The 55444-nt window shown below is 67.3% G+C and carries 53 protein-coding genes and 4 tRNA genes; 24 read left to right on the top strand and 33 right to left on the bottom strand.

Translation table 11 applies throughout. From position 1 onward, the window contains the following. The first annotated feature begins 48 nt into the window (after positions 1-48). Together crcB and KVT39_RS06160 are read left to right on the top strand one after the other, a co-directional pair. Positions 49-435 carry a fluoride efflux transporter CrcB gene (gene crcB / locus KVT39_RS06165; RefSeq protein WP_034182940.1) on the top strand — a complete coding sequence of 129 codons (387 nt, stop codon included), beginning with the start codon at positions 49-51 and terminating at the stop codon, positions 433-435. Between the two features lie 23 nt (positions 436-458). Then, positions 459-809, top strand: a complete 351-nt coding sequence (locus KVT39_RS06160) for a DUF190 domain-containing protein (protein ID WP_034183430.1) — start codon at positions 459-461, stop codon at positions 807-809. A gap of 13 nt (positions 810-822) precedes the next feature. On the opposite strand, the gene KVT39_RS06155 is transcribed toward KVT39_RS06160, so the two are convergent. Continuing rightward, positions 823-1386, bottom strand: a complete 564-nt coding sequence (locus tag KVT39_RS06155) for a YggT family protein (RefSeq protein WP_034182941.1) — start codon at positions 1384-1386, stop codon at positions 823-825. Positions 1387-1462: 76 nt separating this feature from the next. Continuing rightward, complete coding sequence (locus KVT39_RS06150; RefSeq protein ID WP_175748785.1) at positions 1463-2392, bottom strand: Rossmann-like and DUF2520 domain-containing protein; 930 nt, start codon at positions 2390-2392, stop codon at positions 1463-1465. A gap of 516 nt (positions 2393-2908) precedes the next feature. Between KVT39_RS06150 and KVT39_RS06145 the strand changes: the two genes are divergently transcribed. Continuing rightward, positions 2909-3214 (top strand): hypothetical protein, encoded by a 306-nt coding sequence (locus KVT39_RS06145; protein WP_027783774.1) that lies wholly within the window; start codon positions 2909-2911, stop codon positions 3212-3214. 118 nt (positions 3215-3332) lie between these two features. Here the strand turns inward: KVT39_RS06145 and KVT39_RS06140 are convergent, their stop codons facing one another. Beyond that, entirely contained in the window at positions 3333-4001 is a 669-nt protein-coding gene (locus KVT39_RS06140; RefSeq protein ID WP_131947160.1) for a LysE family translocator, read from the bottom strand. Positions 4002-4058: 57 nt separating this feature from the next. Beyond that, positions 4059-5615 carry a UbiD family decarboxylase gene (locus KVT39_RS06135; protein ID WP_217588144.1) on the bottom strand — a complete coding sequence of 519 codons (1557 nt, stop codon included), beginning with the start codon at positions 5613-5615 and terminating at the stop codon, positions 4059-4061. 595 nt (positions 5616-6210) lie between these two features. On the opposite strand from KVT39_RS06135, the gene KVT39_RS06130 reads away from it, so the two are divergent. Then, positions 6211-7323, top strand: a complete 1113-nt coding sequence (locus KVT39_RS06130; protein WP_131947158.1) for a lytic transglycosylase domain-containing protein — start codon at positions 6211-6213, stop codon at positions 7321-7323. A 107-nt stretch (positions 7324-7430) separates the two neighbouring features. Here KVT39_RS06130 and KVT39_RS06125 read toward each other — a convergent pair whose 3' ends face one another. The 9 genes from KVT39_RS06125 to KVT39_RS06085 all read right to left on the bottom strand — a co-directional run bounded on the left by KVT39_RS06125 (position 7431) and on the right by KVT39_RS06085 (position 15646). Further along, positions 7431-8627: a pyridoxal phosphate-dependent aminotransferase gene (locus tag KVT39_RS06125; protein ID WP_034182946.1), complete on the bottom strand. Its 1197-nt coding sequence runs from the start codon at positions 8625-8627 to the stop codon at positions 7431-7433. A 67-nt stretch (positions 8628-8694) separates the two neighbouring features. Continuing rightward, a complete protein-coding gene (gene nusB, locus KVT39_RS06120) occupies positions 8695-9132 on the bottom strand; it encodes a transcription antitermination factor NusB (RefSeq protein ID WP_034182947.1) in 438 nt (145 codons plus the stop codon). Continuing rightward, positions 9129-9647 carry a 6,7-dimethyl-8-ribityllumazine synthase gene (ribH, locus tag KVT39_RS06115; RefSeq protein WP_011351235.1) on the bottom strand — a complete coding sequence of 173 codons (519 nt, stop codon included), beginning with the start codon at positions 9645-9647 and terminating at the stop codon, positions 9129-9131. Before ribH ends, nusB begins: the two co-directional genes overlap by 4 nt. Before the next feature lie 53 nt (positions 9648-9700). Then, the gene (gene ribBA / locus KVT39_RS06110) at positions 9701-10843 is read right to left on the bottom strand and encodes a bifunctional 3,4-dihydroxy-2-butanone-4-phosphate synthase/GTP cyclohydrolase II (protein ID WP_034182948.1); all 1143 of its coding nucleotides are present in this window, start codon (positions 10841-10843) and stop codon (positions 9701-9703) included. A 147-nt stretch (positions 10844-10990) separates the two neighbouring features. Continuing rightward, positions 10991-11509: a DUF1993 family protein gene (locus tag KVT39_RS06105; RefSeq protein WP_105393453.1), complete on the bottom strand. Its 519-nt coding sequence runs from the start codon at positions 11507-11509 to the stop codon at positions 10991-10993. A 446-nt stretch (positions 11510-11955) separates the two neighbouring features. Further along, the gene (locus KVT39_RS06100) at positions 11956-12585 is read right to left on the bottom strand and encodes a riboflavin synthase (RefSeq protein WP_105393452.1); all 630 of its coding nucleotides are present in this window, start codon (positions 12583-12585) and stop codon (positions 11956-11958) included. A gap of 14 nt (positions 12586-12599) precedes the next feature. Continuing rightward, on the bottom strand, positions 12600-13721 hold the full coding sequence (gene ribD, locus KVT39_RS06095) for a bifunctional diaminohydroxyphosphoribosylaminopyrimidine deaminase/5-amino-6-(5-phosphoribosylamino)uracil reductase RibD (RefSeq protein ID WP_034182951.1): 1122 nt from the start codon (positions 13719-13721) through the stop codon (positions 12600-12602). Positions 13722-13736: 15 nt separating this feature from the next. Then, a complete protein-coding gene (hemL, locus tag KVT39_RS06090; RefSeq protein WP_217588143.1) occupies positions 13737-15020 on the bottom strand; it encodes a glutamate-1-semialdehyde 2,1-aminomutase in 1284 nt (427 codons plus the stop codon). Positions 15021-15193: 173 nt separating this feature from the next. Further along, positions 15194-15646 (bottom strand): hypothetical protein, encoded by a 453-nt coding sequence (locus tag KVT39_RS06085; RefSeq protein ID WP_034182952.1) that lies wholly within the window; start codon positions 15644-15646, stop codon positions 15194-15196. 254 nt (positions 15647-15900) lie between these two features. On the opposite strand from KVT39_RS06085, the gene KVT39_RS06080 reads away from it, so the two are divergent. Further along, on the top strand, positions 15901-17118 hold the full coding sequence (locus KVT39_RS06080; RefSeq protein ID WP_034182953.1) for a Bcr/CflA family multidrug efflux MFS transporter: 1218 nt from the start codon (positions 15901-15903) through the stop codon (positions 17116-17118). 101 nt (positions 17119-17219) lie between these two features. On the opposite strand, the gene KVT39_RS06075 is transcribed toward KVT39_RS06080, so the two are convergent. The 3 genes from KVT39_RS06075 to zwf form a co-directional block, all read right to left on the bottom strand. Then, positions 17220-19148 carry a bifunctional transcriptional regulator/glucokinase gene (locus tag KVT39_RS06075; protein ID WP_034182954.1) on the bottom strand — a complete coding sequence of 643 codons (1929 nt, stop codon included), beginning with the start codon at positions 19146-19148 and terminating at the stop codon, positions 17220-17222. After that, a complete protein-coding gene (gene pgl, locus KVT39_RS06070; RefSeq protein WP_175748790.1) occupies positions 19126-19806 on the bottom strand; it encodes a 6-phosphogluconolactonase in 681 nt (226 codons plus the stop codon). The genes KVT39_RS06075 and pgl overlap by 23 nt, the downstream gene beginning before the upstream one ends. Before the next feature lie 88 nt (positions 19807-19894). Beyond that, positions 19895-21364, bottom strand: coding sequence for a glucose-6-phosphate dehydrogenase (zwf, locus tag KVT39_RS06065; RefSeq protein ID WP_034182956.1), 1470 nt, complete (start codon positions 21362-21364; stop codon positions 19895-19897). Positions 21365-21796: 432 nt separating this feature from the next. Here zwf and KVT39_RS06060 point away from each other — a divergent pair, with 432 nt between their 5' ends. From KVT39_RS06060 to KVT39_RS06045, 4 genes are all read left to right on the top strand, one after another. After that, positions 21797-23044, top strand: coding sequence for an ABC transporter substrate-binding protein (locus tag KVT39_RS06060; protein ID WP_034182957.1), 1248 nt, complete (start codon positions 21797-21799; stop codon positions 23042-23044). A 138-nt stretch (positions 23045-23182) separates the two neighbouring features. After that, positions 23183-24121, top strand: a complete 939-nt coding sequence (locus KVT39_RS06055; protein WP_034182958.1) for a carbohydrate ABC transporter permease — start codon at positions 23183-23185, stop codon at positions 24119-24121. Continuing rightward, the gene (locus KVT39_RS06050) at positions 24111-24968 is read left to right on the top strand and encodes a carbohydrate ABC transporter permease (RefSeq protein WP_072436117.1); all 858 of its coding nucleotides are present in this window, start codon (positions 24111-24113) and stop codon (positions 24966-24968) included. The genes KVT39_RS06055 and KVT39_RS06050 overlap by 11 nt, the downstream gene beginning before the upstream one ends. A gap of 110 nt (positions 24969-25078) precedes the next feature. After that, on the top strand, positions 25079-26197 hold the full coding sequence (locus KVT39_RS06045) for an ABC transporter ATP-binding protein (RefSeq protein WP_105393440.1): 1119 nt from the start codon (positions 25079-25081) through the stop codon (positions 26195-26197). Between the two features lie 90 nt (positions 26198-26287). On the opposite strand, the gene KVT39_RS06040 is transcribed toward KVT39_RS06045, so the two are convergent. The 3 genes from KVT39_RS06040 to trxB form a co-directional block, all read right to left on the bottom strand. Next, positions 26288-26911 carry a trimeric intracellular cation channel family protein gene (locus KVT39_RS06040; RefSeq protein WP_034182961.1) on the bottom strand — a complete coding sequence of 208 codons (624 nt, stop codon included), beginning with the start codon at positions 26909-26911 and terminating at the stop codon, positions 26288-26290. Further along, positions 26898-27677, bottom strand: a complete 780-nt coding sequence (locus KVT39_RS06035) for a Smr/MutS family protein (protein WP_034182962.1) — start codon at positions 27675-27677, stop codon at positions 26898-26900. Before KVT39_RS06035 ends, KVT39_RS06040 begins: the two co-directional genes overlap by 14 nt. 135 nt (positions 27678-27812) lie before the next feature. After that, entirely contained in the window at positions 27813-28775 is a 963-nt protein-coding gene (gene trxB / locus KVT39_RS06030) for a thioredoxin-disulfide reductase (RefSeq protein WP_152855479.1), read from the bottom strand. Between the two features lie 401 nt (positions 28776-29176). Here trxB and KVT39_RS06025 point away from each other — a divergent pair, with 401 nt between their 5' ends. The 3 genes from KVT39_RS06025 to KVT39_RS06015 all read left to right on the top strand — a co-directional run bounded on the left by KVT39_RS06025 (position 29177) and on the right by KVT39_RS06015 (position 33716). After that, complete coding sequence (locus KVT39_RS06025; protein WP_217588142.1) at positions 29177-31486, top strand: DNA translocase FtsK; 2310 nt, start codon at positions 29177-29179, stop codon at positions 31484-31486. Positions 31487-31532: 46 nt separating this feature from the next. Beyond that, on the top strand, positions 31533-32222 hold the full coding sequence (lolA, locus tag KVT39_RS06020) for an outer membrane lipoprotein chaperone LolA (RefSeq protein ID WP_034182965.1): 690 nt from the start codon (positions 31533-31535) through the stop codon (positions 32220-32222). A gap of 183 nt (positions 32223-32405) precedes the next feature. Further along, positions 32406-33716 (top strand): replication-associated recombination protein A, encoded by a 1311-nt coding sequence (locus KVT39_RS06015; RefSeq protein ID WP_034182966.1) that lies wholly within the window; start codon positions 32406-32408, stop codon positions 33714-33716. Between the two features lie 39 nt (positions 33717-33755). On the opposite strand, the gene KVT39_RS06010 is transcribed toward KVT39_RS06015, so the two are convergent. Beyond that, a complete protein-coding gene (locus KVT39_RS06010; protein WP_034182967.1) occupies positions 33756-34025 on the bottom strand; it encodes a DUF2164 domain-containing protein in 270 nt (89 codons plus the stop codon). A gap of 247 nt (positions 34026-34272) precedes the next feature. Between KVT39_RS06010 and serS the strand changes: the two genes are divergently transcribed. Both serS and KVT39_RS06000 read left to right on the top strand, forming a co-directional pair. After that, positions 34273-35574, top strand: coding sequence for a serine--tRNA ligase (gene serS, locus KVT39_RS06005; protein ID WP_217588141.1), 1302 nt, complete (start codon positions 34273-34275; stop codon positions 35572-35574). A 116-nt stretch (positions 35575-35690) separates the two neighbouring features. Further along, positions 35691-35781: transfer RNA gene (locus KVT39_RS06000), tRNA-Ser, on the top strand. 413 nt (positions 35782-36194) lie between these two features. Here KVT39_RS06000 and KVT39_RS05995 read toward each other — a convergent pair. After that, positions 36195-37355: an alkane 1-monooxygenase gene (locus tag KVT39_RS05995; protein WP_217588139.1), complete on the bottom strand. Its 1161-nt coding sequence runs from the start codon at positions 37353-37355 to the stop codon at positions 36195-36197. A 516-nt stretch (positions 37356-37871) separates the two neighbouring features. Between KVT39_RS05995 and KVT39_RS05990 the strand changes: the two genes are divergently transcribed. The 5 genes from KVT39_RS05990 to KVT39_RS05970 all read left to right on the top strand — a co-directional run bounded on the left by KVT39_RS05990 (position 37872) and on the right by KVT39_RS05970 (position 41168). Beyond that, positions 37872-38534: a GNAT family N-acetyltransferase gene (locus KVT39_RS05990; RefSeq protein ID WP_254640356.1), complete on the top strand. Its 663-nt coding sequence runs from the start codon at positions 37872-37874 to the stop codon at positions 38532-38534. Positions 38535-38692: 158 nt separating this feature from the next. Beyond that, positions 38693-39466, top strand: a complete 774-nt coding sequence (gene minC, locus KVT39_RS05985) for a septum site-determining protein MinC (RefSeq protein WP_105391859.1) — start codon at positions 38693-38695, stop codon at positions 39464-39466. A gap of 59 nt (positions 39467-39525) precedes the next feature. Beyond that, the gene (gene minD / locus KVT39_RS05980) at positions 39526-40341 is read left to right on the top strand and encodes a septum site-determining protein MinD (protein WP_034182973.1); all 816 of its coding nucleotides are present in this window, start codon (positions 39526-39528) and stop codon (positions 40339-40341) included. Positions 40342-40353: 12 nt separating this feature from the next. Continuing rightward, positions 40354-40608, top strand: a complete 255-nt coding sequence (gene minE, locus KVT39_RS05975; protein WP_006476634.1) for a cell division topological specificity factor MinE — start codon at positions 40354-40356, stop codon at positions 40606-40608. Positions 40609-40766: 158 nt separating this feature from the next. Further along, entirely contained in the window at positions 40767-41168 is a 402-nt protein-coding gene (locus tag KVT39_RS05970; protein WP_034182974.1) for a YXWGXW repeat-containing protein, read from the top strand. Positions 41169-41284: 116 nt separating this feature from the next. Here the strand turns inward: KVT39_RS05970 and KVT39_RS05965 are convergent, their stop codons facing one another. Further along, complete coding sequence (locus tag KVT39_RS05965) at positions 41285-42835, bottom strand: chloride channel protein (protein ID WP_034182975.1); 1551 nt, start codon at positions 42833-42835, stop codon at positions 41285-41287. A 171-nt stretch (positions 42836-43006) separates the two neighbouring features. Here KVT39_RS05965 and waaC point away from each other — a divergent pair, with 171 nt between their 5' ends. After that, positions 43007-44005: a lipopolysaccharide heptosyltransferase I gene (gene waaC, locus KVT39_RS05960; protein ID WP_034182976.1), complete on the top strand. Its 999-nt coding sequence runs from the start codon at positions 43007-43009 to the stop codon at positions 44003-44005. A gap of 19 nt (positions 44006-44024) precedes the next feature. On the opposite strand, the gene KVT39_RS05955 is transcribed toward waaC, so the two are convergent. From KVT39_RS05955 to rph, 9 genes are all read right to left on the bottom strand, one after another. Next, positions 44025-44204: a hypothetical protein gene (locus tag KVT39_RS05955; protein ID WP_034182977.1), complete on the bottom strand. Its 180-nt coding sequence runs from the start codon at positions 44202-44204 to the stop codon at positions 44025-44027. A gap of 104 nt (positions 44205-44308) precedes the next feature. Next, positions 44309-45619: an MFS transporter gene (locus KVT39_RS05950; RefSeq protein WP_034182978.1), complete on the bottom strand. Its 1311-nt coding sequence runs from the start codon at positions 45617-45619 to the stop codon at positions 44309-44311. Between the two features lie 293 nt (positions 45620-45912). Further along, entirely contained in the window at positions 45913-46404 is a 492-nt protein-coding gene (locus KVT39_RS05945) for a TonB family protein (RefSeq protein WP_217588137.1), read from the bottom strand. A 350-nt stretch (positions 46405-46754) separates the two neighbouring features. After that, positions 46755-47048, bottom strand: a complete 294-nt coding sequence (locus tag KVT39_RS05940) for a hypothetical protein (RefSeq protein WP_034182979.1) — start codon at positions 47046-47048, stop codon at positions 46755-46757. A gap of 212 nt (positions 47049-47260) precedes the next feature. Next, entirely contained in the window at positions 47261-47656 is a 396-nt protein-coding gene (locus tag KVT39_RS05935) for a hypothetical protein (RefSeq protein WP_034182980.1), read from the bottom strand. Positions 47657-47797: 141 nt separating this feature from the next. After that, a tRNA-Ser gene (locus tag KVT39_RS05930) sits at positions 47798-47885 on the bottom strand. Positions 47886-47942: 57 nt separating this feature from the next. Further along, entirely contained in the window at positions 47943-49157 is a 1215-nt protein-coding gene (gene hemW / locus KVT39_RS05925) for a radical SAM family heme chaperone HemW (RefSeq protein ID WP_034182981.1), read from the bottom strand. 34 nt (positions 49158-49191) lie between these two features. Next, on the bottom strand, positions 49192-49818 hold the full coding sequence (gene rdgB / locus KVT39_RS05920; RefSeq protein ID WP_175748797.1) for an RdgB/HAM1 family non-canonical purine NTP pyrophosphatase: 627 nt from the start codon (positions 49816-49818) through the stop codon (positions 49192-49194). Then, positions 49811-50551 (bottom strand): ribonuclease PH, encoded by a 741-nt coding sequence (gene rph / locus KVT39_RS05915; RefSeq protein ID WP_217588135.1) that lies wholly within the window; start codon positions 50549-50551, stop codon positions 49811-49813. Before rph ends, rdgB begins: the two co-directional genes overlap by 8 nt. 174 nt (positions 50552-50725) lie before the next feature. Between rph and KVT39_RS05910 the strand changes: the two genes are divergently transcribed. The 4 genes from KVT39_RS05910 to KVT39_RS05895 all read left to right on the top strand — a co-directional run bounded on the left by KVT39_RS05910 (position 50726) and on the right by KVT39_RS05895 (position 55031). Further along, positions 50726-51649, top strand: a complete 924-nt coding sequence (locus tag KVT39_RS05910; RefSeq protein WP_034182984.1) for a YicC/YloC family endoribonuclease — start codon at positions 50726-50728, stop codon at positions 51647-51649. A gap of 6 nt (positions 51650-51655) precedes the next feature. Continuing rightward, positions 51656-52339: a guanylate kinase gene (gene gmk / locus KVT39_RS05905; RefSeq protein ID WP_034182985.1), complete on the top strand. Its 684-nt coding sequence runs from the start codon at positions 51656-51658 to the stop codon at positions 52337-52339. Between the two features lie 58 nt (positions 52340-52397). Beyond that, complete coding sequence (gene rpoZ, locus KVT39_RS05900; RefSeq protein ID WP_006025620.1) at positions 52398-52601, top strand: DNA-directed RNA polymerase subunit omega; 204 nt, start codon at positions 52398-52400, stop codon at positions 52599-52601. Between the two features lie 63 nt (positions 52602-52664). Beyond that, positions 52665-55031 carry a bifunctional (p)ppGpp synthetase/guanosine-3',5'-bis(diphosphate) 3'-pyrophosphohydrolase gene (locus KVT39_RS05895; protein ID WP_034182986.1) on the top strand — a complete coding sequence of 789 codons (2367 nt, stop codon included), beginning with the start codon at positions 52665-52667 and terminating at the stop codon, positions 55029-55031. A gap of 189 nt (positions 55032-55220) precedes the next feature. Here KVT39_RS05895 and KVT39_RS05890 read toward each other — a convergent pair. After that, a tRNA-Arg gene (locus tag KVT39_RS05890) sits at positions 55221-55297 on the bottom strand. Between the two features lie 61 nt (positions 55298-55358). Next, positions 55359-55435, bottom strand: a tRNA-Arg gene (locus tag KVT39_RS05885). Positions 55436-55444: the final 9 nt, after the last annotated feature.

The raw sequence follows: 55444 nt of genomic DNA, 5'->3' as shown, positions 1-55444 counted from the left end.
TCAGCGTAGGCCGCATCCGCCACGCGGCGTCGTCAGCGAGGAGTGCCCTTGTTCTATTCGATCGTCGCGATCTTCGTCGGCGCCGGGCTCGGCGCGTTGCTGCGCTGGTTCCTGAGCCTCGCGCTCAACGAATTCTTTCCCGAGGTGCCGCTCGGCACGCTCGCCGCGAACCTGATCGGCGGCTACGTGATCGGCATCGCCGCCGTCGTGTTCACGACCCGCGTCGGGCTGCCGCCCGAGTGGCGGCTGTTCGTGATCACGGGCTTCCTCGGCGGCCTCACGACGTTCTCGACCTATTCGGTCGAAGTGATGACGCATGCGTTGCAGGGCGAATTCGGATGGGCGTTTGCGGTGGCTGCCCTACACTTGACTGGATCGTTCGCGCTGACGGCGCTCGGCATGTGGACCGCGCGCGCGTGGCTCGCGGCGGCCTGAGCGTGCCGCCATCGGAGGGTGCGATGGACAGGGTCTTCTTGCGTTTCTATGTGCACGAGCAGCACCGGCTGCACTGGAAACCGCTGTGGGAATGGCTGCTGGAGGAGGCGAACCGGATGGGCGTCGCGGGCGGTTCCGCGTTTCGCGCGATGGCCGGCTTCGGCCAGCATCGCGTGCTGCACGAGGACCGCTTCTTCGAGCTGCAGGGTTCGCTCGCGATCGAGGTCGAATTCATCGTCACCGAGGACGAGGCGCAGCGTTTGCTCGAACGGTTGTCGCGCGAGAAAGTGCGCGTGTGCTACGCGATGATTCCGGCGCGCTTCGGCGTGATCGACACGCTCGGCGCGCCGCCGGCGCAGGGGCCGGCGGCGTAGGGGGCAGCGTCGGTCAGATGCCGAAGATCGTCAGCGACACGGCGGCGCGCGTGACGATCATCAGCAGCACCTGCACGATCACGAACAGCAGGATCGGCGACAGGTCGATGCCGCCGAGGTTCGGGATGATGCGGCGCAGCGGGTTCAGGAACGGCGCGGTGAGCTGGAACAGGATCGGCATCGCCGGCGAGCGCGGGTTGAGCCACGACAGCAGCGCCATCAGGATCGTCATCCAGATCACGAGGTTGAGTGCCCACTTCACGACGGTGAGCAGCGCGACCACGACGAGCGTCGGGATCACCGCGGCCGGATCGAAGCCGGCCATCACGACCATCAGCACGACGTAGACGAGCGCGGTCAGCAGCGCGGCGACGACGCTGGCCCAGTCGATGCCGCGTACGCCCGCGATCACGCGGCGCAGCGGCAGCACGAGCCAGTTGGTCGCCTGCAGCACGGCCTGCGTGACGGGGTTGTACGGCGGCACGCGGACGGCCTGCATCCAGACGCGCAGGATCAGCGCGGCGCCGAACAGCGTGAAGACGGTATTGAGCAGAAAACGGGCGATCTCGCCGAACATCGTTGGCATCCTTTTTATACAGTCGAGTAGCGTGCGGCCGCCAACGCCGGATGGCGGCGCATCGGCCGACACCTTATCACGCCTCGTCTCGCGACGGGGAGGGGTGCGCGGCCGTGCGCGCGAGCGACGTTTCGACGGCTTCGGCGAGCGCCGGCAGCGACGCCGGCGGCGCGGCGCGCTTCGCCGCGAGCGCGATCGCGCGGCGCGTCATCAGCGCGTACAGCGTCGCGTGATCGCCACCGCGTGCTTCGAGCAGAGCCAACTGGCGTTCGACGATGCCCGTATCGCCGCGCGACACCGGGCCGGCGAGCGCGTTCGCGAGCCCCTTGTCGCGCGCGGTTTCGATCGTGCCGGCGAGCATCGGCAGCAGTGCGCGCAGCGCGGCTTCCTCGTCGAAACCGAGGCCGCGCCACAGCTCGACCGCTTCCGACAGCCCGCACAGCGCGAAGCTCGCCGCGTAGTGCGCGGCCGCGTGATAGAGCATCCGGCCGCCGGCCGGAATCGACAGCGGATGGCAGCCGAGTGCGGCAGCAAGTCGCATCAGCGTCGCGTGCAGCGCGCCGTCGGCTTCGATCGTGACCGAGCAGCCGTCGATGCGCGCGAGGTCGGCGTCGGTGCCGCCGAACAGGTAGAGCGGATGGAAGCCGCCGGTGGCCGCGCCTTGCCGTTTCGCCGGATCGAGCAGCGCGACCGCCGACGCGCCGCTGCAGTGGACGACTGCCTGACTGGCGGCGCGCGACGCGTCGAAGCGGAGCGCCGCGGCGGTCGACGCGAGATGGTCGTCGGGAACCGTCAGGAAGATCAGGTCGGCGGCGTCGGCGACCTGCTGCGGCGTGTCGACGGCCCGGCAGCCGGCGATGCGCGCGGCGAGCGCCGCGGCCGATTCGGGTGTGCGGCTCGCGATCGCGACGACGGGAAAGCCGGCCTGCGCGAAGCGCTGCGCAACGCAGCGCGCGAGGCGGCCGGCGCCGATGAAGCCGAGACGGGGTGTGTCGGGAAGAGACATGGCGGCGGGGACGTAAGCGAAAACGAAGCAGCCGCCAGTATCGCAGGAATGAAGGCGCGGTCGCGTAAGGTCGATTTCCGCGCGGACGCATGTAGTCATTACCGGTATGCGGTGCGATCACACGCGTATTTGCGTCCTGCATCACGGTCGAATTCCGTTCAGTGAACCCGACCCTGAAACAGGCTGCGCGCACGTTCCTGTTGAATCGTCGGCGTCCTGTTTCAAATTTGTAATCGTTCATTACGTGCGCGTGTCCGCCGCGCGTGCCGCATCCGGTAAGACTGACCGATCGTCGCGTCGCGCCCCGACTCGTCGGACGGAATCGCGCGACCTGCAAGGCTCGCCGCAGGCTCTGGAAGCCACGCCGCACGGCGGCTCCGGCCGCCTGCAATTGCAATTTGCAACAAATGCGAAACACGCGAGAGGCGGGTTTTCGCTACATTGCTTCCATGCAACGTGCATGCCCGCCGTTGCCGACAGGGGCGCAGAAAATACCGCTCCAGCAGGAGAATCGAAGTGAAAAAGCTCATTCCGTTCATCGCCGCCGCCGCGCTGGGTCTGGGTGCCGCAAGCGCCGCGCAGGCTCACGTGTCGATCGGGGTCGGCATCGGTATCCCGGTCGCGCCCGCGTATCCCGTTTATGCACCGCCGCCGCCCGTGTACTACGCGCCGCCGCCTCCGCCCGTGTACTACGCACCGGCACCGGCCTACTATGCGCCGCCGCCCGCGGTGGTCGTCGGCGGCTACGGCGGTTACTACGGTCGTCCGTACTGGCGTCATGGCTACGGCGGCTGGGGCCATCACGGCTACTGGCGTCGCTGATTCGTCCCGCGCGGCCTGACCGCGCGTGGCAAAACGGCGCAACGTCCCGCGAGGGGCGCTGCGCCGTTTTTTTATTGGTGCCGCGGCTCGACGCGCGGCCCGTGCAGGCCGGCTTCGCTTACGCCGCGTGCGCGATCAGGTCGCGGTAGCCGCCGACGATCACGCTGTACGAGAAATAGGCGAACAGCAGCGCCGACGCGACGTGGCACGCGCGCATCAGCCCGGCGCCCGCGCGCTTGCGGCCCTGGCTCGCGAGCGTGCACATGAAGAGCGTCCACGCGAGGCCGCCGAGGAAGAAGCCCGACAGGAACACCGACGCGGTGGCCGGCGTGGTCGCGCCGGCTTTCGCGATCAGTGCGCCGCCGACCGCGGCGAACCACAGGATCGCGCTCGGCGACGACATCGCGAGCAGCATCCCGCGCAGGAAACTGCGCCGCGCGCTCGCGCGCGGCGGCGGTGCCTCGTCCGCGTCGTCGTCGGCCGCCCTGGCCGGCGCCAATGCTTCGCGCGCCATCTTCCACGTGAGGAACAGCAGCACGGCGCCACCGCCGATCCAGACGATCCAGCGCACGGCCTCGAACTGCAGCAGCACGGCCATCCCCGCGAGCGCGAGCGCCGCGTAGAGGAGATCGCCGACGCACGAGCCGACGCCGAGCCAGAAGCCCGGCCGGAAGCCGTGCGACAGTGTCAGCGACAGCATCGCGACGTTCACGAGGCCGATGTCGAGACACAGCGACAGCGACAGGAAGAAACCGTCGGACAGCATCGAGGCGGGAGGAAAGCTCATCTTCGTCGTTCTGGTGGTGGGTGCGATGCCACGGGCCGGCGGGCGCCGGCTACGGCCTCAGAGTCCGATCTCCTGCCAGAGCCGGTCGACGCGCGCCTTCACGGCCGCGTCCATCTCGATCGGACGGCCCCATTCGCGGTTCGTCTCGCCGGGCCACTTGTTGGTCGCGTCGAGCCCCATCTTCGAGCCGAGGCCGGCAACCGGCGACGCGAAATCGAGATAGTCGATCGGCGTGCTGTCGACCATCACCGTGTCGCGCACGGGGTCGACGCGCGTCGTGATCGCCCAGATCACTTCCTTCCAGTCGCGGATGTTCACGTCCTCGTCGACGACCACGATGAACTTCGTATACATGAACTGCCGCAGGAAGCTCCACACGCCGAACATCACGCGCTTCGCGTGGCCCGCGTAGCTCTTCCTCATCTGGACGATGGCCATCCGGTAGCTGCAGCCTTCGGGCGGCAGGTAGAAGTCGGTGATCTCCGTGAACTGCTTCTGCAGCAGCGGCACGAATACCTCGTTGAGCGCGACGCCGAGCACCGCGGGCTCGTCGGGCGGTTTGCCCGTGTAGGTCGAGTGGTAGATCGCGTCGCGGCGCATCGTGATGCGCTCGACGGTGAACACCGGAAACCATTCCTGCTCGTTGTAATAGCCGGTGTGGTCGCCGTACGGCCCTTCGAGCGCATGTTCGTACGCGGCGGACGCGTTGCCGGCCGGCCGCGGCGGTGCGCCGGCCGGAGCGGGGGCAGGGGTGCCGTCCTGCGGATGGATGAAGCCTTCGAGCACGATCTCCGCGCGCGCGGGCACCTGCAGCGTGTCGACGTCGGGCGTCAGGCACTTGGCGAGCTCGGTGCGGCTGCCGCGCAGCAGACCGGCGAACTGATATTCGGACAGCGAATCGGGCACGGGCGTCACCGCGCCGAGCGTCGTGGCCGGATCGGCGCCGAGCACGATCGCGACCGGATACGGCTTGCCGGGGTTCTGCAGCGCGAATTCGCGGAAGTCGAGCGCGCCGCCGCGATGCGCGAGCCAGCGCATGATCAGCTTGTTGCGGCCGATCAGCTGCTGGCGGTAGATGCCGAGGTTCTGGCGCGACTTGTTCGGCCCGCGCGTGACCGTCAGGCCCCACGTGACGAGCGGCCCCGCGTCGCCGGGCCAGCAGGTCTGGATCGGCAGCTTGTGCAGGTCGACGTCGGCGCCTTCCCAGACGATCTCCTGGCACGGCGGCGACGACACCGACTTCGGCGCCATGTCCCACACGGCCTTCGCGAGCGACAGCAGCTTGCCGGCGTCCTTCAGGCTCTTCGGCGGGTCGGGCTCCTTCAGCGCGGACAGCAGGCGCCCGAGATCGCGCAGCGAGCCGAGCGCGGCGTCGTCGCCCGCATCGACGCCCATCCCGAGCGCGACGCGGCGCGGCGTGCCGAACAGGTTGCCGAGCACGGGAAACGCATAACCGGGCGGCGCGTTGAACAGCAGCGCAGGGCCGCCGGCGCGCAGCACGCGGTCGCACAGCTCGGTCATTTCGAGCACGGGCGACACGGGTTGCGTGACGCGCCGCAGTTCGCCGAGCGCCTCGAGGCGCTGGATGAAATCGCGTAAGTCTTTGTATTTCATGAAGAAGGTCCGGGCCGCCCGCATGGCGGGCGACGGTGGGCGGGCGCAGCGGCCGGCTGCGGCCCCGAATCGACCGACGATTTTACCCGGCCTGCCGCATGGACGCCCGGCCGCGAAAAAAGTCGATCGCGCGCAAACCCCCTACGGCACGGGGCTCCCGATCTGAAGGGCGGCTTTAAATTACTTTTTGTTATGATTTTGAGATTTTATAGTGTTGACGATCTATAAAACCCTGCTAGAATCCGCTCACATTGGTTGCAGGGTAAAAGGCTTCGAGCCGCCAATCACCGATCTTTGACGCAGCGCGTCACCGTCCGCCGAACCCTGCACGGCGTATTCGACGGCCTTAGTCGTAGTCCCAGCCAGCGCTACCAGACGCTGGTTTTTTGCGTGGGTGCCACCGCGTATGCCCGTCTCGCCCAGTGTGCGAAGGCGTCGGCCTTCTTACACCGTGGCCTCGAACGGTACTTATACCGTTTCCCCGATGCTTGCACGTCCCAACCAAGGCGTGCAGCGTCGTGATTCCGCGGCGCGTTTCTGTCTCGCCATCGAGCTGAGCGAGCCGCACGAGTCATGTTCATGGGAGATGATCTGAATGAACGCTTGGTTATCGTGGCGTCCCACTGAGCAGCATGCGCAAATCGTGCGCAACATGCTGCGTCGCGGGACGCGTGTCAGTCACCATCTATTCAGCGTTGTCGGCTGTCTCGCTGTCGCGGTTGCGCTTGCACTGTGGCTGCTGCCGACCGTACGCGGCACGCTTGCCGCGAAGCTGATGCCGGTCGTATCCGCGGCCGTGCAGGCCGGGCCTGCCCGTTTGCTGTCCGGCCATCCGCTGCCGAACTTCGCGCCTGCCGGCGCGCAGCCGCAGCAGGAAGAGAGCCCGGAAACGGACGCGCTTGCGGTCGGCCTCGATGTCGCACCGGAAGCCGCCGCGCAGGGCGATGCGTCCGATCCGGCCCGCAACGGCCCGTCGCCCGTCGCGCTCGCGAAACTGATCCCGACCCAGCGGGTGCCGGCCGACGCGCGCGACGATCGTGCGCTCGCGTCGAACCGCGAACAGGCGCTCGTCGCGACCTATCTGTCGCGCCGTTACCGCATCGCTCAGGAGCCGCTCGGCCAGCTCGTCAAGGCCGCGTTCCAGACCGGCCGTGACGTCGGCCTCGATCCGCTGCTGCTGCTGTCCGTGATGGCGATCGAGTCGGGCTTCAACCCTTACGCCGAAAGCGGCGTCGGCGCGAAGGGCCTGATGCAGGTCATGTCGAAGGTCCATTCCGACAAGTTCGAGTATTTCGGCGGCACCGATACCGCACTGCAGCCGCTCGCGAACCTCCAGGTCGGCGCGCTCGTGCTGAAGGACTGCATCGCCCGCGGCGGCTCGCTCGCGAACGGCCTGCGGCTGTACAACGGCTCGACGAACCCCGACGACAACGCATACGGCGCGAAGGTGATGGCCGAGCGCGGCCGGCTGCGCGACGTGTCGCATGGCCGCAGCGTGCCGGTCAATGCACCGCAGGCGCCGGCGAAGCCGATCGTCACGGCCGCTGCCGTAACGGCATCGGCAGGCGGCGCGAAGCGCGTGCATGCGACGCTCGAAGCCGCAACGTCGGCGAAGACGACGGCGTCGAAGGAAGCGTCGCCGCAGAACGACGCGAGCGTCGATACCGTGAAGCAGTCGCACGGCGACCATTCGGAACTCGGCGCGTAACCTGACGCGTACCGCGCGGTTCCGGCCGGCTGGAAATGAGAAAGGCACCCGATCGGGTGCCTTTTCCTTTTGCGGTGCGCGAAACGGCCGGTGTGCCGGCCGCGGCGTCAGTGCTGCCCGAACAGCGTCGCGAGCCGATCGACCGCCTCTTCGAGCCGCGAGTAGGCCGTCGCATAGGACAGACGGATATAGTCGCGCGGCGCATGGACGCCGAAGTCCATGCCGGGCACCAGCACGACGCCCGCGTCGTGCAGCATCGCCTGCGTGAGCGCGGCGCTGTCGCCGGCTGCCGGATGGGCGACGCCGCCGCAATGCGCATACACGTAGAACGCGCCGTCCGGCATCACCGGAACCGTGAAGCCGAGCCGTTCGAGCGCCGGTGCGATGAAATCGCGGCGGCGCTTGAATTCGAGCCGGCGCGCCTCGTAGATGTCGAGCGTGGCCGGCTCGAAGCACGCGAGCGCCGCGTGCTGCGCGAGTGCGGACGGGCAGATGAACAGGTTCTGCGCAAGCTTTTCGAACGTGCCGACCAGCGCGGGCGGCACGACGAGCCAGCCGAGCCGCCAGCCGGTCATGCTGAAATACTTCGAGAAGCTGTTCACCGTGATGACATCGTCGCCGAACGACAGTGCCGACACGGGCGCCGCGTCGTAGCTGAGCCCCTGGTAGATCTCGTCGACGATCGTGAAGCCGCCGCGTGCGCGCACGGCTTCGACGATTCGCTTCAGTTCGTCGGGTTCGAGCGACGTGCCGGTCGGGTTCGACGGCGACGCGAGCAGCACGCCGCGCGTGCGGTCGCCCCAGCGTGTGCGGACGTCGTCCTCGGTGAGCTGGAAGCGCGCGTCCGGGCCGCTCGGCACGAGCACCGCGCGGCCTTCGGCCGCCGCGACGAAGTGCCGGTTGCACGGATACGACGGGTCGGGCATCAGCACCTCGTCGTCGCGGCCGACGAGCGCGAGGCACGCGAGCAGCAGCGCCGCCGACGCGCCGGCCGTCACGACGATCCGTTCGGGGCTGATCGTGAGGCCGTACGCGCGCGCATAGTGCGCGGCGATCGCCTCGCGCAGCGGCGCAATGCCGAGTGCGCTCGTGTACTGCGTGACGCCGCGGCGCAGCGCGGCCGCGGCTGCTTCGACGACAGGCTCCGGCGCGGTGAAATCCGGTTCGCCGATGCCCATGTGGATAACATCGCGCCCGGAGGACTCGAGCCGCTGTGCCTCCTTCATCAGTTCCATCACATAGAAGGGCTGGATCGCGTCGACGCGTGCGGCGAGCGTGACGAGCGAATCGGCGGTGGTATTCATCGGTCGGGCGGGGCGGGGGAGAGAATGAAAAACGGGCGCTTGCGCGCCCGTGGACAAACAAACGGTATCAGCCGTTGCGGCGCGCCTGCGTTTCGGCGGGGCGCAGCTTCGCGGCGAGCTTGTCGAGCACGCCGTTCACGTACTTGTAGCCGTCGGAGCCGCCGAACGTCTTCGCGAGTTCGACCGCTTCGTTGATGATCACGCGATACGGCGTTTCGACGTGGTGCGTGAGCTCGAACGTCGCGATCAGCAGCACGGCGCGTTCGACCGGCGACAACTGCTCGATCGGACGGTCCAGCGATGGCGTCAGCGCTTCGACGAGCGTCGCGTGCTCGCGGATCACGCCGTGCAGGATGGCTTCGAGCAGCTCCTTGTCGGCCTTGTCGTAACCGAGCGCGCCGCGCAGTTGCGCGTCGATCTCGCCGGAGGGCGCGCTCGACAGCAGCCACTGATACAGGCCCTGCGTCGCCAGCTCGCGCGATTGTCGGCGGGCGCTCTTCTTCATGCGCGCTCCTCTTCGTCGTCTTCGTCCTCTTCTTCGTCCTCGTCATCGTCGCCGAGCTGGTCGAGCGCCATCGTCAGGTTGGCCATCTCGACGGCGACGCGCGCCGCGTCACGACCCTTTTCGGTCATGCGCGCGACGGCCTGCTCGTCGTTTTCGGTCGTCAGGACCGCGTTCGCGATCGGCAGGTTGAAGTCGAGGCCGATGCGGGTGATGCCCGCGCCGCTCTCGTTCGACACGAGTTCGAAGTGGTAGGTCTCGCCGCGGATCACCGCGCCGAGCGCGATCAGCGCGTCGAACTGGCCGCTTTCTGCCAGCTTCTGCAGCGCGAGCGGGATTTCCAGCGCGCCGGGCACCGACACGAGCAGCACGTCTTCACCGGTGACACCGAGGCGCTCCAGTTCCTCGACGCACGCGTCGGCGAGACCGTTGCACACGGGTTCGTTGAAGCGCGATTGCACGATGCCGATACGCAGGCCGTCGCCTTCGAGATTCGGTTGGTATTGTCCGATTTCCATGATCTTGTCCGTGGTGTGGATGAACGGTTATAGGGCGAAAGCGCCGTGGCGGGTTACGCGTTGGACGCCGGGCAGGACTTGGCTTCGCCGCCGGGCATCGGAATGAAGCCCGTGACTTCGAGGCCGTAGCCGGACATGCTGCCCAGCTTGCGCGGATTCGACAGCACCTGCATCTTGCCGACGCCGACATCGCGCAGGATCTGCGCGCCGATGCCGAACGTCTTGAAATCGACCGGCCGGCGCTTCAGCGCAGCGGCCTTTTCTTCCTCGTCGAACGCCTTGAAGACGTCGATCAGGTGTTCCTTCGTGTCGCCGCAGTTGAGCAGCACGATCACGCCGAGGTCGCGTTCCGCGATCTCGCGCATCGCGGCGTCGAGCGTCCACGAGTGCGTCGACACGCCGGTTTCGAGCAGGTCGAGCACCGACAGCGGCTCGTGCACGCGCACCGGCGTATCGACGTCGGGCGACGGCGCGCCGCGCACCAGCGCGATGTGCGGCGAACCGCTCGGCTGGTCGCGGTACAGCACCGCGCGGAACGTGCCGTGCGCGGTCTGCATCGTGCGCTCGGCGATCCGCTCGATGATCGATTCGGTGCGGCTGCGATAGTGGATCAGGTCGGCGATCGTGCCGATCTTCAGACCGTGTTCCTTCGCGAATTCGATCAAGTCGGGCAGGCGCGCCATCGTGCCGTCGTCCTTGATGATCTCGCAGATCACCGCGGCCGGCGTGAGGCCCGCGAGCGCGGTGAAGTCGCAGCCGGCCTCGGTGTGGCCCGCACGCACGAGCACGCCGCCCGGCTGCGCCATGATCGGGAACACGTGGCCCGGCTGCACGATGTGCTCGGGGCGCACGTCGTGCGCGACCGCCGTGGCGATCGTGTGCGCACGGTCGGCGGCCGAGATGCCGGTCGTCACGCCTTCGGCCGCTTCGATGCTGACCGTGAACGCGGTGCCGTACTGCGTGCCGTTGCGGTAGGTCATCAGCGGCAGGTGCAGCTGCTTGCAGCGTTCCTGCGTCAACGTCAGACAAACCAGGCCGCGGCCGTACCTGGCCATGAAGTTGATCGCTTCCGGTGTGACGAATTCGGCGGCGATCACGAGGTCGCCCTCGTTTTCGCGGTCTTCTTCGTCGACCAGGATCACCATCCGGCCGGCTTTCAGCTCGGCGATGATGTCGAGCGTGGAGGCGAGCGTCATAAGGGGGCGAGAAAGAGGAAAGTGCGTATTTTACGCCAGCCGGACGGCGTTTCGGCTGGCGCGGGTTGCGCTCGGCCGGCAAGCGCTCCGGAAGGCGGTGCGGCCGGCCTGCGCGGCAGGCCCGGCCGGGCCGCCGCGCGTCATGCGTCACGCGTGCTCGTTGCGTCCGCCGAGGTAGTCGAGCTTGCCGAGCTCGACGCCGCTGTGGCGCAGGATGTCGTACGCGGTCGTCACGTGGAAGAAGAAATTGGGCAGCACGAAGTTCAGCAGGTACGACTGGCCGGTGAACTCGATCGGGCCGACGCGCATCTTCAGCACGATCTGGCGCGCCTCGCTGCCGTCGATCTGCGCGGCGTCGAAGCTTTTCAGGTAGTCGATCGTCTTCTGGATGCGCGCGTGCAGTTCGTCGAAGGTCTGCTCGACGTCCGGGTAGCTCGGGATCTCGGCGCCGGCGAGCCGCGCGGCGCAGCCCTTGGCCGTGTCGGTCGCGATGTAGACCTGGCGGACGAGCGGCAGCATGTCCGGGTAGAGGCGCGCGCCGACGAACACCGACGGGTCGATCTGCTTCTCGGCCGCGTGCGCCTGCGCCTTGCCGAGGATGTGCTGCAGGTTGGTCAGGCCGCGGATCAGGACGGGCAGCGAAGCCTGGTACATCGAGATGGACATGGGAACGACTCCTGTGGGAAGAGGGGCGGCCGGTACGCGGCGCGTCGTGCGTTGCGGCGTTGAAACCGCTGTCGACGCATCTTAGCGCGACGGCATGACCCGTGCGCGTCGTTGGCCGTTCGGCCGAGGATCGGGCCCGCGAGTCGACGAGCGGATGCGACGGGAATTGTTGCGATGGACCGCAGATATCGGAATCGACCGGCCGACCGGACAGGCGGCGGTTGGAAATGGGGCCAGGGAGTCGTCCCGTCATCGACGAGGCGGTGAAGCGCTGAAAGACGGATCGCCCGACGAGGCGGCAATGCGCTCATGGAGCGGCTCGCCGGTACACGTAGCGGTTCGCGCGCGACGGCCGGCGATTGTCGGAAAACGGCGGATATGCGGACCCGGGCGGCCCGGGGCCGAACCGCCGGCCCCCATTCTCAAGAAAGCACGAAAAAGGACGATCAGTCCTGATGCACGCCTTGCGACGTCGACAGCATCCGCTCCACATACCGCGCGATCATGTCGACTTCGAGATTGACCTTGTCGCCGGCCTTCAGGTGACGCAGCGTCGTGACCTCGACCGTATGCGGAATCAGGTTGATCGAGAATTCGCAGCCGTCCGCGCGATCGTCGATCGTGTTGACGGTCAGGCTCACGCCGTTGACCGTGATCGACCCCTTGTACGCGAGATAGCGGCCGAGCTCGCGCGGCGCGACGATCCGCAGCTCGTGCGACTCGCCGACCGGAGCGAAGCGCGACACGGTGCCGAGGCCGTCGACGTGGCCCGACACGATGTGCCCGCCGAGGCGGTCGTGCGCGCGCAGCGCCTTCTCGAGGTTCACTTCGCCGGGTTGCGCGAGGCCGACCGTGCGGTTCAGGCTTTCGCGCGACACGTCGACGTCGAACGCGGCGTCGGTCTTGTCGATCACCGTCATGCACGCGCCCTGGATCGCGATGCTGTCGCCCAGCGCGACATCGGCGAGGTCGAGCCCGCCGGCCAGCACGGTCAGGCGCACTCCGGCATCGGCCGACGTGCCGAGCGGATCGATCGATTCGATGCGGCCGACGGCCGCGACAATTCCGGTAAACATCGTGACGGTCCCGTTCAGTGCGTGGCGTCGGGCGGCGCGACACGCGCCAGGATCCGCAGATCGTCGCCGATCCGCTCGATACCGTGAAACGACAGTCGCGTGCGTGCGTCGAGGCTCGCTGGCGCGGCGAGGTCGAACATGCCGGCCGCGTCGGCGCCCAGCAGGCTCGGCGCGAGATAGACGAGCAATTCGTCGACGCAATGCTCGCGCAGCAGCGAGCCGTTCAGCTTGTGGCCGGCCTCGACGTGCAACTCGTTGACGCCGCGCGCGCCGAGCGCCGCGAGCATCGCGGGCAGGTCGACCTTGCCGTGCGCATTCGCGAGCGACACGATTTCCGCGCCGCGCGACTTCAACACGTTCGCGCGCATTTCGCCGCTCGCATCGAGCCGGCCGCAGAAGATCAGCAGCGGCGGGCCTTCGAGCAGCCGTGCGTCGAGCGGCAGGTCGAGGCGGCTGTCGACCAGGATGCGCTGCGGCTGGCGCGGCGTGTCGATGCCGCGCACGGTCAGCAGCGGGTTGTCCTCGCGCACGGTGCCGATTCCGGTGAGGATCGCGCAGGCGCGCGCACGCCACGCGTGCCCGTCGAGGCGCGCGGCTTCGCCGGTGATCCACTGGCTTTCGCCGGACGGCAGCGCGGTGCGGCCGTCGAGCGACGCGGCGGTCTTCATCCGCACCCACGGGCGGCCGCGCGTCATCCGCGACACGAAGCCGATGTTCAGTTCGCCGGCTTCATGCGCGAGCAGCCCGCAGCGCACGTCGATGCCCGCGTCGCGCAGCATGCCGAGGCCGCGCCCCGACACCTGCGGATTCGGGTCTTCCATCGCGGCGACGACCTTCGCGACGCGCGCTTCGCTCAGCGCGTTCGCGCACGGCGGCGTGCGGCCGAAATGGCTGCACGGCTCGAGCGTCACGTAGACGGTCGAGCCCGCGACGTCGTGGCCGCGCGAGCGCGCGTCCTTCAGCGCCTGCACTTCCGCGTGGTCCTGGCCGGCCGGCTGCGTGAAGCCTTCGCCGATCACGTCGCCGTCCTTGACGATCACGCAGCCGACGCGCGGATTCGGCGCCGTCGTATACATGCCGCGCGCGGCGAGCGCGAGCGCGCGCTCCATGTGGGCGAAATCGGTATCCGAGAACATGCGCGCGGCCCCGGGTCAGGCGGCGAGTGCCGCGAACGCGCGGCGCGCGGCCGCGAGCGTCGCGTCGATCACCGCGTCGTCGTGCGTGCTCGACACGAAACCTGCCTCGTACGCGGACGGCGCGAAGTACACGCCCTCGTCGAGCATCAGGTGGAAGAAGCGGTTGAAGCGCTCGGTGTCGCTCTTCGTGACTTCCGCGAAGCTGGTCGGCACGCGCTCCGCGAAGTAGAGGCCGAACATCGCGCCGATCGAGTCGGCCGCGAACGGCACGCCGGCCGCGCGCGCTTCGGCCGCGAGGCCGTCGGCGAGACGCTTCGTCTGCGCGGTGAGCGCGTCGTAGAAGCCCGGCGCCTGGATCAGCTGCAGCGTCTTCAGGCCCGCGGCGACCGCGATCGGGTTGCCCGACAGCGTGCCGGCCTGGTAGACGCCGCCGAGCGGCGCGAGGTGGGCCATGATGTCGCGGCGGCCGCCGAACGCGGCGGCCGGCATCCCGCCGCCGATCACCTTGCCGAGGCAGGTGAGGTCGGCCGCGACCCCGTAGTACGCCTGTGCGCCGCCGAGCGCGACGCGGAACCCGCACATCACCTCGTCGAAGATCAGCACGGCGCCGTGCTTCGTGCACAGCGCGCGCAGCGCATTCAGGAATTCGGGCGTGCCGCGCACGAGGTTCATGTTGCCGGCCACCGGCTCGACGATCACCGCGGCGATCTCGTCGCCGAACGCGCCGAACGCTTCCTCGAGCGCGGCGACGTTGTTGTATTCGAGGACGGTCGTGTGTTTCGCGATGTCGGCGGGCACGCCGGCCGACGTCGGGTTGCCGAACGTCAGCAGGCCGGAGCCGGCCTTCACGAGCAGGCTGTCCGCGTGGCCGTGGTAGCAGCCCTCGAACTTGACGATGCGGCTGCGGCCCGTGAAGCCGCGCGCGAGACGCAGTGCGCTCATCGTGGCCTCGGTGCCGCTCGACACCATCCGCACCTGCTCGATCGACGGCACGAGCTTGCAGATTTCCTCGGCGATCTCGATCTCGGCCTCGGTCGGCGCGCCGAACGAGAAGCCGTCGGCCAGCACGTTCTGCACGGCCGACAGCACTTCCGGATGGACGTGGCCGACGATCATCGGGCCCCACGAGCCGATGTAGTCGATGTATTGCTTGCCGTCGGCATCCCAGAAATACGGGCCTTGCGCGCGCGCGACGAAACGCGGCGTGCCGCCGACCGAACGGAATGCGCGCACCGGCGAGTTGACGCCGCCGGGAATGGTCTTCTGGGCGCGTTCGAAGAGGATCTGATTGTTGGACATGGGCGAAACCTGCGAGAGAAGGGCGCGGGGGCCTGTGCACGGGCCGCGGCGCCTGGGCGGAACGATCGTCTGATTGTACCGGAGACGCGCGCGGCGGGCCCGCGAGACGGTCTGCGGCCTTTCGGCACGCGGACTGGAAAGGCGGGCCCGATTTGTCCCGGCGATCGGCCCGGTTATCGCGGCGGCTTGCGCTTGCCGGTCAGCTCCGCCCAACGCTTCTCGAGCGGGCCTTCGACCATCGGCTTGATCGACGTGCCGGAGCTCTGCGCATCCCAGGTCTGCACCGAGTACGGGTGGACGCGCAGCGCGTCGCGCGCGATCACGACGTCCTGGTGCGCGTCGACCAGCCAGTCGTACACGAAGTCGATGCACAGCCGGTAACCGCGCTTCGTCGACGGATCGGGCACCTCGTACGGCGCGCGCGTCACGTAGCCGGAGCCGAACACGCCCTTGGGCTCCTTCGCGACGCGGTGCAGGAATACGCGGTCGCCCGGCAGGATGCCGCGCGCGAAGCCGCAGCCCCACACGTCATGCACGGCCTCGCCGGCCTTCACGCGCGCGGCGACGTCGGGCAGCTCGGGCCATGGCCATTTCTTGGGGCTCCAGATCAGCAGGAAAGCGGTCATCGGTTCGGTCGTGCGTCAAATTGGTCAGACAAGAGAAGCAGGCAGCAGCAAGCTTAATCGAATCCGCGCGCGATCCCGCGATCCAGCGAGACGGGCGCCGCGCCGGTGTTTCCCGGCCTGCTGCCGCACGCGGCCCGCAGCACGCAAAAAAGTTGCGCGTACAATCATGGGCCCGAGCGCGCCGTCCGCGGCGCGGCCTCCCGTCTTCACCGCCACGCGCGCCCCGATGTGCGCGGGCTCCATTCCGGATACCCATGTCTCACGTCGTCCGGCGCCGGCCCGATGCCCGGCTGATCCTGTTGCTCGGCGCGCTCGCCGCCTGCGGGCCGATCGCCACCGACATGTACCTGCCGAGCCTGCCGTCGATCGCCGACGGCTTCTCCGTCAGCCCCGGCGCCGCGCAGCGCACGCTGACGAGCTTCATGGCCGGCTTCTCGATCGGCATGCTGCTGTACGGCCCGCTGTCCGACACGTGGGGCCGCCGGCCCGTGCTGCTCGGCGGCATCGCGCTGTTCACGCTCGCGAGCATCGGCTGCTTCGTGTCGGGCTCGATCGACATGCTGATCGTCGTGCGCTTCCTGCAGGCGCTCGGCGCCGGCGCCGCGTCGGTGCTGGCACGCGCGATCGCGCGCGACGCGCACGAGCCGAGCGACGCGGCGAAGGTGCTGTCGATGGTCGCGATCGTCACCGCGGTCGGGCCGCTGCTCGCGCCGCTGATCGGCGGCCAGATCCTGCGCTTCTCGGGCTGGCGCGGCGTGTTCGTCGTGCTGGCCGTGTTCGGCGCGGTGTGCGCGGCGACCGCGTACTTGCGCGTGCCCGAAACCTGGCCGAAGGAGCGGCGCAAGAGCACGGCCGTGCTCGCGTCGTTCGCGTCGTACGGGCGCATCCTGTCCGACCCCGTCGCATGGGGGCACATGCTGTGCGGCGGGATGGCATTCGCGTCGATGTTCTCGTACATCACCGCGACGCCGTTCGTGTACATCGAGTATTTCCACGTGTCGCCGCAGCACTACGGGCTGCTGTTCGGCCTGAACGTCGTCGGGATCATGATCGGCAACTTCGCGAACACGCGGCTCGTCGGCCGCGTCGGCTCGCTGCGCATCATCGCGGCCGCGTCGCTCGTGAGCTGCATCGCGTCGCTCGCGGTCGCGCTCGTCGCGCTGACCGGGTGGGGCGGGCTGTGGTCGATCGTCGTGTGCCTGTTCTTCGTCGTCGGCGTGGTCGGGATCCTGTCCGCGAACTGCACGACCGACCTCATGCATCGCTATCCGCACAACGCGGGCGCGTCGGCCGCCGTGTTCGGCGCGATGCAGCTCGCGCTCGGCGCGCTCGCGAGCGTCGCGATCGGCGCACTCGCGGACGGCACGCCGTTCGCGATGGGCGTGACGATCGGCGTCACGGGCGTGCTGTGTCTGGCCGGACGCTTCCTCGTGCTGCGCTGGCACGGGCGGCCGGTGAAAGCGGGCGCCTGAACCGGCGCAGCCGGGCGGCACAAAGAAAAACGCCACCGTGCGCGATGCGCCGGTGGCGTTTTTTCTTGGGGTGCGCGAAGCGGCTGACGCCGCGCCGTGCATCAATCCCGCGCGACGTCCTTCGCCGCCGGCGACGCGCCGTGGCTCAGCCAGTCGAGCACGTCGGCCGTTTCGTCGTCGCTCGCGCGCGCCTTCGCCTGCGCGACGGCCTCGGGCAGTTCGCCGTTCGGCGACGCGCGGCGGATCGCGACGCCGACCGCGAGGATGTCGATCATCAGCAGATGCAGGATCCGCGAGATCATCGACAGCTGCGACTCGCGCATCTCGATATGGTCGGTTTCGAGCGCGACGGTCGCGCGCTTCGCGAGCGGCGTGTTGCTCGACGTGATCGCGATCACCTTCGCGCCGGCCTGCATCGCGACGTCGAGCACGCGCAGCAGCTCGGGCGCACGCCCCGACTTCGACACCGCGACGATCACGTCGCCCTTGCCGAGCAGCGCGGCCGACGCGGCCTGCATGTACAGGTCGCCGTACGCGATCGTCGGAATCCCGAAGCGGAAGAACTTGTAGTGCGCGTCCTGCGCGACGATATTCGAGTTGCCGAGCCCGTAGAACTCGATGCGCCGCGCGCCGTTCAGGATCTCGATCGCGTTCTCGACATGCTCGAAGTTCAGGTGCTCGCGCAACTGCAGGATCGCCGACACCGTGTTGTCGAGCACCTTCGCGCCGAAGTCGGTGGCCGTGTCGCCGAGATGCACCTGGCTGTGGCTCATCGGGATCGTGCCGGTGAGGCCGGTGGCGAGCTTCAGCTTGAAGTCCGACAGCCCCTGGCAGCCGAGCGAGCGGCAGAAGCGGATCACGGTCGGCTGGCTCACGTCGGCCTTGCGCGCGATGTCGACGATCGGATCGTTGATGATCGAGCGCGGATGGTTCAGCGCGAGATCGGCGACGCGGCGCTCGGCCGGCGTCAGCGCATCGCGCATCTGGCGGATCCGCTCGAACACGGCCGACGACGCGCCGCCCGAGCGGTTCGACAGCTGCTCCGCGAGGATCGCCGATACACCGAGGAACGCCGGGTATTCGGCGGTGATCAGGTAGGTCGGGATGTTCTCGAGATAGTGCGTGAAGCGGCCCTTCGCCTCGAAGCGCGCGCGGAACGACGAGCGCGTGAACAGTTCGCCGAGCTTCAGCGCGACGCCGCCGCCGATGTACACGCCGCCGAGCGCGCCGAGCGTCAGCGCGACGCTGCCGGCGAACGCGCCGAGAATCCCGCAGAAGCATTCGACCGTCTCGAGCGCGAGCGCTTCGCCCGCATGCGCGCGCTCGACGATCTCGACCGTGTCGACGCTTGCGGCGACGCGCTTCTTGTCGCGCGCGGCGAGCGCGCGATAGATGATCTCCATGCCGGGGCCCGCGCACACGCGCTCGAACGACACGTGCGGAAACTTCTTGCGCGCGTATTGCAGCACCAGGTCCTCGCGCTCGTCCTGCGGCGCGAACGACGCGTGGCCGCCCTCGCTGCCGAGCGCGATCCAGCGGTCGTCGGCCGGGATCAGCCCCGACACGCCGAGCCCCGTGCCGGGCCCGAGCAGCCCGATCACGCTGTTCTGGCGGCGCGTGCCGCCGCCGACCTGCACGCGCTGCGCGTCGGTCAGGCCCGGCAGCGCCATCGCGAGCGCGGTGAAATCGTTGACGACGAGCAGCGTGTCGAAGCCGAGCGCACGGCGCGTCGCCTCGATCGAGAAGCTCCAGTCGTGGTTGGTCATCGTGACCTGGTCGCCGTCGACCGGATTGGCGATCGCGATCGCCGCGTGGTTCACGCGGCTGATCTTCACGTCCTTCAGGTACTTGCGGATCGCGTCGGTGATCGTCGGATAGTCGGCGCCGGGATATACGCGGATCTGCGTGATCTCGCCCGGGCCGGTTTCCAGCGCGAAGCGCGCGTTGGTGCCGCCGACGTCCGCGAGCAGGCGCGGGCCGTCGGCATGCTGACCCGCGACGACCGCCTTAGTTTGCGCACCAGTAGACATCGAGCTGGGTCCCCTTGTCGTTGGCCAGTTGGGAAATCGCGTTCTTCTGCAGCGACGCGGCCGCGGCGTCGAGCACGGCGCGCTTGGCGGGGCCCGCGATCAGCAGGAACAGCCGGTCGACGCGCTTGAGCGCATCGAGCGAAAAGCTCACGCGCGCATGCGGCGCGGCGCCCGGATGCACGGCGACGAAACGCTCGGGCGTCGCGATCGCGTGGTCCCATTCGGGCGCGTCGGCGAAGATCGACGCGGTGTGGCCGTCTTCGCCCATGCCGAGCACCGCGACGTTCGGCACGCGGTAGTCGGCGTTCGCGTTCAGCGCGGCGACGTGCGCGTCGAGCGTGGCGCGCGTGTCGACGAGCGGCAGGAAGCGGGCAGGGGCCGCCGCGTGCTGCAGCAGCGTGTCGCGTACGAGGTGCGCGTTGCTGGCCGCGTCGTTTTCCGGCACCCAGCGGTCGTCGACCAGCGTCACGTCGACGCCGGCCCAGTCGAGCGCCGCATGCGACAGCGTTTGCAGGAACGGGCGCGGGCTCGTGCCGCCGGACACCGCGAGCGTCGGGCGCGCGGGGCCGGCGAGCGCGGCGCGCAGCGCGTCGCCGACGGCGCGCGCGAGCGCTTCGCTTTGCGCTTCCTGGGTGTCGAAAGCGTGGATCTCGATCACATCTCCTCCGGACTGCTTTGTATGTTCAAATCGTACGAATCGTGGGGCACGTTGCCGCACGCGGTCACGCGCGCGGCAACGGCCTGCATCAGTTTTCTTCTTCGAGCCAGCAGGTGTCGTGCTGCGCGAGCATCGCGCTCGCCGCGGCCGGCCCCCACGTGCCCGCCGCGTACGGCTTCGGCGGCTTCAGCGAGCGTGCCCATTCGTTCAGGATCGGCTCGACCCAGCGCCATGCGGCTTCCTGTTCGTCGCGCCGCACGAACAGCGCGAGCCGGCCGTTGATCACGTCGAGCAGCAGGCGCTGGTACGCCTCCATCTGCCCTTCCTTGAAGAACCGGTCGAACGCGAGGTCGAGGTGCACGCTCGCGAGGTTCATCCCTTCGCCGGGCTGCTTCGCGAGGCAGTACAGGCGGATCGTCTCGTTCGGCTGCAGCCGGATCACGAGGCGGTTCGAACCGGGACGCAGCGCGGTCGGCCCGAGCGCCGAGTGCGGCACCGGGCGGAAGTTGACGACGATCTCCGCGACACGATCGGCGAGACGCTTGCCGGTGCGCAGGAAGAACGGCACGCCGGCCCAGCGCCAGTTCTCGATCTCGACCTTCAGCGCGACGAAGGTTTCGGTCTGGCTGTCGGGCTTCACGCCCGGCTCGGTCGCGTAGGCCGGCACCTGCGCGCCCTTGATCACGCCCGCATGATACTGGCCGCGCACGGCAACCTTGCCGATCTCGCGCGGATCGACCGGCTTCAGCGCGCGCAGCACGCGCAGCTTCTCGTCGCGCACCGAGTCGGAATCCATCGAGTGCGGCGGCTCCATCGCGACGATCGACAGCAGCTGCAGCAGGTGGTTCTGCACCATGTCGCGCAGCGCGCCGGTATTGTCGTAGAAATCGCCGCGCGCTTCGACGCCGAGCTCCTCGGCGATCGTGATCTGGATGCTCTCGACCCATTCGCGGCGCCACAGCGGCTCGAACAGCGCATTGCCGAAGCGCAGCGCGAGCAGGTTCTGCACCGGCTCCTTGCCGAGGTAGTGGTCGATCCGGTAGATCTGGCCTTCCGCGAAGATCTCGCCGACCGCGTCGTTGATCGCATTCGACGAGCGCAGGTCGTAGCCGAGCGGCTTCTCGAGCACGATGCGCGAGCCTTCGCTCAGGCCGACCGACGCGAGCGCGTTGCAGATCGGCACGAACAGCGACGGGCCCGTCGCCAGATAGAACACGCGGATGCCGGGCAGCGATGCGATCGCGTCGCGCAGCACGACGTAGTCTTCCGCGCGGCCGAGATCGAGCTTCACGTACTCGATGCGCTGGAGAAAGGACTTCCACGCGGCTTCGTCGAACGCCTTGCCGGCCGCCTTGACCGCATGCGGCTTCACATGCGTGTCGACCCACTCGAGATAACCCGCCTGATCCGATTCGTGCCGCGCCACGGCGACGATCCGGCCGCTCTCCGCCAGCATGTTCGCACGATGCGCTTCGAACAGCGCAGGCAGGATCTTGCGCATCGACAGATCGCCGGTGCCGCCGAAAAGTACGAAGGTAAAGCTGGAATCGGTATGCATGTGTCTCCGCCGGGTTTTGGGGTGCTGGGAAGCAATCCGTAGTGCGATAAAAATATTTTTGACACTGAATTGTAGTTTAACTACAATCCGCCGCAAGGGGTAGCACCTGGGTGAAGAAAAAAAGAAGTGCGGTCGATGAACTGCGCGAGCTTCGCCTTCGGGAGCGCCTTGTGCCGAATGTTATCGGACATTGACGGCGCGCATCGTCCGCGCACCGTTGGCCCCGGGCTCGCGTCGCATCATCGCGGCGGGCCAGAAACACAAAGAGGAGACACGCCGTTGAATCTCGATTCACGCTTTCTGTAAGAGCCCGGCCGGTCATCGGCCCCGTACGCTGCATGCGTCCCGCGGCTCGATTTCCCCGTCGTTATCAAGAAGCCGGTTCCCGGTCAGGGAACCTCACGAGTTGATTCAGTCTGGAGGAGATAAGTAATGAAAGTTCGCTCGATCATGGGTGCGCTCTGCGCGGCAGGTCTGATGGCTGGCGCCGTGGCGGCGCAGGCAGCCGAGAATGTAACGGTGCTGCACTGGTGGACCTCGGGCGGCGAGTCGAAGGCCGTCGGCGTGCTGAAGGACGACGTGCAGAAGCAGGGCTACGTGTGGAAGGACTTCGCGGTCGCGGGCGGCGCCGGCGCCGCGGCGATGACCGCGCTGAAGACCAAGGTGATCAGCGGCGACGCACCGTCGGCCGCGCAGATCAAGGGCCCGCTGATCCAGGACTGGGCCGACCAGGGCGTGCTCGTCAACATCGATTCCGCCGCCGGCGACTGGAAGCAGAACCTGCCGCCGGAAATCGACAAGATCATCAAGTACAAGGGCCACACCGTTGCCGCGCCGTTCTCGGTGCACCGCGTGAACTGGCTGTACATCAACAAGGCCGCGCTCGACAAGATCGGCGCGAAGGTGCCGACCACCTGGCCTGAATTCTTCGCGGTGGCCGACAAGCTGAAGGCCGCGGGCATCCAGCCGGTCGCGATGGGCGGCCAGCCGTGGCAGGACCTGACCCTGTGGGAAGACGTCGTGCTGTCGCAGGGCCCGGCGTTCTACAAGAAGGCGCTGGTCGATCTCGACCAGGCGACGCTGACGTCGCCGCAGATGCTGTCCGTGTTCGACACGGTGCGCAAGATCCAGGGCTACTTCGATACCGGCCGTAACGGCCGCGACTGGAACCTCGCGACCGCGATGGTCATCAACGGCAAGGCCGGCATGCAGTTCATGGGCGACTGGGCGAAGGGCGAGTTCGAGAACGCGGGCAAGAAGGCGGGCAAGGACTACATCTGCGCGGCGGTGCCGGGCACGGCGAATGCGTACACGTTCAACGTCGACTCGTTCGTGTTCTTCCAGCAGAAGGGCGACAAGGCCGCGACGCCGGGCCAGCTCGCGCTCGCGAAGACGATCATGACGCCGGACTTCCAGGAGCAGTTCAGCCTGCTGAAGGGCTCGGTGCCGGTGCGCCTCGGCGTGAAGATGGACAAGTTCGACGACTGCGCGAAGAAGTCGTATGCGGACGAACAGACCGCGATCAAGTCGGGCGGCTTCGTGCCGTCGCTCGCGCACGGGATGGCGCAGAGCGATGCGACCGCCGGCGCGATCACGGACGTCGTGACGAAGTTCATGAACTCGCAGCAGGATTCGAAGAGCGCGGTCGCCGCGCTCGCGAAGGCCGCGAAGGTCAAGTAACGCACGACAGGCGCCCGGCCGGACACGCTTCATCGGCCGGGCGTTTTTGCATGTGCAGCAAACGGGCTCGCCCGCGGGCCCGTGCCGTACCCGGCGCCGGCCCGGCCAGCGTCGCCCTCGTTCCAGGAGTCGAATCAAGTGGCTGCCCCTCTTAGCGGAAACGGATCCGGCGGTGCCGATGCACGGCGTACGTCGCCGATGTCGGCGCTCGCCGATCGCTGGATTCCGAAGCTCGTGCTCGCGCCGAGCGTCGCGATCGCCGTGGTGTTCATCTACGGCTTCATCCTGATTACCGGCTATCTGTCGCTGACCAACTCGCGACTGTTGCCGAACTACGAATTCGACGGCTTCGGCCGTTACTCGGACCTGTTCCAGAACGACGTGTGGTGGACCTCCGCCGCGAACCTCGGCTGGTTCGGGATTCCGTTCATCGCGATCTGCGTCGCGCTCGGGCTGTTCCTCGCGATCCTGCTCGACCAGCGGATCCGCAACGAAGGCGCACTGCGCGCGATCTTCCTGTACCCGATGGCGCTGTCGTTCATCGTCACCGGCACCGCGTGGCAGTGGATCCTGAACCCGGGCCTCGGCCTCGAGAAGGTGATGCACGACTGGGGCTGGACGAGCTTCTCGTTCGGCTGGCTCGACGATCCGGACAAGGCGATCTTCTGCGTGGTGGTCGCGGCCGTGTGGCAGTCGACCGGCTTCGTGATGGCGCTGTTCCTGGCAGGGCTGCGCGGCGTCGACGCCGAGATCTTCAAGGCAGCGCAGGTCGACGGCGCGACGCTGCCGACCATCTACCGCAAGATCGTGATCCCGAGCATGCGGCCGGTGTTCTTCTCGGTGCTGCTGATCCTGTGCCACATCACGATCAAGACCTTCGACCTCGTCGTCGCGCTGACGGCGGGCGGCCCGGGCACGTCGTCGTCGCTGCCGGCGATGTTCATGTATACGTTTTCGTTCAACCGCGGCCAGCTCGGGCTCGGCGCGGCGTCGTCGGTGATGATGCTCGCGACCGTGGTCGCGGTGCTGGTGCCGCTGATGTATATGGAATCGAGGAGCACCCGCAATGCAGCCTAAGATGACGATCAGCCGGGCAGTGATCTACGCGGCGCTGATCCTGTTCGCGCTGTATTTCCTGTTCCCGATCTACGTGATGCTGTCGACGTCGTTCAAGGACCTCGACCAGCTGCGCACCGGCAACCTGCTGACGCCGCCCACCAGCTGGACCGTCGAGCCCTGGGTGAAGGCGTGGAGCGGTGCGTGTACCGGCGTGCGCTGCGACGGGATGAAGCCGTTCTTCCTGAATTCGCTGCAGATGGTGATTCCGGCCGTGCTGATCTCGTCGCTGATCGGCGCGTTCAACGGCTACGTGCTCACGCACTGGCGCTTTCGCGGCGCGGACGCGCTGTTCACGATGATGCTGGTCGGCTGCTTCATCCCGTTCCAGGTGATCCTGCTGCCGATGGCGCGCCTGCAGGGGATGCTCGGCCTCGCCAATACGATTCCCGGCCTCGTGTTCGTGCACGTCGTGTACGGGATCGCGTTCACGACGATGTTCTTCCGCAACTTCTACGTGAGCGTGCCGTCCGAGCTCGTGAAGGCCGCACGCATCGACGGCGCGGGCTTCTTCACGATCTTCACGAAGATCCTGCTGCCCGTGTCGCTGCCGATCTTCATGGTGTGCCTGATCTGGCAGTTCACGCAGATCTGGAACGACTTCCTGTTCGGGATCGTGTTCTCCGGCGTCGATTCGATGCCGATCACGGTGGCGCTGAACAACCTCGTCAATACGTCGACGGGCGTGAAGGAGTACAACGTCGACATGGCCGGCGCGATCATCGCCGCGCTGCCGACGCTGCTCGTCTACATCGTCGCCGGCCGCTACTTCGTGCGCGGGCTGACGGCGGGCGCGGTGAAGGGGTAGGCGCGGCCTTATCCGATACGACGAACCGGCCGCGCACGTCGCGCGGCGCATCGAAACGAACCCGACGCGGCGCCGTAGCGCCGCGCGAGACGAGACAGAGGATTCACAGCATGGCAAGCCTTTCCATCCGTGACGTGTACAAGACCTACCCGAACGGGGTGCCGGTCCTGAAGGGTGTCGACATCGAGATCGAGGACGGACAGTTCCTGATCCTGGTCGGCGGTTCGGGCTGCGGGAAATCGACGCTGCTCAACATGATCGCCGGGCTCGAGACCGTGACGAGCGGCGAGATCTGCATCGACGGCAAGGTCGTCAACGACCTGTCGCCGAAGGATCGCGACATCGCAATGGTGTTCCAGTCGTACGCGCTGTATCCGTCGATGACGGTGCGCGAGAACATCTCGTTCGGCCTGAACATCCGCAAGGTGCCGAAGAACGAGCAGCAGCAGATCGTCGACCGCGTGTCGCAGATGCTGCAGATTCAGCACCTGCTCGACCGCAAGCCGGGCCAGCTGTCGGGCGGCCAGCGCCAGCGCGTCGCGATGGGCCGTGCGCTCGCGCGCGATCCGTCGCTGTTCCTGTTCGACGAGCCGCTGTCGAACCTCGACGCGAAGCTGCGCATCGAGATGCGCGCGGAAATCAAGCTGCTGCACCAGCGCCTCGGCACGACGATCGTCTACGTGACGCACGACCAGATCGAGGCAATGACGCTCGGCGACCGGATCGCGGTGATGAAGGACGGCGTGGTCCAGCAATTCGGCGCGCCGCAGGAAATCTACGATTCGCCGTCGAACCTGTTCGTTGCCGGCTTCATCGGCGCGCCGCCGATGAACTTCATCAACGGCAAGCTGGTCGAGCAGGGCAGCGGGATTGCGCTCGAGATCGACACGGGCCTCGCGCGCAGCGCGCTGAAGCTGCCGTTCGACGCGAAGCGGATGAACGGCCACGTCGGCCGCGAAGTGATCCTCGGCCTGCGTCCGGAGCGCATCACCGACGCACGCAACGCGCACAACGGCGAGGCGTCGAGCCTGCAGCCGATCGACGTGCGCGTCGACGTGACCGAGCCGACCGGGCCGGACACGCACGTGTTCGCGCAGGTGAACGGCAAGCGCATCGTGAGCCGCGTGCATCCGGCCGCGAACCCGCAGCCGGGGCAGACGCAGTCGCTGCTGTTCGACGTGTCGAAGGCCGTGCTGTTCGATCCGGCATCGGAAGAACGGATCGCGTGATGCGGCGTTCGCGCTGAATGAAGGAGAAGGGGCCGACTCGAATGAGCGGCCCCTTTTGTTCTGGCGCTGAAGTTGGCGCTGCGGCGGCAGTCAGTGCGGCAGCCGCACGTCGAACTTGAACGTCGCCAGCCGCGCGGCGAGGATGAAGCCGGTCGCGAGCAGCACGCTGTACACCGAATCGAACTGCAGCCACACGAGCAGCAGGTAGAACCAGCAGCCGACGAATGCGCAGGTCGCGTAAGGCCGCGAATCGCGCAGGATCAGCGGGATGTCGTTGCACAGCACGTCGCGGATGATCCCGCCGACCACGCCGGTGATCACGCCCATCATCACCGCGATGAAGCGCGGCATTTCGGCGTCGAGTGCGATCGACGTGCCCGAGATGCTGAAGATGCCGAGCCCGATCGCGTCGGCGACCAGCAGCAGCCGCTCGGCCGACAGTCGCGACAGCATCCGCAGCACGAACGGCGCGAACAGTGCGAGCACGAAGATCGCGATCACGTAGTCGTCGTGCACGACCCAGTAGAACGGCCGGCGTTCGAGCAGGATGTCGCGCAGCGTGCCGCCGCCGAACGCGGTGGCGAGCGCGACGACGAACGTGCCGACCGAGTCGAGGCGGTTCTTGCGTGCCTCGATGAAACCCGAAATCGCAAACGCCAGCGTGGCGATCGCCTCCAGTACGGCGATCGCGAGCGTCAGCCTAGGATGCGGCACGCGGCCCCCGGTCGGCCGGCGCCGCGAGTGGCTGCAGCAGCACGAGCACCGCGCCCGCGCCGCCGTCGATGCCGCGCGCCTCGCAGAACGCGATCACTTCTTCCTTCTGCACGAGCCACGCGCGCACCTTGCCTTTCAGCACGGGTTCCTTGCCGATCGAGCCGAGCCCCTTGCCGTGGATCACGCGCAGGCAGCGCAGCCCCTTCTTGCCGGCTTCGCGGATGAATTCGGCAAGCGCGTCGCGCGCCTCGTCGCGGCGCATCCCGTGCAGGTCGAGCTGCGCCTGCACGATCCACGCGCCGCTCCTCAGCTTGCGCACCACGTCGCGGCTGATGCCGGGGCGGTGGTAATACAGCGAGTCGTCGCTGTCGAGCAGCGTTTCGGGATCGAATTCGTCGGACAGTGTCGCGTTCAGCACGGCTTCCTCGTCGCGCTGCGTCTGCTTCGGCACCGGGTCGGGCGGCATGCGGCCGGACGCTGCGCGCGGCGGCGCGTTCAGCGGCCGGATCGCGCCGATTTCGTTGCGGAACAGGTTCGCGTCGGCTTCCGCCTTGCGCTCGGCCTTCGCGGTTTCGATGCGCTCGCGTTCGCGGCGATCGGCTTCGCCTTGCAGCGACTTGCGCAGCGCGCCGAGGCCGGCGAGGCCCTGGCCGCGCAACGCGGCCGGATCGGGCGCGGGCGGCGCGGCGGCCGGCGCGGGGTTCGCGGGACGGGCGGCGATCTGCCGCTTCGCGGGATCGCTCGGATGGGGCTGGTTCTTCGCCATGATTCGATAACAGGGCAGGCGCGTTCGGGCGCGCGGGCAAAAAAAAGCCGCTGCGCGGCGGCAGCGGCTTTCCGGTCGGGCCCGCTTCGCGGCAGCGGACGCCATTGTAGCGCCCGGCGCGGCAGGGCTTGCGGCTTACTTCTTGTCGTGCAGGCTTTCGAGGTAGCGCTGCGCGTCGAGCGCGGCCATGCAGCCCGTGCCCGCGCTCGTGATCGCCTGGCGGTACACGTTGTCCTGCACGTCGCCCGCGGCGAACACGCCCGGCACGCTCGTCGACGTCGCGTTGCCGTGCAGGCCGCTCTTCGTCAGGATGTAGCCGTCCTTCATCTCGAGCTGGCCCTGGAACAGGTCGGTGTTCGGTTTGTGGCCGATCGCGACGAACACGCCCTGCACGTTCAGGTCTTCCTTCGCACCGGTCTTCACGTTCTTGATGCGCAGGCCCGTGACGCCCGAATCCGCGCCCGTCACCTCGTCGAGCACGTGATCCCACTTGATGTCGACGACGCCTTCCTTTTCCTTCTCCAGCAGGCGGTCGATCAGGATCGGCTCCGCGCGGAACTTGTCGCGGCGGTGGATCACCGTGACCTTCTTCGCGATGCCCGTCAGGTAGAGCGCTTCCTCGACGGCCGTGTTGCCGCCGCCGATCACCGCGACTTCCTGGCCGCGATAGAAGAAGCCGTCGCAGGTCGCGCAGGCCGACACGCCCTTGCCCATGAACGCTTCCTCGGACGGCAGGCCGAGATACTGCGCGGACGCGCCGGTCGCGATGATCAGCGAGTCGCACGTGTATTCGCCCGAGTCGCCGATCAGGCGGATCGGCTGCTCGTGCAGTTTCGCGGTGTGGATGTGGTCGAAGACGATTTCGGTGTTGAAGCGCTCGGCGTGCTCGAGGAAGCGCGCCATCAGCTCCGGACCCTGCACGCCTTTCGCATCTGCCGGCCAGTTTTCGACATCGGTCGTGGTCATCAGCTGGCCGCCCTGCGCGATGCCGGTGATCAGCACCGGGGACAGGTTGGCGCGTGCTGCATAGACGGCAGCCGTGTAGCCGGCGGGGCCGGAACCGAGAATCAGGACTTTGGCGTGTTTGGGCGTGGACATGTGCGAATCCGTAAAAGGCGGCCGCGGCGGGCGGGATAGGGCTCGCCGTACGATCCGGGGTTGACCGGGATGCCGTCATAGATGGGTATCAGTCGCGCATTATAAAGGCCCCGTTGCTGCGTTGCCGAACGAGAGTTTCAATCGTGCCGATAGCGTTTCGCGGCGAGCCTCCCGCGCCGGTGCGGGAGGCCGGGCGGCTGTCCGGCATGCGGCGGTGCGCTGCCGCAGGTCCGGTCAAGGGAGCGGTCGTCCGGCCGGCTTGCGGTCGCCGGCGGCGCCCGGTTCGGCACCCCGTCCCCGTTATGTAACCGTCATTTACACTTGGCGGCCCGGTGCAGCGTTTACAATAAGCGCGATCGAACGACAGGCGGGCGCACGGCTCGTCCTCTTTATACGGATTCATGGCAAAAGCTCCTTATTCCGCCCAGGCACAGGCGTTGCCGCACCGGATGTCGAAGCTCCTCACGGAGATCCGCTGGATTCTCCAGGTCGCGCTCTGCGCATTTCTGGTGATGGCCCTGCTGAGCTACAGCCGGCGCGATCCGAGCTGGACGCACGCCGCGCAGGTGGACCACATCTCGAACTGGGCCGGCCGCGTCGGCGCGTGGACGGCCGACATCATCCTGCTGCTGTTCGGCCTGTCGGCCTACTGGCTGATCGTGCCGCTCGGGCGGCGCATCGCCGTCAACTACCGCCGCATCACGCGCCACGAGGCGATTCCCGACGAACCCGAGCGGCCGATCGGCTGGCTCACCGAGATCTTCGCGTTCGTGCTCGTCGTGCTGGCGTGCGACGGCATCGAGGCGCTGCGCATGTGGTCGCTGAAGGTGCAGTTGCCGCGTGCGCCGGGCGGCGTCGTCGGCGAGGCCGTCGCCGGTGCGATGTCGCATGCGTTCGGCTTCACGGGCGGCACGCTGCTGCTGCTGATCGCGCTCGCGATCGGCCTGTCGCTGTATTTCCGCTTCTCGTGGCTGTCGGTCGCCGAGCGCGTCGGCGGCGCGATCCTGTCCGCCGTCAACGTCGCGAAGCTGCGCCGCGAGGCCGAGCGCGACCGCAAGCTCGGCGAGGCCGCGGCCGTGCGCCGCGAAGGCAAGGTCGAAGAGGAGCGCGTACGCATCGAGGATCACGAGCCCGTGACGATCGTGCCGCCGGTCGTCACGCCGGCGAAGTCCGAGCGCGTCGAGCGCGAGCGTCAGGTGCCGCTGTTCACCGACCTGCCGGGCGATTCGACGCTGCCGCCGGTGTCGCTGCTCGATCCCGCGCCGAAGACGCAGGAAGCGATTTCGGCCGATACGCTCGAATTCACGTCGCGCCTGATCGAGAAGAAGCTGAAGGATTTCGGTGTCGAGGCGAGTGTGGTCGCCGCGTATCCGGGCCCGGTCGTCACGCGCTACGAGATCGAGCCGGCCACCGGCGTGAAGGGCAGCCAGATCGTCAACCTCGCGAAGGATCTCGCGCGCTCGCTGTCGCTCGTGTCGATCCGCGTCGTCGAAACGATCCCCGGCAAGAACTACATGGCGCTCGAACTGCCGAACCAGCGCCGCCAGACCGTGCACCTGTCCGAGATCATCGGCTCCGAGGTGTATGCGGCCGCATCGTCGGCGCTGACGCTGAGCCTCGGCAAGGACATCGGCGGCAAGCCCGTGTGCGCGGATCTCGCGAAGATGCCGCACCTGCTCGTCGCCGGCACGACCGGTTCGGGCAAGTCGGTCGGGATCAACGCGATGATCCTGTCGCTGCTGTACAAGGCGACCGCCGAGCAGGTGCGCCTGATCCTGATCGATCCGAAGATGCTCGAAATGAGCGTCTACGAAGGCATCCCGCACCTGCTGTGCCCGGTCGTCACCGACATGCGCCAGGCCGGCCACGCGCTGAACTGGACGGTCGCGGAGATGGAGCGCCGCTACAAGCTGATGAGCAAGCTCGGCGTGCGCAACCTCGCGGGCTACAACAACAAGATCGACGACGCGGCCAAGCGCGAGGAGAAGCTGCCGAACCCGTTCAGCCTGACGCCGGAAGATCCCGAGCCGCTTGGCCGCCTGCCGAACATCGTCGTCGTGATCGACGAGCTGGCCGACCTGATGATGGTCGTCGGCAAGAAGGTCGAGGAACTGATCGCGCGGATCGCGCAGAAGGCGCGCGCGGCCGGCATCCACCTGATCCTCGCGACGCAGCGTCCGTCCGTCGACGTGATCACGGGCCTCATCAAGGCGAACGTGCCGACGCGGATCGCATTCCAGGTGTCGTCCAAGATCGACTCGCGCACGATCCTCGATCAGATGGGCGCCGAATCGCTGCTCGGGATGGGCGACATGCTGTACCTGCCGCCGGGCAGCGGGCTGCCCGTGCGCGTGCACGGCGCGTTCGTCGGCGACGACGAGGTGCATCGCGTCGTCGAGAAGCTCAAGGAGCAGGGTGAGCCGAACTACGTCGAGGGCCTGCTCGAAGGCGGCACCGCCGACGGCGACGAGGGCTCGGCCGGCGCGGGAACCGGCGAAGGCGGCGGCGAGTCTGATCCGCTGTACGACCAGGCGGTCGAGATCGTCATCAAGAACCGCCGCGCGTCGATCTCGCTCGTGCAGCGGCATCTGCGGATCGGCTATAACCGCGCGGCACGGCTGCTCGAGCGGATGGAGCAGTCGGGGCTCGTATCGGCGATGTCGTCGAGCGGCAACCGCGAAATTCTTGTGCCGGCGCGCGACGCGGAATGAGTCCGCGGCGCCCGCAGCGCCGGCCACCCACGGAGAAAACCGCAATATGCAGCAACATTCGTTCGCAATGTCTCTTCGTTCGACGCGGCGCTGGCTCGGTGCGGCGCTCGCCGGCGCATCGCTGATGCTCGCGGCGACGCACGCGTTCGCGGGCGGCACCGAGCAACTGAAGGCCTTCGTGTCGCAGGTGCGTTCGGCGAAGGGCGACTTCACGCAACAGATCGTCAAGGCGCCGGCCAAGGGCGCGAGCGCCGTGCAGGCCGCGCCGAAGCCCACCGACAATTCGAGCGGCACGTTCGTATTCGCGCGGCCGGGCAAGTTCATCTGGACGTACCAGAAGCCGTACCAGCAGGTGCTGCAGGCCGACGGCGACAAGCTCTATGTGTACGACCGCGACCTGAACCAGGTCACCGAGCGCAAGCTGAACGGCGCGCTGGGCGCGAGCCCCGCCGCGATCCTGTTCGGCAGCAACGATCTCGACAAGAACTACACGCTGCGCGATGCCGGCGAGAAGGGCGGCATCGAATGGCTCGAGATGCTGCCGAAGGCGCAGGACACGCAGTTCCAGCGGATCGGCATCGGCTTCCGGAACGGCACGCTCGCCGCGATGGAGCTGCATGACGTGTTCGGCAACGTCACGCTGCTGACGTTTACGAACATTCAGACGAATCCGCCGCTGAAGGGCGATACGTTCAAGTTCGTCGTGCCGAAGGGCGCCGACGTGATCAACGGCTGACCGGCGCCGCGCGCCGCTTTTCCGCAACGGGCCTGCCGGCGACGGCAGGCCCGTGTCGTTTCGGGAGCTGGCCGCAGGCGCGGGCCACCGGGCACCGGGCGCGGCGGCGCCGTTGCGCGGCTGTCATAATGTCGGGTCCGGCGGCCGGTTCGGCCGCCATCGTTTGATGTGGAGCGAGGGTTCATGTCCGACCTGTTTCAAGTCGAGCCGCGCCGGCCGCTCGCCGAGGCGCTGCGGCCGAAGACGCTCGCCGAGGTGATCGGCCAGACGCATTTGCTGGGCGAAGGCAAGCCGCTGCGGCTCGCGTTCGAATCGGGCAAGCCGCATTCGATGATCCTTTGGGGGCCGCCCGGCGTCGGCAAGACGACGCTCGCGCGGCTCACCGCGCTCGCGTTCGACTGCGAGTTCATTGCGCTGTCCGCGGTTCTCGGCGGCGTGAAGGACATCCGCGAATCGATGGAGCAGGCGAAGGACACGCTGAACCGCACCGGTCGCCACACCATCCTGTTCGTCGACGAGATCCACCGCTTCAACAAGGGGCAGCAGGATGCATTGCTGCCGTTCGTCGAGTCGGGGCTTGTGACCTTCATTGGAGCTACGACCGAGAACCCGAGCTTCGAGGTCAACTCGGCCTTGCTGTCGCGTGCGCAGGTGTACGTGCTGAAGTCGCTGGACGACGACGAGATGCGCCAGTTGCTGAAGCGCGCGCAGGAAATCGCGCTCGACGGCCTCGCGTTCGACGACAAGGCGATCGATACGCTGGTCGGTTATGCGGACGGCGACGCGCGGCGCTTCCTGAACCTGCTCGAACAGGCGCAGACGGCAGCATCGTCGGCCGGCGTCGCGACGATCGACGCCGATTTCGTCAGCAGCGCGATGACGCTGAACGCGCGTCGCTTCGACAAGGGCGGCGACAACTTCTACGACCAGATCTCGGCGCTGCACAAGTCGGTGCGCGGGTCGAGCCCCGACGGCGCGCTGTACTGGTTCTGCCGGATGATCGACGGCGGCGCGGATCCGAAGTATCTCGCGCGGCGCATCGTGCGGATGGCGTGGGAAGACATCGGCCTTGCCGATCCGCGCGCGCTGCAGATGGCGAACGACGCGGCAGAGACCTACGAGCGGCTCGGCTCGCCGGAAGGCGAACTCGCGCTCGGGCAGGCGGTGATCTATCTCGCGTGCGCGGCGAAGAGCAACGCGGGCTACAACGCGTTCAACCAGGCGATGGCGTTCGTGAAGCAGGACAAGTCGCGCGAGGTGCCCGTGCATCTGCGCAACGCGCCGACCAAGCTGATGAAGGAACTCGGCTACGGCCACGCGTACCGTTACGCGCACGACGAACCGAACGCGTATGCGGCCGGCGAGACGTACCTGCCGGACGGGGTGCGCGAGCCGCACTGGTACAAGCCGGTGCCGCGCGGGCTCGAATCGAAGATCGCCGACAAGCTCGCGTGGCTGCGCGAGCTCGACCGCGAGGCCGGCAAGAAGGGTTGACGGGCGACGCGCGGCCCGGCCGGCGCCGTTCCGGATGCGTCAGCGCTTGCGGCCCGGCTGTTGTTTCTTCCAGTACTCGAACGGCTCTTCGTGGCAGTCGATGTCGAGTTCGGCGACTCGCGCGTGCAGGCGTTCCTGCGCGTCGGCGATCGCGAGGTTGTAGATCGCGGGCGCGATCTCCTCGACGAAGAAGTGCAGCAGCGCGCCAGCCTGGATGTTGCCGATCGGCTCGTCCATGTTTTCTGTGAAATAGCGTTGCAGCGACGCGATTGCGCGGTCGCGTACTTCCTTGTCCAGTTCGATGGCCATCGGGTTCCTTTGAAGGGCGGTGATGCGGAGGCGGGGGCGTCGTACGGCGCGTTGCGTGCGGCCGGTGCAGGCGGTTCGCTGTCCGCAATGGTTTGGCACAATGTGACGCCCCGGCCGCTTAGGCGAGCCGGCATGGCGATACTGCCACGACCGGCCGTTTTCGGGCATCGTCCATCAGGCCGGTGCCGTGGCGGTCGCGCGGTGCGTTAGAATTCCCGTCTCATACAACGATTTTCCAAGTCCTCCCATGCTCGACATCCAGTTGCTGCGCAAAGACCTCGACGGCGTCGCGAAGCGCCTCGCCGATCGCGGCTACACCCTCGACATCGCCGCGTTCTCCGCACTCGAAGCGGAACGCCGCGCGATCCAGACCCGCACCGAAGAGCTCCAGGCGCGCCGCAACAGCCTGTCGAAGCAGATCGGCGCGATGAAGGGGAAGGGCGAGGACACGTCGGCCGTGATGGCCGAGGTCGGCGGGATCGGCGACGAGATGAAGGCAGGAGAAGCCAAGCTCGGCGACATCCAGGCACGCCTGTCCGACCTGATGCTGGGCATGCCGAACGTCGCGCACGAAAGCGTGCCGGTCGGCAACGACGAGGCCGACAACGTCGAGGCGCGCCGCTGGGGCACGCCGCGCCAATTCGATTTCGAGGTGAAGGATCACGTCGATGTCGGCACGCCGCTCGGCCTCGATTTCGAGACGGGCGCGAAGCTCGCCGGCGCGCGCTTCACGATGCTGCGCGGCCCGATCGCGCGCCTGCACCGCGCACTCGCGCAGTTCATGATCGACACGCACACGCAGCAGCACGGCTATACCGAGACGTACACGCCGTACATCGTGAACCCGGAGATCCTCTACGGCACGGGCCAGCTGCCGAAGTTCGCGGACGACATGTTCCGGGTCGAAAAGGGTGGCGCGGAGAACACGGTCACGCAATACCTGATCTCCACGTCCGAGATCTCGCTGACGAACACCGTGCGCGAGTCGATCGTCGACGCGTCCGCGTTGCCGATCAAGCTGACCGCGCATTCCCCGTGCTTCCGCTCGGAAGCCGGTTCGTACGGCCGCGACACGCGCGGGATGATCCGCCAGCACCAGTTCGACAAGGTCGAGATGGTGCAGGTCGTCGCACCGGAAACGTCGTACGCGGCGCTCGACGAGATGGTCGGGCATGCGGAAGCGATCCTGCAGAAGCTCGGCCTGCCGTACCGCGTGATCACGCTGTGCACGGGCGATATGGGCTTCTCGGCCGCGAAGACGTTCGACCTCGAGGTGTGGCTGCCCGCGCAGAACACCTATCGCGAGATCTCGAGCTGCTCGAACACCGAGGCGTTCCAGGCGCGCCGGATGCAGGCGCGTTTCCGCAACGCGCAGGGCAAGCCCGAGCTCGTGCATACGCTGAACGGTTCGGGTCTCGCGGTTGGCCGTACGCTCGTCGCGGTGCTGGAGAACTACCAGAATGCGGACGGCTCGGTCACGGTGCCGGAAGTGCTGCGTCCGTACATGGGCGGCATGGAGCGGATCGACGCGCCTGCACGGGCGTCGTGAAATCGGCTGCCTAAGCCCTCGCAAAAAAATTTGCGGAAGGGGCTTGTCAGCTCAGAAAAGATCGTTTTATAATCTTTTCTTTCCCGGACATGACCAACCGGGAAATGCAGTAAAACGGAGAGGTGGCAGAGTGGTCGAATGTACCTGACTCGAAATCAGGCGTACGGTTTCCCCGTACCGTGGGTTCGAATCCCACCCTCTCCGCCAGAACACGAAACCCCTTGATCCGGAAGGATCAAGGGGTTTTTCGTTTTGGGGCTGCGGCGCGATGTGTCGATTGCCGTTGCAGTGGCAACGGTTTTGGCCATCGGCACATCGGACGTGCTGATGCGATGACGACGAACTGCGCGACACGAGCGTGTCGCGTCTTCGATGCAACTGCGCCGCATGGCAAGCACCGCGTCCCAATGACGAACCAGCTGTCGAAAGCCCTGACGGGCATTGCACTGCTGACTGCCGTCTCGCAGCCGTGGACATCCGCGGCACTCGTCGAGCAGGCGAACGCGCTGCGGTACGCGGTGGCCGGGTTCCGAAGGAACCGGATGCCTGCGCGGCGGCAGCGTTCAGCGGTGCGCGCCATGGCGAGCGCGTGCCGACTCCCGCCGGCCCGCCATCCGCAATCACGCCGCGGCCGGATACTGCGCGAGCACCCTGTCGCGAATCGACGGCTTGATGTTCGATTGCGCCATGTCGCGGCCGTAGTGCGCGACGACGCGCGGATTCATCACGCGATACCAGAGCGGCGGCACGTACGCGAACAGGATCATCGTCGCGTAGCCGGCCGGCAGTTGCGGCGAATCGTCGAAGTGGCGCAGCGCCTGGTACGAGCGCGTCGGATTCGCGTGATGGTCGGCATGCCGCTGCAACTGGTACAGGAACAGGTTGGTGACGACGTGATTGCTGTTCCACGAATGCTGCGGCGTGCAGCGCTCGTAGCGGCCGCTCGGCAGCTTGCGGCGGCCGAGCCCGTAGTGCTCGACGTAGTTCACGACTTCGAGCAGCGACGCGCCGTAGACAGCCTGGATCACGAGGAACGGGATCACCACTTTGCCGGCCATCGCGATTGCGATGCCCCACACGACGACGGTCATCGCCCATGCGTGCAGCACCTCGTTGCGCCAGGTCCACGGCGAATGGCCAAGCCGCTCGAGGCGTGCTTTTTCGAGCCGCCATGCCGAGCGGATGCTGCCGGTCACGGTGCGTGGCAGGAACGCCCAGAACGACTCGCCGTAGCGCGCGCTCGCCGGGTCCTCGGCCGTCGCGACGCGTACGTGGTGGCCGCGGTTGTGCTCGACGTAGAAGTGACCGTACGCGACCGGCGCGAGCGTGATCTTCGCGAGCCAGCGTTCGAAGCGGTTCGTCTTGTGCCCGAGCTCGTGCGCTGTATTGATCGAGATGCCCGTCGCGGCGCCGAGCGACAGCGCGAAGCCGACGTAGTCGTACCACGCGAGCGTGTGCGTGCCGACGATCCATACGCACATGAAGAACGCGACGTACTCGACGAGCGTCGCGAGATAGACGATGAACCGGTAATAACGCTCCCGTTCGAGGTGCGGCACGACGGCTTCGGGCGGATTGTCGCGATCGTCGCCGATCAGCGTGTCGAGGATCGGGATCACGCCGAACGCGAACAGCGGGCCGAACCACCAGAACACGTGAAAGCCCGTCGAAAGCGCGAGCTGGGCGGAGAGGATCGGCAGCGTGATCGTCAGCGCGCCGAGCAGCCACAGATATCGCTTGCCATCCGACCAGCCCGAAGCCGATCCGTCGGTCATTGCCATTGTCTCCCTCCAGTCGGCCGGCCCGGTAGGCGACCGCATGCACGGTTGTTCGAATCCTCGTTGGCCCGCGACACGCGCGGTGGCACCGGATCGTCGTCCGGTTCTGCCTGTTATACGACCCGTGCGCACGCTTTCCAAACCCCGGCGCTAGGCGCGAGGCTCCAAACGAAGGGGCGCGTGCGACGCGTGTCGGGAAGGGCCGGCGCGCGCCGATTGAAACATGCCGGGGAGGCCGGATCGGCCCGCGTGATCCGCGTGTTTATCAGATGATTGGCGCGTGTGGCGCGCGCGGGTATCGCCTCGCGGGCTCGCAACGAATGTTGCGGCGCAATAAGCGAAATGGGGCTGGTATCGGCGGGGCACCTGTTTCGGCTACATATGTTACGGAACATTACGGCCTTCGGGACGAGATGCAAAGCGCCCGAAACGCGTCTGCCGCGTATCGCAAGGCGAACGAAGCGAGGCGTCGAACGAAGAGGCCGCGGCTGCCGTCCGTCGACACGCGTCGATACGCCGATGCTGCACCTGCACACCGGTTGGTACGCGCCGCCGGCGGCGACGCCTGTCGCCTTTCGATTCGCGCCGCCGTTTGAAAATTACGATTTGACTCATGCCCCGCTTTCGGTTGAAGCTACTAGCTTGCTGTCCGAAGGGGGCTGTGCCTGCATGAGTTCGACCTTGACCGTTCGTCGTATCGTTGCCGACCAGGGCGGCGTGTATCGCGAACTCCGCGCCGCGTCGCTGCGTGAGCCCTACGCACCCGGCGAAGCGCCGGAGGCCGAATTGCTGAACGTCGAAACGGACGCCGCGTCGGCGATTGCCGCGCAACGTGCCGTGTCCGACGAGTCGACGACTTTCCTGCTGTACACCGAAGGCCATCCGGCCGGCATGATCGGCGCGTATTTCGACAACACGCCCGATCGGCGTGCGTTCGTCAGCGAGCTGTGGGTCGCGCACGCGGTGCGTCACCTGCGCGGCGGCGTGCTGCTGCTGGAAACGGCCACCGCGTGGCTCGCCGAGCGCGGCGCTCAGGAGGTCTATGCATGGATCGCCGATGCGAACCGCAACGCGATCCGTTTCTACGAGCGCGCGGGTTTCGGCAACACCGGCGAACACGCGCCGATCGCGCGGATGCCCGGCGCGATGAAGTCGCTGTTCGTGTCGCAAGTGAAGCACTGAAGTGACGCCCGCGCGGCGCGATGAAGGTCTGGTCGCCCGCTTGCCTGCCCGCCTGCCGGTTGCGCGCCTGCCAGGGCCATCGCAACCCGGTGTCCCAAAAATAATGGCCGCGCGCGTGGACGCCTGTAAAATACGCAAAAAATTTTTGCAGAGTGTCCATGTCGCTTAAAAAATCGCCATTCTTCGAGCTGCGCAGCGGATCGGTCGATACGTTGCTGTTCACCGTGAAGACGACCGATCTCGACGCGTTGCGTGCCGAACTGGTCAAGCGCTTCGAAGCGACTCCCGAGTTTTTTGCCGACGATGTCGTCGCGATCGACGTCCGCCGTCTGGCGGAGGGCGAGCGCGTCGCGCTGGCCGATATCCGCCAGATGCTGAACGACGTGCGGATGCGTCCGGTGGGCGTGGTCGCATCGGCAACGCAGGGCTGGGCGGGGGAAGCCGGCCTGCCGTTGCTCGAGGCGCGCGATCGCCGCGCGCCGAAGCCGGCCGAGGGCTCGGAAGCGTCGCCGGTCGCCGAGGCCGTCGTCGCTGCCGCCGCCGCGGCGGCGCCCGAGCAGGCGTCCGAGCCGGCGCCGGCGTCGAACCAGACGGGCGGCCAGACGCTCGTGATCGACCGGCCGTTGCGTTCGGGGCAGCAGATTTACGCGAAAGGGGACCTCGTGGTGCTCGCGCCGGTCAGTCACGGCGCGGAGATCATCGCGGAAGGCAATATCCACATCTACGCGCCGTTGCGCGGCCGCGCACTCGCGGGCGTGCACGGCAATCACGACGCGCGCATTTTCTGCACGTGTCTCGAACCGGAACTGATTTCGATCGCGGGTATCTATCGAACAACCGAGAACCCGTTGCCCGCCGAAGTACTGGGCAAGGCGGTGCAGATCCGGCTCGAAGAGGAAAAACTGATGATCGAACCGCTGCGCCTGACGTAATTCACGCGGTGCGCGCCGGATCGATCGGCTCTCATTGACGAACACAGGGTATTGGGTAAATGGCAAAAATCATCGTGGTGACCTCGGGCAAGGGCGGCGTGGGCAAGACGACGACGAGCGCGAGCTTTGCGTCCGGTATCGCGCTGCGCGGCCACAAGACGGCCGTGATCGACTTCGACGTCGGCCTGCGCAACCTCGATCTCATCATGGGCTGCGAGCGCCGCGTGGTGTACGACCTCGTGAACGTGATCCAGGGCGAAGCGAACCTGAACCAGGCGCTGATCAAGGACAAGAAGTGCGAGAACCTGTTCATCCTGCCGGCGTCGCAGACGCGCGACAAGGATGCGCTGACGCGCGACGGCGTCGAGAAGGTGCTGAACGACCTGGTCGCGATGGACTTCGAATACATCGTCTGCGATTCGCCGGCCGGCATCGAGGCCGGCGCGCTGCACGCGATGTACTTCGCGGACGAAGCGCTGATCGTCACGAACCCGGAAGTGTCGTCGGTGCGCGACTCGGACCGCATTCTCGGCATCCTGTCGTCGAAGACGAAGCGCGCGACCGAAGGCAAGGATCCGATCAAGGAACACCTGCTGATCACGCGCTACAGCCCGAAGCGCGTGAGCGAAGGCGAGATGCTGTCGCTCGAGGACATCAGCGAGATCCTGCGCATCAAGCTGATCGGCGTGGTGCCAGAGTCGGAAGCCGTGCTGCACGCGTCGAACCAGGGCCTGCCGGCCGTGCACATCGACGGCACCGACGTCGCCGAAGCGTACAAGGACGTCGTCGCGCGCTTCCTCGGCGAGGACAAGCCGCTGCGCTTCACCGATTACCAGAAGCCGGGCCTGCTGCAGCGCCTCTTCGGCAGCAAGTAACGGAGGCCGCCCATGTCCATCCTTTCGTTTCTCCTCGGCGAGAAGAAGAAGTCCGCATCGGTCGCGAAGGAGCGCCTGCAGCTCATCATCGCGCACGAACGGGTCGGCGGCCGGCCGCCGGCCGATTACCTGCCGGCGCTGCAGAAGGAGCTCGTCGCGGTCATTTCGAAGTACGTCCATATTTCGGACGATGACATCCGCGTGAGCCTCGAGCGCCAGGACGATCTCGAAGTCCTCGAAGTGAAGATCGAGATCCCGCAAGCCTGACCCTTGCCTGTCCCTCCGCACGGCGGCACTCGCCGCCGTGCGCGTCTTACGCCCTGTTGCACTTTCGGGCACGCCGTAACACGGCGAATGTCGGCCGTTCTCGGTCCTCCCGCATTGAACGAATACGCTCGCGTTACTTGTTCAACCTGGAGGTTGTGATGGCTGTCTCTACCGTTCAACGTCGTATCGTTTCGCTCGCGCTGTTTGCCGCGGGCCTGTCAGCCGTCGTCGCGCCGTTTGCCGCGCATGCGGACGAGATTCTCGTCGGCGCACCCGTGATCGCCCCGCAGGGCCGCGTGGTCATCGCCGAGCCGGTCGCCGTGCGCACCGAGGAAATCGTCGTCGTCGCGCCGAATGCGCCGCCGCCCGTGCGCTACGAGGTCGTGCCGACCACGCGGGTGGGCTATGTGTGGGAGCGCGGTCACTGGCACTGGGACCATGGGCGCTACGTGTGGATCGGTGGTCACTGGGAAGCCGAGCGCGTCGGCATGCAATGGGTGCCGGGCCATTGGGACCAGCGCGGTCCGAACTGGTTCTGGACCCGCGGCCACTGGGCGTGACGGAGGCGCGTGATGAAAAGAACCGCAATCGCCATCGCGCTCGTCGCGATCACGCTGGCCGGGTGCATCGTCGTGCCGGCGCGGCCCGTCTACTACCGGCCGGCACCCGTCGTGATTTACTGAGCGTCGCGCGGGCCGGGCTGCGCCGGGGCGTGCGTGCCGGGCGCAGCCGGCCCAGCGTCGTGCGTCGCCGCCGCGTGCGTAGCGTGTTCGCCCGGCGCAGCGGCGGTCGGCGCGTCGGTGCCTTCGTCGCGCAGCGTGTCGAGCGGATCGGCGGGCGCGGCGGTCGCATCCTGCGGCTCGGTGACGCCGGTCGCACCCGCCGCACCCATCGAGGCGGCCGCGGCCGGTTCCGCGGCCGCAGCGGGCGGCGCGAGATAACGCTGCGCGAGCGTTTCGTAGAGCGGCGGCGCGAAAAAGCGCGACACGCGGCTCGACACCAGCGCGGTGGCCATCAGCGAAATCACGAGCGCGTGGCCGTTGATCATCTCCATCACGATCACGAACGACGTGATCGGCGACTGCGTGACGGCCGCAAGATAGCCGACCATCGCGAGCGCGATCAGCATCGGCAGGCTCATGTTGCCGAACACGATGTGCAGCAGGTTGCCGAACCCGGCGCCGATCGACAGCGACGGTGCGAAGATCCCGCCCGGGATGCCCGGCAGGTACGACGCGACCATCGACACCATTTTCAGGAACGGGTAGAACACCGACAACTGCTCGCGGCCGTCGAGCAGGCCGCGCGCCTCGGCATAGCCGCTGCCGAACGTCGTGCCGCCCGACACGAGGCCGGCGACGGCGATCACGAAGCCGCATAGCGCGGCGAACGCGATCGGCCGCTCGCGATACAGGCCGAGCAGTTGCGCAGGCAGCCAGCGGCCCGTATTGAGCAGCAGCCAGCAGAACAGGCCGCCCGCGATGCCCGTCACGATCGCGGTGACCAGCACCGCGAGCGCCAGCAGCTTCGGAAAATGGAGGCCGGCATCGATCGTGCCGAAATACGTGTAGTTGCCGTTCAGGCCGAGCGCGACGACGCCGGCGAGGATGATCGCGGTGATCAGCACGCCGCTCGCGCGCGCGGAGAAGCTGCGGGTCAGCTCCTCGATCGCGAACACGATTCCGGCGAGCGGCGTATTGAATGCGGCCGACAGCCCGGCCGCCGCGCCGGCCAGCACCAGCTGGCGTTCGATCTGCGCATTCGAGCGCGGGTAGAAGCGCCGCAGGTTGAACATCAGCGCCGCGCCAACCTGCACGGTCGGCCCTTCGCGGCCGATCGTGAAGCCGCCCAGAATGCCCAGGAACGAGACCAGCACCTTGCCGAACAGGATGCGCAGCGTCAGCAGCCGGGCGCCGAACGCGCTCGGGCGCGCATGCAGCGTCGCGATTACCTGCGGGATGCCGCTGCCCTCGGCGCCGCGGAAGAAGCGGCGTGTGATCCACACCGACAGGGCGGCGATCGCCGGCGTCAGCAGCAGCGGCAGCCACGTGGCATGATCGCGCATCGTGCGGAACGTCTCGTAGCCCCAGTCGATCAGCCGCGCATAGAGCACGGCCGCGAGGCCGACGACGATCGCGCCGAGCCAGAAAACGCCGTACTGGCGCCAGATTCGCAGCGAGCGGCGGGTGAGAGCAGGAAACAGCGCGGGAAGGGCGGGGCGTGGCATCGGCGCGGGCCGGAAGGCAAAGACCGCATTATAAGAACGAACCGCAGCCACGCCGTGGGCGACAGCGTTTCGCAAGCTTGATGCATTTTGTTACAAACGTAATGTCGAAGTAATGTTCGCGCACGGCAACCGTCGCTAGCATGCCGAAATGGTCGTCAATCCCCACATATCGTGAAACGCATCCTCATCGTAAAAGTGACGTCGCTCGGCGACGTCGTCCAGACGCTACCCGTCGTCGCGGACCTGCATCGCGCCTTTCCCGGCGTGACGGTCGACTGGGCCGTCGACGAATCGTGCGCCGAGGTCGTGCGCTGGCACCCGGGCGTGAGCGCCGTCCTGTGCGCACCGCTGCGACGCTTCAAGAAGCTCCGGAATGCCGGCGACCTGAAGGCGATCTCGGCGTCGATCGGCGCGTTGCGCGCGCACCGCTACGATGCCGTCATCGACCTGCACGGCGTCTACAAGAGCGCGATCATTTCCGCGCTGGCGCGCGCCGCGCGCCGCTTCGGCTACCAGACGCAGGATCTCGGCGAAACGGGCGCACGCTTCGCGTATTCGCATCGCTTCGGCCCGCGGCCGGACTGCGACGCATGGCACGGGATGCGCGTGAGCGCCGGCGAGGCGTTCGGCTACGTGCCCGAAGGCGTCGCCACGTACGGCATCGTCGCGCCGCAGGACGCGAGCCTGCCGGCCGCCGTGACCGACGGCGCGCCGTTCATGCTGCTGTTCCATGCGACGTCCAATCCCGACAAGAAATGGCCGGCCGACCACTGGGCCGCGCTCGCCACGCAGATGATGGCGCGTGGCGTGCGCGTGCTGGTGCCGTGGGGATCGGCTGCCGAGCATGACGATGCGCAGGACATCGCCGCGCGCGCGCCGGGCGCGATCGTGCTGCCCGCGATGACCGTGCGCGAACTCGGTGCGGCGCTCGGCCGGGCCGCGCTCGTGGTGGGGGTCGATACGGGGTTCGTGCATATGGCGCACGCGCTGCAGCGGCCGACCGTGATGATTTTCGTCGCGACGTCGCGTCACCATTGCGGCATCGGCGGCGCACCGAATGCACTGTCGATCGGCGAGCCGGGCACGATCCCGTCCGTCGAGCAGGCGCTCGACGCGATCGATACGGTCGATCCTGCGTATGGCGCGCTGCGCGCGCGACTGACCGCCTGACGCAGCGGGGCGGGCCGGTTCAGGCCAGCAGTGCCTCGACCGTGATGACGGCGGCGATGGCCGCCAGATTCGCCAGCAGCGCCTCGAACACGAGGCCGCGCCATGTCTTCGGCCGGAAGCGCAGCGCGAGCAGCAGCGCGCCACCCAGCGCGAGCGCGAGGATCAGGACGAGATCGGCATTGCCGAGGCGGATGTTCATGGCGGCGGCTCCTTCGGGGCGGGATCCGGGGGGCGCGCAGCGGCGCGCCCAGGATCGAGTATAGGTAGCGCCGGTCGCTGCACAACCCGGGCCGCCCCTGAGTCTCAGACGAGCGACGCGTCGCGCGTTTCGCGCATCAGCAGCACGCCGACCAGGCTGATCGCCGCCGCGACCGAGACGTAGCCGCCAACCCACGACAGCCCGCCGCGCGCAGCCAGCAGTTGCGCGATATACGGCGCGATCGACGCGCCGAGGATCCCGCCGAGGTTGTACGCGACGCCCGCGCCCGTGTAGCGGACGTTGGTCGGGAACAGTTCCGGCAGCAACGCGCCCATCGGCGCGAACGTCACGCCCATCAGGAACAGTTCGATCGTCAGGAACAGCGCGACGAGCGGCATCGAGCCGCTGCCGAGCAGCGGTTCCATTGCAAAACCCGACAGCAGCGCGGCGATTGCGCCGACCACGAGCACCGGCTTGCGGCCGAAACGGTCCGATGCCCACGCGGAAAGCGGCGTCGCGAGCCCCATGAACACGACCGCGAAACACAGCAGGCCGAGGAAGCTCTGGCGCGGAATATGCAGCGCCGACACGCCGTACGACAGCGAGAACACCGTCGAGATATAGAACAGCGTGTAGCAGACGACCATCGCGAGCGCGCCGAGCAGCGTCGGCTGCCAGTGTTGCGTGACGAGCGTCGCGACCGGCACGCGCACGCGCTCGTTGCGGTCGAGCGCCGCCTGGAACGCGGGCGTTTCGGTGATCTTGAGCCGCACGTACAGGCCGACCGCGACGAGCACTGCGCTGACCAGGAACGGGATGCGCCAGCCCCAGCTGCGGAACTGCTCGTCGGACAGCGATAGCGCGAGCGCGAAGAACAGCCCGTTCGACATCAGGAAGCCGACCGAGGGCCCGAGCTGCGGGAACATCCCGAACCAGCCGCGCTTGCCCTGCGGCGCGTGCTCGGTCGCGAGCAGCGCTGCGCCGCCCCATTCGCCGCCGAGGCCGATCCCCTGGCCGAAGCGCAGCACGCACAGCAGCACCGGCGCGAGCGTGCCGATCGCGTCGTAGCCGGGCACGAAGCCGATCGCGGTGGTGGACACGCCCATCACGAGCAGCGACGCGACGAGCGTCGATTTGCGGCCGATGCGGTCGCCGAAATGCCCGAACAGGAACGAGCCGATCGGGCGCGCAATGAACGCGATGCCGAACGTGACGAATGCGGACAGCGCCTGCGCGGTCGCGGAGCCGTGCGGGAAGAAGACGGGGCCGATGACGAGCGCGGCGGCCGTCGCGTACACATAGAAATCGTAGAACTCGATCGCGGTGCCGATGAAGCTCGCGAACACGATGCGCCGGTGGCTGACGGCGCCGGCCGAGCCGGTTGCGTGTGCAACGGCCGGGGGAGATGCGGACATGGATGTCTCCGTTTTGTCGTTGGGGCGGTCGGCTGTGCGTGCGCTCGGGCAGGCGGACGCCTGCCGGGGGCAGCCGAGCGGATGATGCGGTGGCGCCGTGGACGCGCGCCGTGGCGCGAACGTCACCCGCCGGTCGACGATGGAGACGGGTATGTCGCCGCCGCCCGGTGCCGGCGTGGTCGGCTCGCATGCCGGATGGGGCGCGCGAACGCGCGCGCGGCGTGATGGCCGCGCGATTGCGGAAAATTATAGCCAGCGCCGCCGCACACCGGCAATCGCGGCGCGGCGGGCGGTCAGTCGAGCGATTGCGCCTGCGCGGACGCAGTGCTTTGCAACTGGAAGTGACCGTCGTCGTTGAAGAGCCAGCCTTCCATCATTTCGATCTGACCGTTGCCGTCGAGCAGTCGCGACGGCGGCGTCGGCAGCGGCGCCGAGCGGCGCAGCGACGCGAGCGCGAGCGCTTCCGCTTCGCTGTCGCCGTTGCTGCGATAGACGGAGGCGTTGACGAGGCGGCCGTTGCGATCGACGGTGAATGCGACGACGACGAGCGAGCGGAGCATCGCCTGCGGTGTGCCGTGCAGTACGCCGGACGGATTGCGTTCGGCAACGCGTTGCGCGATCTCGACGCGATACTGGGCGCGGCTCGCGCTGCGCGTGATCGACGGAATCGTCAGGGCCGGGTGCAGCGACGGCGGCGGCGTGATCGTGCATGCGGCAAGCATAGTGGCGACGGCCAGCGCAGCAACACGCAGCCGGTCGACGCGCGGATGGAGAACGGGGCGCATGGGAGATAGCCAGAAGTGACTATAAAAAAATGATAGGCGTGCGCACGCAAGCCGATATCGGGAGAAACGCATAACGCGCGATGCGAGACGTTGCGATCGCTGATGATGACGGTCGGGCGCCGCATCGCACGTCGTGATGTGACGTGACATGTGACAGCGCGCTCGACTCGCTCGCGTTACGGCAGCGCACGCGCATGCCGGCGCGCCATGTTGCAAGTTTGAAAGCTTGAAAGGCGCGGCGCGCGAGTCCCGCGCAGGCTCGCGTCGATCGTCCGGCTGCGCGTAGCGGTCGCCGAATGCGGCACTGCGACCGACGTCCGCACAATCACATGCGATGTCCTTCGTCCGATTCAGAAGCCGTGCGTGACGAGCGACAGCACCGACAGGTCGGGATGCGTGCCGTCGATGATGCTCTTGCCGATGTGCACGGCTTCGTGGACTGCTTCATCGATGCTCGCGAAGCTTTCCTCGCCGTCCGCGTGGAACGGCACTGCGTGGCCGGGCAGTGCGGGATTCGCGCCCGGATGGCACACGTAGCCGGTGTACGTGTAGCGCGTGTCGCTGCCGGGCGCGGCGGCCGGCACGACATGGATCTCGAAGCCTTCGTAATCGACGTGATCCGTCGGTGTCGACAGTTCGGTCATGGCGATCTCCGTGTGCCGCGCGCAGGGGTGGCGTGTGCGGCATCGAGTACGCGGCGGCGGTCGTGTCGCCGTGTTGAACGAATTCTAGGTGATCGCGGGGCGGGCAGGGAGGCTTCCGGCGGGGCGCGACAGCGGCCGTTGCGCGGATTCGGTTGTGCGCTGCCGCGAGCGCGAGTTCCGCCTCGACGGACGCGCTCGCTCGCATGGCTGCGTCACTGTTTGCAGCGCGCGTCCTTTCGCTGCACGACCACGATCACCGGGTACTTCTGGCCGTGGTCGAGCTCGACGCGCGCCACGACGGTCAGCGTTGCCGGATCGGAATCGTCGTATACGCTGACCTGTTCATTCCGCAGGTAGGTCACGCCGGTGCAGTTCGACGTGCGCCCGTCGTCCGACACCTTGCACTGGAGATCGTTGTCCTTCAGGTAGTTGTAGGGCGACGGGCTCGCGAGGTATTCGCTCAGGCCGCGCGGCGAGCCGCCGACGCCGGTCACGTAAGCGATCGCGCACGACGCCTGCGCGCCGCTGCCGGAGGCGGTGTCGGCCGCCGCGTGCGTGCTGACGGCAGCCAGCATGGCGACGAGCGACGAGACGATGAAGGGTTTCATGACGTGGGTTTCCCGTTTTCGCGAATCGGAGCGCGGGATTGTAACGGCAACCGGTGCGATGCGTCGGAACGTTGGGGCAGGGGCGTGCGGACAAACAAAAACCCCGTCATTCAGCGAATGGACGGGGTTTGGCGAATTTCCTGGCGGAAGCGGTGAGATTCGAACTCACGGACAGTTTCCCGTCGCTGGTTTTCAAGACCAGTGCCTTAAACCGCTCGGCCACGCTTCCACGCGAGGCGGCATTGTAACCGAAATGCCGCCGCTGTCGACCGGAGTCGGCATCGCTTCAATCGTCGCGCAGGAACAATTCCTGCAGGTCGTTGAGGAAACGCTGGCCGAGCGGCGTCGGCGCGATCTGCGTGAAATCGCGCGTGATCAGCCCGCGCCGTTCCGCTTCCTTCAGCGCCGGCTCGATCGTGCTCATCGGCAGGCCCGTGCGTTCGGCGAAGCTGTGCACGGGGAAGCCCTCGACGAGCCGCAGCGTGTTCAGCATGAACTCGAACGGCAGGTCGCGCGCGCCGACTTCACGCTCTTCCTGCACGGCCGCGCCGGCCATCGCCTGCTCGATGAAGGTCGCCGGATGCTTGTAGCGTGCCTGCCGCAGGATCCGGTTCGGGAACGACAGCTTCGTGTGCGCGCCCGCGCCGATCCCGAGATAGTCGCCGAAGCGCCAGTAGTTCAGGTTGTGCTTGCACTGATGATTCGGCTTCGCGTAAGCGGAAACCTCGTAGCGCCCGTAGCCGGCCTCGGCCGTGCGCGCGTGGATCCATTCCTGCATGTCGGCCGACGCGTCGTCGTCGGGGACGACCGGCGGGAACTTCGCGAACAGCGTGTTCGGCTCGAGCGTCAGGTGATACAGCGACAGATGCGGCGGCGCGAACGACAGCGCGGTCTCGATGTCCGTGCGGCATTCGTCGAGCGTCTGGTTCGGCAGCGCGAACATCAGGTCGAGGTTGAAGTTGTCGAAGTTCTTCGCGGCGATCTCGACGGCCGCGCGCGCCTGCGCGGTGTCGTGAATCCGGCCGAGCGCCTTCAGGTGCGCCTCGTTGAAGCTCTGGATGCCGACCGACAGCCGGTTCACGCCGCTTGCGCGGAACTGCGCGAACTTCGCGGCCTCGAACGTGCCCGGATTCGCCTCGAGCGTGATCTCGGCATCGGCGTCGAGCGGCAGCAGCGCGCGCACGTCGGACAGCATCCGGTCGAGACCGGCCGCCGACAGCAGGCTCGGCGTGCCGCCGCCGATGAACACGGTATGCACCTGCCGTCCCCACACGAGCGGCAGCGCCTGCTCGAGATCGGCGCGCAGCGCGTCGAGATACTCGGTTTCCGGGAACCGTTCGCCTTTCCACTCGTGCGAGTTGAAATCGCAGTACGGGCACTTGCGCACGCACCATGGAAAATGCACGTACAGCGCGAGCGGCGGCAGCGACGTGAGCCGCACCTGTCCGGGCGACGTGAACGTCGCCACGACGCGCGCGCCGGTTTCCGCGGCCTGGCTCATGCGACCTCCCGCAGCGGATAGGTATCGGGCACGGTCATGCTTCCTCCGCGAGCCGCGCAAGCAGCGCCTTCAGCGCAAGCGCGCGATGGCTGTGCGCATTTTTCACGGCCGGCTCGAGTTCGGCTGCCGTCGCGCCGAGCGACGGCAGGTAGAAATACGGGTCGTAGCCGAATCCGTGCTCGCCGCGCGGCGCGTCGACGATCTCGCCGGCCCAGCGCCCTTCGGCGAACAGCGGCTCGGGATCGTCCGCATGGCGCACGAGCGCGAGCACGCAGCAATAGTATGCGCGCCGGTCGTCGACGCCGCGCAACTGCTCGACGAGATACGCGTTGTTCGCCGCGTCGCCGTTGTCGCGGCCCGCGCGCTGCGCGTAGCGCGCCGAATAGACGCCCGGCGCGCCGCGCAGCACGCGCACGCACAGGCCCGAATCGTCGGCGATCGCCGGCAGCCCGGTGAGCCGCGACGCGTGCCGCGCCTTCGTCAGCGCGTTCTCGATGAACGTGCCGAACGGCTCGTCCGCCTCGGGCACCGCAAGGTCGCCCTGCGGCACGATCTCGATGCCGACCGTCGAGAACAGCGCGGTGAATTCGCGCAGCTTGCCGGGGTTGTTCGACGCGAGAACGATGCGCGACAGAGGCGCGATGGTGCGATCGTCAGGCATGGCCGGCGCCCAGGACGTCCTTCTGCAGTTGCACGAGCTCGGCGATCCCGCCCTGCGCGAGGTCGAGCAGCGCGTTCATCTCGGCGCGCGAGAACGGCACGCCTTCGGCCGTGCCCTGGACTTCGACGAAACCGCCGGCGCCCGTCATCACGACGTTCATGTCGGTGTCGCAGCGCGAATCTTCCGCGTAGTCGAGGTCGAGCACCGGTGCGCCTTCGTACACGCCGACCGAGATCGCGGCGACGTGGTCGGTGAGCGGCGAGCGCGTGAGCTTGCCGGCCGCCATCAGTTTCGACACGGCATCGTGCGCGGCGACGAATGCGCCGGTGATGCTCGCCGTGCGCGTGCCGCCGTCAGCCTGGATCACGTCGCAGTCGATGTGGATCGTGCGCGGGCCGAGCGCCTCGAGATCGAACACCGCGCGCAGCGCGCGGCCGATCAGGCGCTGAATTTCCTGCGTGCGGCCCGTCTGCTTGCCGCGCGCGGCTTCGCGGTCGCTGCGCGTGTGCGTCGCGCGCGGCAGCATCCCGTATTCGGCGGTCAGCCAGCCTTGCCCGCGATCACGCAGGAATTCGGGCACGCGCTCGACGACGCTCGCGGTGCAGAGCACCTTGGTGTCGCCGAATTCGACCAGCACGGAGCCTTCCGCATGTTTCGTGTAGTGGCGCGTGAGGGCGACCTTGCGCAGTTCGTCGGCGCGGCGGCCGCTCGGGCGGGAAAGGGAGGACGTCATGTGGGAATCGCGGAAGGAGAGGAAACCCCGATTTTAGCGCCGAACGGCGGGCTTGCCCGGCGGGGTGGTCCGCAAAAATGGGATAATGCGCGCTTCCCGCCCCGCGCTGGTCCGATGCGCCGGGCGCCTCGACATATCCCCGCCCGCGAGGGCAACCAGACGGCGAGACGAACCATGATCTACAGCATGACGGGCTACGCGAGCGCGACGCGCGAACTCGCAACGGCCACCGGCAACGGCGGCACCAGCGTGTCGGTCGAACTGCGCACCGTGAACTCGCGCTTCCTCGACCTGAATTTCCGGATGCCGGACGACGTGCGCGCGTGCGAACCCGCGCTGCGCGAAATGCTGATGAACAAGCTGTCGCGCGGCAAGGTCGACGTGCGCATCAACCTGCAGCGCGGCGAACAGAGCATCGGCGCGGGCGCGCTGAACCAGTCGGCGCTCGGCCAGCTTGCCGATCTCGAGCGCGCGGTGCTCGACTCGTTCCCGGGCGTCGGCCGCCTGCGCGCGGGCGAGATCCTGCGCTGGCCCGGCGTGATCGCCGAAAGCGGCGTGTCGGCCGACGCGATCCGCGACGCGGTGCTCGCATGCGGCAAGGAAGCGATCGGCGAACTCGTCGTCGTGCGTTCGCGCGAAGGCGCGCAACTGGCGACGATGCTGCTGTCGAACGTCGCCGAGATGGAAGCGATCGTCGCGCGCATCACGCCGCTCGTGCCGGAGCTGATCGCGAAGCATCAGCAGAAGATCGTCGAGCGGCTGCAGGAGGCGCTCGGCATCGCGGCGCCCGAAGGCAGCGCGCCGATCGTGACGCGCGAGGAAGCCGCGGAACGCATTCGTCAGGAAGTGACGATGTACGGGATCCGGATCGACATCGCGGAAGAGCTGTCGCGGCTCACCGCGCACCTGAACGAAACGCGTCATGTGATCGAGAAGGGCGGCCGCGTCGGCAAGCGTCTCGACTTCATGATGCAGGAGCTGAATCGCGAAGCGAACACGCTCGGCTCGAAGGCGGCGGCGAAGGAACTGGCCGACGCGTCGATGGCGCTCAAGCTGTTGATCGAGCAGATGCGCGAGCAAGTGCAAAACCTGGAGTAACGCAACATGATCGAATCCACTCACGACGGCCACGCCGCGCATTCGCTGCACGGCGGCGTCTATCCCGGCAACCTGTTCATGGTCGTCGCACCGTCGGGCGCCGGCAAGTCGACGCTCGTGAATGCGCTGCTGTCGAAGGACAGCGACATCTGCCTGTCGATCTCGTACACGACGCGCAAGCCGCGCCCGGGCGAACAGGACGGCCAGCATTACCACTTCACGACCGTCGACGATTTCCGCACGCGTCACGCGGCGCACGAATTCCTCGAGAGCGCGGAAGTGCACGGCAACTATTACGGCACGTCGCGCGTGTGGATCGAAGAGCAGATGAAGAACGGCCATGACGTGCTGCTCGAAATCGACTGGCAGGGCGCGCTGCAGGTAAAGAAGCAGTTTCGCAACGCGGTCGGCATCTTCATCCTGCCGCCGTCGCTCGACGCGCTCGAGGAGCGTTTGAAGAAGCGCGGCCAGGACGAGCCGAACGTGATCACGCGGCGTCTGCTTGCCGCCGGCAGCGAGATCGCGCACGCGTCGGAAGCGGAATACGTGGTGATCAACGAGAATTTCGAGCGTGCGCTCGCGGAGCTCGAATGCATCGTCGCGGCGACGCGCCTGCGCTTTGCTTCGCAGTACGCGCGACACGCCGAGCTGTTCATCGAGCTCGGCATCCATCTGCCCCACGCGGAATGACGCGGGGCACGAGGGACATAAGGTAGAATAAGCACTATATTCAGAAGGAATTACCAACATGGCTCGCATTACCGTCGAAGACTGCCTGAAGCAAATCCCGAATCGCTTCGAACTGGCGCTCGCCGCCACCTATCGCGCGCGGCAGCTCGCGCAAGGCCATACGCCGAAGATCGAAAGCCGCGACAAGCCGACCGTCGTCGCGCTGCGCGAGATCGCCGCCGGCCAGGTCGGCGTCGAGATGCTGAAGAAGGTGCCGGTGTAACGCGCATCCGGCCCGTTCCAGCCATGTAGTCCACGCGCGCAACGACTCGACCTGGAGGCGAATATGAGCACCACCCCATCGTCCGCCTCCGCGGATTCGACCACCGAAGCCACGGCCCAGTCGCCTGCGCGCCAGTACATCGACGCGGTCCTCGAACAGTCCTTCCGGCATCTGTTCGGGCCGACCGCCACTCCGGAGCAGCCGCGCAAGCACGGCGTCGTTTCGATCGCGAAACTGACGGCCGCGCTTGCCGAGTATCTCGCCCCGGACGAAATCAAAGAGGTCAAGGCGGCGTTCCACTTCAGCGACGAAGCCCACCTCGGTCAATATCGCCAGAGCGGCGAACCCTACATCACCCATCCCGTCGCCGTCGCGGAAATCTGCGCCGGCTGGAAGCTCGACGCGCAGGCCGTGATGGCCGCGCTGCTGCACGACGTGATGGAAGACCAGGGCGTGACCAAGAACGAGCTGGCCGAACGGTTCGGTCCGAAGGTCGCCGAACTGGTCGACGGCTTGTCGAAGCTCGACAAGATGGAATTCCGCAGCCGCGAGGAAGCGCAGGCGGAAAACTTCCGCAAGATGCTGCTGGCGATGGCGCGCGACGTGCGGGTCATCCTCGTCAAGCTCGCCGACCGCCTGCACAACATGCGCACGCTCGGCGCGGTGCCGATGGAAAAGCGCCGCCGCGTCGCGCGGGAAACGCTCGACATCTATGCGCCGATCGCGCACCGGCTCGGGTTGAACAACACGTATCGCGAGCTGCAGGACATGAGCTTCGCGAACTTCAACCCGCATCGCTACGCGACGCTCGAGAAGGCCGTGAAGGCCGCGCGCGGCAACCGCCGCGAAGTGATCAGCAAGATCCTCGAGGCCGCGCAGCGCGCGATGGCCGACGCGAAGATCGACGCCGAGATCACCGGCCGCGAAAAAACCATCTACAGCGTCTACCGCAAGATGCGCGACAAGCAGCTGTCGTTCTCGCAGGTACTCGACGTGTACGGCTTTCGCGTCGTCGTAGACAGCCCGCTCGACTGCTACACGTGCATCGGCGCGCTGCACTCGCTGTACAAGCCGGTGCCCGGCAAGTTCAAGGACTACATCGCGATCCCGAAGATCAACGGCTATCAGTCGCTGCACACGACGCTCGTCGGCCCGTTCGGCGCGCCGATCGAGTTCCAGGTGCGCACGCGCAAGATGCACGAGATTGCCGAGGCGGGGGTCGCCGCGCACTGGCTGTACAAGAACGGCAGTGCGGATCTCAGCGACGTGCAGAAGCGCGCGCACCAGTGGCTGAAGTCGTTGCTCGACATCCAGAGCGAAGCCGGCGATTCGAGCGAATTCCTCGAGCACGTGAAGATCGACCTGTTCCCCGACGCGGTCTACGTGTTCACGCCGAAGTCGAAGATCATGGCGCTGCCGCGCGGCGCGACGGCGCTCGATTTCGCCTATTCGATCCACAGCGATCTCGGCAACCAGTGCGTGGCCGTGAAGATCAACAACGAACTGCTGCCGCTGCGCACCGAGCTGAAGAGCGGCGACATCGTCGAGGTGATCACCGCGCCGTACTCGAAGCCGAACCCCGCGTGGCTCGGCTTCGTGCGTACCGGCAAGGCGCGCTCGGCGATTCGTCACTACCTGAAGACGATGCGCCTGAACGAATCCGTGCAGCTTGGCGAGCGGCTCGTCGACCAGAGCCTGAAGGGCTATGGTCTCGCGCTGGCCGACGTTGCGCCGGAGGTGTGGGAAAAGCTCGTGCAGTGGACGGGCAACAAGAGCCGTCAGGAAATTTTCGCGGATATCGGCCTCGGCCGCCGCGTCGCCGCGGTGATGGCCAAGCGCATCGAGGTGCTGATGAGCGGCCGCGACGCGGACGACGACCTGCCGAAGTCCGAGCGGCATCCGGCGCATCATGCGCCGCCGGTCGTGATTACCGGTACCGAAGGGATGTCCGTGCAGTTGTCGGCATGCTGCCGGCCGATTCCGGGCGACGCGATCATGGGCTACATCGGCATCGGCCTGGGGATGGCGATTCATACGACCGATTGCCGCGTCGCGCAGCGCATCCATCGCCGCGATCCGGGCCGCTGGATCGACGTCGAATGGGCGCCGCAGCCGGGCCGGCTGTTCGATGTCGCGGTGAAGGCGCTCGTGAAGAACACGAAGGGCATCTTTGCGCGCGTCGCGGCGGACATCACGTCGGCCGACGCGAACATCGTCCATATCGCGATGGACGAGGATCTGACGCACGAATCGACGGTGCTGCGTTTCGTGATCCAGGTCAGCGATCGCGTGCATCTCGCGAACGTGATGCGGCGCGTGCGAACCAATCCGGACGTGATGCGGATCATGCGCGAGCGCTCGACCGACGACGGCGCGCATGCGCGCCACGACGGCGGCATGCGCATCGAGCGCGAACGGCAGGATTATTGACGCGTACCCTTCTTGAGGGCGATCGCTCAACGGCGGCCGATGGCCGCCGTTTTCATGTGTGTTGTGGAGCGAAGGTGCGGCCTTGCCGGCGCTCTTCCGAAGCGCATCGGGCGCTCGCAAATCGGGGTGTGAATGACGGGGGGGGGCAGAAAAGAAAAAGGGCCTTCCCGGAGGAAAGCCCTTTTAAGGTGGCGCGGCTGGCAGGATTCGAACCCACGACCCCTTGGTTCGTAGCCAAGTACTCTATCCAACTGAGCTACAGCCGCACGCAAAACGGTACTGCTTCAACTGTCGGAACCTTCTGCGATGGGAAGGCCCCCAAAAAGGTGGCGCGGCTGGCAGGATTCGAACCCACGACCCCTTGGTTCGTAGCCAAGTACTCTATCCAACTGAGCTACAGCCGCACGCAAAAC

This window comes from Burkholderia sp. GbtcB21 (assembly GCF_019091065.1).
GTDB lineage: Bacteria > Pseudomonadota > Gammaproteobacteria > Burkholderiales > Burkholderiaceae > Burkholderia > Burkholderia pyrrocinia_C.
Note: the sequence above shows the minus strand (reverse complement) of the source record. Positions and strands in the feature narration are given on the sequence as shown.

What these genes read in the sequence shown, in the direction of transcription:
- ribH (WP_011351235.1), bottom strand. Translation starts at nt 9,647, where the DNA reads ATGGAAATCGGACAATACCAACCGAATCTCGAAGGCGACGGCCTGCGT.
- KVT39_RS06010 (WP_034182967.1), bottom strand. Translation starts at nt 34,025, where the DNA reads ATGGCCATCGAACTGGACAAGGAAGTACGCGACCGCGCAATCGCGTCG.
- KVT39_RS05935 (WP_034182980.1), bottom strand. Translation starts at nt 47,656, where the DNA reads ATGAAACCCTTCATCGTCTCGTCGCTCGTCGCCATGCTGGCTGCCGTC.
- KVT39_RS05910 (WP_034182984.1), top strand. Translation starts at nt 50,726, where the DNA reads ATGATCTACAGCATGACGGGCTACGCGAGCGCGACGCGCGAACTCGCA.
- KVT39_RS05955 (WP_034182977.1), bottom strand. Translation starts at nt 44,204, where the DNA reads ATGAACATCCGCCTCGGCAATGCCGATCTCGTCCTGATCCTCGCGCTC.
- KVT39_RS06060 (WP_034182957.1), top strand. Translation starts at nt 21,797, where the DNA reads ATGAAAGTTCGCTCGATCATGGGTGCGCTCTGCGCGGCAGGTCTGATG.
- KVT39_RS06125 (WP_034182946.1), bottom strand. Translation starts at nt 8,627, where the DNA reads ATGAATACCACCGCCGATTCGCTCGTCACGCTCGCCGCACGCGTCGAC.
- minD (WP_034182973.1), top strand. Translation starts at nt 39,526, where the DNA reads ATGGCAAAAATCATCGTGGTGACCTCGGGCAAGGGCGGCGTGGGCAAG.
- zwf (WP_034182956.1), bottom strand. Translation starts at nt 21,364, where the DNA reads ATGCATACCGATTCCAGCTTTACCTTCGTACTTTTCGGCGGCACCGGC.
- gmk (WP_034182985.1), top strand. Translation starts at nt 51,656, where the DNA reads ATGATCGAATCCACTCACGACGGCCACGCCGCGCATTCGCTGCACGGC.
- KVT39_RS06135 (WP_217588144.1), bottom strand. Translation starts at nt 5,615, where the DNA reads ATGAAATACAAAGACTTACGCGATTTCATCCAGCGCCTCGAGGCGCTC.
- KVT39_RS05970 (WP_034182974.1), top strand. Translation starts at nt 40,767, where the DNA reads ATGGCTGTCTCTACCGTTCAACGTCGTATCGTTTCGCTCGCGCTGTTT.
- rdgB (WP_175748797.1), bottom strand. Translation starts at nt 49,818, where the DNA reads ATGCCTGACGATCGCACCATCGCGCCTCTGTCGCGCATCGTTCTCGCG.
- KVT39_RS05945 (WP_217588137.1), bottom strand. Translation starts at nt 46,404, where the DNA reads ATGCGCCCCGTTCTCCATCCGCGCGTCGACCGGCTGCGTGTTGCTGCG.
- KVT39_RS06015 (WP_034182966.1), top strand. Translation starts at nt 32,406, where the DNA reads ATGTCCGACCTGTTTCAAGTCGAGCCGCGCCGGCCGCTCGCCGAGGCG.
- lolA (WP_034182965.1), top strand. Translation starts at nt 31,533, where the DNA reads ATGCAGCAACATTCGTTCGCAATGTCTCTTCGTTCGACGCGGCGCTGG.
- nusB (WP_034182947.1), bottom strand. Translation starts at nt 9,132, where the DNA reads ATGAAGAAGAGCGCCCGCCGACAATCGCGCGAGCTGGCGACGCAGGGC.
- KVT39_RS06140 (WP_131947160.1), bottom strand. Translation starts at nt 4,001, where the DNA reads ATGAGCTTTCCTCCCGCCTCGATGCTGTCCGACGGTTTCTTCCTGTCG.
- KVT39_RS06100 (WP_105393452.1), bottom strand. Translation starts at nt 12,585, where the DNA reads ATGTTTACCGGAATTGTCGCGGCCGTCGGCCGCATCGAATCGATCGAT.
- hemL (WP_217588143.1), bottom strand. Translation starts at nt 15,020, where the DNA reads ATGTCCAACAATCAGATCCTCTTCGAACGCGCCCAGAAGACCATTCCC.
- minC (WP_105391859.1), top strand. Translation starts at nt 38,693, where the DNA reads ATGTCGCTTAAAAAATCGCCATTCTTCGAGCTGCGCAGCGGATCGGTC.
- KVT39_RS06160 (WP_034183430.1), top strand. Translation starts at nt 459, where the DNA reads ATGGACAGGGTCTTCTTGCGTTTCTATGTGCACGAGCAGCACCGGCTG.
- KVT39_RS06105 (WP_105393453.1), bottom strand. Translation starts at nt 11,509, where the DNA reads ATGTCCATCTCGATGTACCAGGCTTCGCTGCCCGTCCTGATCCGCGGC.
- KVT39_RS05995 (WP_217588139.1), bottom strand. Translation starts at nt 37,355, where the DNA reads ATGGCAATGACCGACGGATCGGCTTCGGGCTGGTCGGATGGCAAGCGA.
- rph (WP_217588135.1), bottom strand. Translation starts at nt 50,551, where the DNA reads ATGACGTCCTCCCTTTCCCGCCCGAGCGGCCGCCGCGCCGACGAACTG.
- KVT39_RS06035 (WP_034182962.1), bottom strand. Translation starts at nt 27,677, where the DNA reads ATGGCGAAGAACCAGCCCCATCCGAGCGATCCCGCGAAGCGGCAGATC.
- KVT39_RS05895 (WP_034182986.1), top strand. Translation starts at nt 52,665, where the DNA reads ATGAGCACCACCCCATCGTCCGCCTCCGCGGATTCGACCACCGAAGCC.
- serS (WP_217588141.1), top strand. Translation starts at nt 34,273, where the DNA reads ATGCTCGACATCCAGTTGCTGCGCAAAGACCTCGACGGCGTCGCGAAG.
- KVT39_RS05940 (WP_034182979.1), bottom strand. Translation starts at nt 47,048, where the DNA reads ATGACCGAACTGTCGACACCGACGGATCACGTCGATTACGAAGGCTTC.
- rpoZ (WP_006025620.1), top strand. Translation starts at nt 52,398, where the DNA reads ATGGCTCGCATTACCGTCGAAGACTGCCTGAAGCAAATCCCGAATCGC.
- minE (WP_006476634.1), top strand. Translation starts at nt 40,354, where the DNA reads ATGTCCATCCTTTCGTTTCTCCTCGGCGAGAAGAAGAAGTCCGCATCG.
- ribD (WP_034182951.1), bottom strand. Translation starts at nt 13,721, where the DNA reads ATGTTCTCGGATACCGATTTCGCCCACATGGAGCGCGCGCTCGCGCTC.
- trxB (WP_152855479.1), bottom strand. Translation starts at nt 28,775, where the DNA reads ATGTCCACGCCCAAACACGCCAAAGTCCTGATTCTCGGTTCCGGCCCC.
- KVT39_RS06130 (WP_131947158.1), top strand. Translation starts at nt 6,211, where the DNA reads ATGAACGCTTGGTTATCGTGGCGTCCCACTGAGCAGCATGCGCAAATC.
- KVT39_RS05950 (WP_034182978.1), bottom strand. Translation starts at nt 45,619, where the DNA reads ATGTCCGCATCTCCCCCGGCCGTTGCACACGCAACCGGCTCGGCCGGC.
- KVT39_RS06080 (WP_034182953.1), top strand. Translation starts at nt 15,901, where the DNA reads ATGTCTCACGTCGTCCGGCGCCGGCCCGATGCCCGGCTGATCCTGTTG.
- hemW (WP_034182981.1), bottom strand. Translation starts at nt 49,157, where the DNA reads ATGAGCCAGGCCGCGGAAACCGGCGCGCGCGTCGTGGCGACGTTCACG.
- KVT39_RS05990 (WP_254640356.1), top strand. Translation starts at nt 37,872, where the DNA reads ATGCTGCACCTGCACACCGGTTGGTACGCGCCGCCGGCGGCGACGCCT.
- KVT39_RS06150 (WP_175748785.1), bottom strand. Translation starts at nt 2,392, where the DNA reads ATGTCTCTTCCCGACACACCCCGTCTCGGCTTCATCGGCGCCGGCCGC.
- KVT39_RS06085 (WP_034182952.1), bottom strand. Translation starts at nt 15,646, where the DNA reads ATGACCGCTTTCCTGCTGATCTGGAGCCCCAAGAAATGGCCATGGCCC.
- ribBA (WP_034182948.1), bottom strand. Translation starts at nt 10,843, where the DNA reads ATGACGCTCGCCTCCACGCTCGACATCATCGCCGAGCTGAAAGCCGGC.
- KVT39_RS06155 (WP_034182941.1), bottom strand. Translation starts at nt 1,386, where the DNA reads ATGTTCGGCGAGATCGCCCGTTTTCTGCTCAATACCGTCTTCACGCTG.
- KVT39_RS06050 (WP_072436117.1), top strand. Translation starts at nt 24,111, where the DNA reads ATGCAGCCTAAGATGACGATCAGCCGGGCAGTGATCTACGCGGCGCTG.
- KVT39_RS05965 (WP_034182975.1), bottom strand. Translation starts at nt 42,835, where the DNA reads ATGCCACGCCCCGCCCTTCCCGCGCTGTTTCCTGCTCTCACCCGCCGC.
- KVT39_RS06075 (WP_034182954.1), bottom strand. Translation starts at nt 19,148, where the DNA reads ATGTCTACTGGTGCGCAAACTAAGGCGGTCGTCGCGGGTCAGCATGCC.
- KVT39_RS06045 (WP_105393440.1), top strand. Translation starts at nt 25,079, where the DNA reads ATGGCAAGCCTTTCCATCCGTGACGTGTACAAGACCTACCCGAACGGG.
- KVT39_RS06025 (WP_217588142.1), top strand. Translation starts at nt 29,177, where the DNA reads ATGGCAAAAGCTCCTTATTCCGCCCAGGCACAGGCGTTGCCGCACCGG.